This is a genomic window from Paenibacillus canaveralius (assembly GCF_047238265.1).
Classification (GTDB): domain Bacteria; phylum Bacillota; class Bacilli; order Paenibacillales; family NBRC-103111; genus Paenibacillus_F.
The window spans coordinates 55,060-106,633 of sequence record NZ_JBDFMM010000003.1 but is presented as its reverse complement, the minus strand read 5'-3'; the positions used below and the strand labels follow the sequence as shown (position 1 = coordinate 106,633).

At 44.3% G+C, this 51,574-nt stretch carries 42 protein-coding genes; 3 read left to right on the top strand and 39 right to left on the bottom strand.

The annotated features are described in order from the left end of the window. Positions 1–107 precede the first annotated feature (107 nt). The 15 genes from ABC395_RS27405 to ABC395_RS27335 form a co-directional block, all read right to left on the bottom strand. Positions 108–6,821 (bottom strand): fibronectin type III domain-containing protein, encoded by a 6,714-nt coding sequence (locus ABC395_RS27405; protein ID WP_413007016.1) that lies wholly within the window; start codon positions 6,819–6,821, stop codon positions 108–110. Between the two features lie 22 nt (positions 6,822–6,843). Next, complete coding sequence (locus ABC395_RS27400) at positions 6,844–10,242, bottom strand: DUF5704 domain-containing protein (protein WP_413007015.1); 3,399 nt, start codon at positions 10,240–10,242, stop codon at positions 6,844–6,846. Between the two features lie 48 nt (positions 10,243–10,290). Further along, positions 10,291–11,574, bottom strand: coding sequence for an S-layer homology domain-containing protein (locus ABC395_RS27395; protein ID WP_413007014.1), 1,284 nt, complete (start codon positions 11,572–11,574; stop codon positions 10,291–10,293). A 63-nt stretch (positions 11,575–11,637) separates the two neighbouring features. Beyond that, positions 11,638–11,868, bottom strand: coding sequence for a hypothetical protein (locus ABC395_RS27390; protein ID WP_413007013.1), 231 nt, complete (start codon positions 11,866–11,868; stop codon positions 11,638–11,640). Positions 11,869–12,215: 347 nt separating this feature from the next. Further along, positions 12,216–13,253, bottom strand: a complete 1,038-nt coding sequence (locus tag ABC395_RS27385) for a hypothetical protein (protein ID WP_413007012.1) — start codon at positions 13,251–13,253, stop codon at positions 12,216–12,218. Next, positions 13,240–13,794: a hypothetical protein gene (locus tag ABC395_RS27380; protein ID WP_413007011.1), complete on the bottom strand. Its 555-nt coding sequence runs from the start codon at positions 13,792–13,794 to the stop codon at positions 13,240–13,242. Before ABC395_RS27380 ends, ABC395_RS27385 begins: the two co-directional genes overlap by 14 nt. A 14-nt stretch (positions 13,795–13,808) precedes the next feature. Next, positions 13,809–14,192 (bottom strand): hypothetical protein, encoded by a 384-nt coding sequence (locus ABC395_RS27375; protein WP_413007010.1) that lies wholly within the window; start codon positions 14,190–14,192, stop codon positions 13,809–13,811. 64 nt (positions 14,193–14,256) lie between these two features. Beyond that, on the bottom strand, positions 14,257–14,751 hold the full coding sequence (locus ABC395_RS27370; RefSeq protein ID WP_413007009.1) for an ABC transporter permease: 495 nt from the start codon (positions 14,749–14,751) through the stop codon (positions 14,257–14,259). Positions 14,752–14,867: 116 nt separating this feature from the next. Beyond that, the gene (locus ABC395_RS27365; protein ID WP_413007008.1) at positions 14,868–16,937 is read right to left on the bottom strand and encodes a hypothetical protein; all 2,070 of its coding nucleotides are present in this window, start codon (positions 16,935–16,937) and stop codon (positions 14,868–14,870) included. Beyond that, the gene (locus ABC395_RS27360; RefSeq protein ID WP_413007007.1) at positions 16,934–17,248 is read right to left on the bottom strand and encodes a hypothetical protein; all 315 of its coding nucleotides are present in this window, start codon (positions 17,246–17,248) and stop codon (positions 16,934–16,936) included. Before ABC395_RS27360 ends, ABC395_RS27365 begins: the two co-directional genes overlap by 4 nt. Continuing rightward, the gene (locus ABC395_RS27355) at positions 17,238–18,791 is read right to left on the bottom strand and encodes a Flp pilus assembly protein CpaF (protein ID WP_413007006.1); all 1,554 of its coding nucleotides are present in this window, start codon (positions 18,789–18,791) and stop codon (positions 17,238–17,240) included. Before ABC395_RS27355 ends, ABC395_RS27360 begins: the two co-directional genes overlap by 11 nt. Then, on the bottom strand, positions 18,791–19,645 hold the full coding sequence (locus tag ABC395_RS27350; protein ID WP_413007005.1) for a P-loop NTPase family protein: 855 nt from the start codon (positions 19,643–19,645) through the stop codon (positions 18,791–18,793). Before ABC395_RS27350 ends, ABC395_RS27355 begins: the two co-directional genes overlap by 1 nt. A gap of 1 nt (position 19,646) precedes the next feature. Next, positions 19,647–20,351 (bottom strand): hypothetical protein, encoded by a 705-nt coding sequence (locus tag ABC395_RS27345; RefSeq protein ID WP_413007004.1) that lies wholly within the window; start codon positions 20,349–20,351, stop codon positions 19,647–19,649. Between the two features lie 15 nt (positions 20,352–20,366). Then, positions 20,367–21,497 (bottom strand): SAF domain-containing protein, encoded by a 1,131-nt coding sequence (locus ABC395_RS27340; protein ID WP_413007003.1) that lies wholly within the window; start codon positions 21,495–21,497, stop codon positions 20,367–20,369. A 16-nt stretch (positions 21,498–21,513) separates the two neighbouring features. Then, positions 21,514–22,806: a P-loop NTPase family protein gene (locus ABC395_RS27335; RefSeq protein ID WP_413007002.1), complete on the bottom strand. Its 1,293-nt coding sequence runs from the start codon at positions 22,804–22,806 to the stop codon at positions 21,514–21,516. A gap of 209 nt (positions 22,807–23,015) precedes the next feature. On the opposite strand from ABC395_RS27335, the gene ABC395_RS27330 reads away from it, so the two are divergent. Next, entirely contained in the window at positions 23,016–23,498 is a 483-nt protein-coding gene (locus ABC395_RS27330) for a helix-turn-helix domain-containing protein (RefSeq protein WP_413007001.1), read from the top strand. A gap of 24 nt (positions 23,499–23,522) precedes the next feature. Here ABC395_RS27330 and ABC395_RS27325 read toward each other — a convergent pair whose 3' ends face one another. The 12 genes from ABC395_RS27325 to ABC395_RS27270 all read right to left on the bottom strand — a co-directional run bounded on the left by ABC395_RS27325 (position 23,523) and on the right by ABC395_RS27270 (position 39,050). Further along, positions 23,523–24,479: a M23 family metallopeptidase gene (locus tag ABC395_RS27325; RefSeq protein ID WP_413007000.1), complete on the bottom strand. Its 957-nt coding sequence runs from the start codon at positions 24,477–24,479 to the stop codon at positions 23,523–23,525. Then, complete coding sequence (locus tag ABC395_RS27320) at positions 24,479–26,335, bottom strand: VirB4 family type IV secretion system protein (RefSeq protein WP_413006999.1); 1,857 nt, start codon at positions 26,333–26,335, stop codon at positions 24,479–24,481. Before ABC395_RS27320 ends, ABC395_RS27325 begins: the two co-directional genes overlap by 1 nt. Beyond that, the gene (locus ABC395_RS27315; RefSeq protein WP_413006998.1) at positions 26,328–27,017 is read right to left on the bottom strand and encodes a TraC-like domain-containing protein; all 690 of its coding nucleotides are present in this window, start codon (positions 27,015–27,017) and stop codon (positions 26,328–26,330) included. Before ABC395_RS27315 ends, ABC395_RS27320 begins: the two co-directional genes overlap by 8 nt. Then, positions 27,017–27,325 carry a PrgI family protein gene (locus ABC395_RS27310; protein WP_413006997.1) on the bottom strand — a complete coding sequence of 103 codons (309 nt, stop codon included), beginning with the start codon at positions 27,323–27,325 and terminating at the stop codon, positions 27,017–27,019. Before ABC395_RS27310 ends, ABC395_RS27315 begins: the two co-directional genes overlap by 1 nt. A 9-nt stretch (positions 27,326–27,334) precedes the next feature. Then, positions 27,335–28,219 (bottom strand): conjugal transfer protein TrbL family protein, encoded by an 885-nt coding sequence (locus ABC395_RS27305; protein WP_413006996.1) that lies wholly within the window; start codon positions 28,217–28,219, stop codon positions 27,335–27,337. A 3-nt stretch (positions 28,220–28,222) separates the two neighbouring features. Then, on the bottom strand, positions 28,223–28,567 hold the full coding sequence (locus tag ABC395_RS27300; RefSeq protein ID WP_413006995.1) for a hypothetical protein: 345 nt from the start codon (positions 28,565–28,567) through the stop codon (positions 28,223–28,225). Positions 28,568–28,586: 19 nt separating this feature from the next. Continuing rightward, complete coding sequence (locus tag ABC395_RS27295; RefSeq protein ID WP_413006994.1) at positions 28,587–30,491, bottom strand: VirD4-like conjugal transfer protein, CD1115 family; 1,905 nt, start codon at positions 30,489–30,491, stop codon at positions 28,587–28,589. A 77-nt stretch (positions 30,492–30,568) separates the two neighbouring features. Beyond that, positions 30,569–33,316 carry a MobP3 family relaxase gene (mobP3, locus tag ABC395_RS27290; RefSeq protein ID WP_413006993.1) on the bottom strand — a complete coding sequence of 916 codons (2,748 nt, stop codon included), beginning with the start codon at positions 33,314–33,316 and terminating at the stop codon, positions 30,569–30,571. Next, entirely contained in the window at positions 33,313–33,729 is a 417-nt protein-coding gene (locus tag ABC395_RS27285; RefSeq protein WP_413006992.1) for a hypothetical protein, read from the bottom strand. The genes mobP3 and ABC395_RS27285 overlap by 4 nt, the downstream gene beginning before the upstream one ends. A 1,206-nt stretch (positions 33,730–34,935) precedes the next feature. Further along, on the bottom strand, positions 34,936–35,205 hold the full coding sequence (locus tag ABC395_RS27280) for a hypothetical protein (RefSeq protein WP_413006991.1): 270 nt from the start codon (positions 35,203–35,205) through the stop codon (positions 34,936–34,938). Positions 35,206–37,263: 2,058 nt separating this feature from the next. Further along, a complete protein-coding gene (locus tag ABC395_RS27275; RefSeq protein WP_413006990.1) occupies positions 37,264–38,628 on the bottom strand; it encodes an FtsZ/tubulin family protein in 1,365 nt (454 codons plus the stop codon). A 17-nt stretch (positions 38,629–38,645) separates the two neighbouring features. Continuing rightward, entirely contained in the window at positions 38,646–39,050 is a 405-nt protein-coding gene (locus ABC395_RS27270) for a hypothetical protein (RefSeq protein WP_413006989.1), read from the bottom strand. A 241-nt stretch (positions 39,051–39,291) separates the two neighbouring features. On the opposite strand from ABC395_RS27270, the gene ABC395_RS27265 reads away from it, so the two are divergent. Beyond that, positions 39,292–40,137 (top strand): ATP-dependent DNA ligase, encoded by an 846-nt coding sequence (locus tag ABC395_RS27265; RefSeq protein ID WP_413006988.1) that lies wholly within the window; start codon positions 39,292–39,294, stop codon positions 40,135–40,137. A gap of 1,716 nt (positions 40,138–41,853) precedes the next feature. Further along, positions 41,854–42,501 carry a SprT-like domain-containing protein gene (locus ABC395_RS27260; RefSeq protein ID WP_413006987.1) on the top strand — a complete coding sequence of 216 codons (648 nt, stop codon included), beginning with the start codon at positions 41,854–41,856 and terminating at the stop codon, positions 42,499–42,501. Positions 42,502–42,999: 498 nt separating this feature from the next. Here the strand turns inward: ABC395_RS27260 and ABC395_RS27255 are convergent, their stop codons facing one another. The 12 genes from ABC395_RS27255 to ABC395_RS27200 form a co-directional block, all read right to left on the bottom strand. After that, entirely contained in the window at positions 43,000–43,272 is a 273-nt protein-coding gene (locus ABC395_RS27255; protein WP_413006986.1) for a hypothetical protein, read from the bottom strand. Positions 43,273–43,530: 258 nt separating this feature from the next. After that, positions 43,531–43,779: a hypothetical protein gene (locus ABC395_RS27250; protein ID WP_413006985.1), complete on the bottom strand. Its 249-nt coding sequence runs from the start codon at positions 43,777–43,779 to the stop codon at positions 43,531–43,533. A gap of 78 nt (positions 43,780–43,857) precedes the next feature. Beyond that, the gene (locus ABC395_RS27245) at positions 43,858–44,061 is read right to left on the bottom strand and encodes an aspartyl-phosphate phosphatase Spo0E family protein (protein ID WP_413006984.1); all 204 of its coding nucleotides are present in this window, start codon (positions 44,059–44,061) and stop codon (positions 43,858–43,860) included. Between the two features lie 5 nt (positions 44,062–44,066). Further along, positions 44,067–44,825: an LPD29 domain-containing protein gene (locus ABC395_RS27240; RefSeq protein WP_413006983.1), complete on the bottom strand. Its 759-nt coding sequence runs from the start codon at positions 44,823–44,825 to the stop codon at positions 44,067–44,069. A gap of 52 nt (positions 44,826–44,877) precedes the next feature. Next, positions 44,878–45,231, bottom strand: coding sequence for a hypothetical protein (locus ABC395_RS27235; protein ID WP_413006982.1), 354 nt, complete (start codon positions 45,229–45,231; stop codon positions 44,878–44,880). A gap of 13 nt (positions 45,232–45,244) precedes the next feature. Beyond that, entirely contained in the window at positions 45,245–45,379 is a 135-nt protein-coding gene (locus tag ABC395_RS27230; protein ID WP_413006981.1) for a hypothetical protein, read from the bottom strand. Positions 45,380–46,199: 820 nt separating this feature from the next. Beyond that, positions 46,200–47,288, bottom strand: a complete 1,089-nt coding sequence (locus tag ABC395_RS27225) for an ATPase (RefSeq protein WP_413006980.1) — start codon at positions 47,286–47,288, stop codon at positions 46,200–46,202. Continuing rightward, positions 47,248–47,439: a hypothetical protein gene (locus tag ABC395_RS27220; RefSeq protein WP_413006979.1), complete on the bottom strand. Its 192-nt coding sequence runs from the start codon at positions 47,437–47,439 to the stop codon at positions 47,248–47,250. The genes ABC395_RS27225 and ABC395_RS27220 overlap by 41 nt, the downstream gene beginning before the upstream one ends. A gap of 203 nt (positions 47,440–47,642) precedes the next feature. Beyond that, positions 47,643–48,728 carry an adenine nucleotide alpha hydrolase family protein gene (locus ABC395_RS27215; protein WP_413006978.1) on the bottom strand — a complete coding sequence of 362 codons (1,086 nt, stop codon included), beginning with the start codon at positions 48,726–48,728 and terminating at the stop codon, positions 47,643–47,645. Between the two features lie 330 nt (positions 48,729–49,058). Beyond that, entirely contained in the window at positions 49,059–49,403 is a 345-nt protein-coding gene (locus tag ABC395_RS27210) for a hypothetical protein (RefSeq protein ID WP_413006977.1), read from the bottom strand. Next, complete coding sequence (locus ABC395_RS27205) at positions 49,403–49,753, bottom strand: hypothetical protein (protein ID WP_413006976.1); 351 nt, start codon at positions 49,751–49,753, stop codon at positions 49,403–49,405. Before ABC395_RS27205 ends, ABC395_RS27210 begins: the two co-directional genes overlap by 1 nt. 70 nt (positions 49,754–49,823) lie before the next feature. Then, positions 49,824–51,446: a DNA cytosine methyltransferase gene (locus tag ABC395_RS27200; RefSeq protein WP_413007018.1), complete on the bottom strand. Its 1,623-nt coding sequence runs from the start codon at positions 51,444–51,446 to the stop codon at positions 49,824–49,826. Positions 51,447–51,574: the final 128 nt, after the last annotated feature.

The following is a 51,574-nucleotide window of genomic DNA, read 5'->3' as shown; positions in this document are numbered from 1 at the left end:
TTCAAATTCATCCTCCTTGGGGAGATAATTTACATTAAAACATTTCCCGTCTTGGGTTTTAAGGTATTCAAGCAACTCGTCCCATGTTTTAAACGTGGTATTCATACTCATTTTTGAGTTTCCTCCATTAATAACCTGAATAAAATGGCAGCTGCTTCCGCACGACTTAAATCTTGTTGAGGCTTAAATGTCCCATCCTCATAACCATGGACAATACCTCGATTACTGATCGCTTTTACATCCTCTAATGCCCAGGAAGATATTGTCGATTCGTCGCGATATACAACATGTGTTCCAGTGTTGCCGGTTTTCTTTTTAAGGATGTTGTGGATGATCTTTGCAGCCTGCTCGCGGTTAATGACATCTTGCGGTGCAAAGCGCTTAGGGCTGTGACCTTCCACGATTCCGTTCTCGAAAGCAGTTTCCAGTTCAGAAATGAACCAGTCTGTCGCATAAACGTCTGTAAATCCGTTCTTAACTTCACCGCCGACTACAACCGGAAGTTTCAGTCCCCTTACAATTAATGCGGTAAATTCAGCCCTGGTTATTTTCCGGTTTGGTTCAAAGGTTGTATCGGTCATGCCATTAATAACACCGTTTCGGACAAGCCAGTTTATCTGATCTTTATTGAACGTTTTCCCAATATCGGTAAAGGTAGATGGCCGTTCTCCCTTCGGATACACATTCGGTACTCCTGTCACGGTTGTCGTAACTGAAATGATCGTTCGTTCGCTTTCCACTCCATTTTTCACAAAAGCAAATTCAAAGTCATACTTTTTATTCGGTGATAAATTTCCTGCGGTAAAATAAGGCTGCTTACCCTGATAAGCGACGATCCCGCCTTGATAAACGATGTAAGAATCCGCGCCACCAAAATCCTCCCATTTGAAGTCGATGAATCGATCCCCGATGCGCTCAACCACATCATGTAAAACGATACTTGGAGCCGGATATGGAACTGGCACACTTTTTTCGTTTACGAGCTTATAGGACCCGCCAGGGAGCTCAACAAAGAGTTGATACTTAACAACTGTACCGTGCGCTATGGACTTGTCTGTGTAGTTGTTATTCGTGCCCGCATAAAGAGTTTCCCCAGACTTGACCAACTTGTAAGCTTGGTTAACATCCGTCCAGTTTAAATGTACTTGATTCGCACTCGCTTCGATATTTAAATCAACGCGGCCGGAGAACGTGTTTTCCGCACCCTCATGCGCTTGACCGGGTTCCTGGACTTCTTTCACCTCTTGGTGGAGACTGGCCGCCTGACTCTTCATTCCTACCTTATTTTCGGCATATAGCGTATACACATACTTTCCTGCAGGAACCCGAGCATCGGAAAACGCCGGCTGAGTACCATGGTAAATCTCAAGCCCATTTCGTAGTAAAACATAGATTGGATTCCCTACATGATTCCAGACAAGCTGCACGTCATGTCCTTTTTGTTCAGCTTTTAAACCTGTCGGTACATCCGGCAGTGTATCAACGATCGCCTCTGCTCTAAATTTATTATCGTTTTGATCATTGGCCACCAGGGAGTATTTATAGGTTTTTGATGGAACTACGTTGTCTACCAGTTCATCTTTACCATCAACCGAAATCGATGTATCCAAGAAACGGTTATTCAGTCCATTTGCAGCAAATACCATCTTAGCTTTGGTGAAACTGCCGCCTGCTATAGGTGTGATTTCTTCTTTCGTGATCAATCGGTTTCGATACTCTACCGGTACGTTCCATTTGAGTGTCACTCTGGTTGGTTCCATTTTACTTACGTACAGATCACCTGTGGCTGCGAAAGTTTTAAAAGTAAGTGTAGCTTGATTTCCCGGCCCTGCAGCATTCGTTCCACGAACACTGACACTGTACACGGTGTCTGGAGATAGGCCACCTACTTCAATGCGAGATAGACCATTTGGAACCGGCTGATATGCTTTACCATCTAAGGAATATTCATATCCTGCTGCACCTTGAATATCGTCAAATTCAATAATGGCTTCATTTGTGCCAATCGTATGCACGTAGATATTCTCGGGCATAGCTACTTTGGTAGTGAAGTTAATGGAGACCGGTTTACTTTTCCGTCCCTCCGAGTTTTCACCTACTACCTGCACCGTATAGGCTTGTCCACCTTGCAGGCCAGATAGATAAGCATTGTTCACCGGCCCTGAATAGATCTGTTCACCGTTTAATTTGACCACATATTTTTTAACAAGCAAATTCTCTTCCCATATAACGGATGCGGATTTTTCTTTGACGTCCTTCACCGTGACACCGATCGGCTTGAGTGGGTCATCGGTCAACGTTTTTCCAGCGATTGCTTTCGGCTGACTTTTCAGCCCCTCACTATTTTCCATCCATACATTGAAAGTATACTGTGTATCCGGAAGCAAATTATCTAGGGTAACGCTCTGCTCTTTACCGCGATAGACTTCTTTGCCCCCCATTTCAATTACTGTAACTTCGCCGTCGATACTATCCCAGGATATTTTGAGGGAATGATCTGTTTGATCCCCGATCGATAGGCCAAACTTACTTGTCGGCTTGGTGACAAAAGGAGGAATAGTAAACGACTTTCCTTCACCGCTGACATTAAATGATACGATCGTGAAATCCTCATATTTAGTCGCAGATTTCAATTGATCGATGACAATCGTTGCGGATTTCGTTTCGGCCACCAATTTATTTCCCTCATAAATGCGGTACCCGTTCGCCCCAGCAGCTTGATTCCATTTGATCACAGCTGAATGCTCTTCGATTGCTTGAACAGCTAATCCACTGAGGTCACCTGGCAATAATATAGCCTCAAGTTGTATGCCGGATAAACTTTTACCGCCTTCATTTTGACCAAAAATTCGATAGGTGTACTTACTTCCTGGAGAAAGTCCGGAATCCGTGTAACTCATCTCGGTAACCGGTATCGTCGTCAGAATGGAACCGTCCCTTTCTACGACATAATGTGTTCCAGCACCGGCAGAAGACACATTCTGAAAATTAATAATAACCTGGTTATTCGTAACCTTCTCAATAGCCACGCCAGCAGGTACTTTAGGTATAACAACGACCTTGACCGGCACCTCACTTGATTCAAGATCAGCTTTATTAACTGCCGTGAGCTCCAAGTTATACGTCTTTCCATTTTCAAGTCCTGAGATCGATGCACTGGTTGTCGAGCCTCGATAAATTTCTTTTCCGGAGTCGCGGAGGATATATCCTGCAGCTCCTGCAACAGCATCCCATTTAATCTGCACTGTTCCATCCGTCTGATTTAAGTAGCTCACATTCTGAGGCTTATCTGTCGGTGTGGTCCATTTGAACTGTCGTTCATTCCCCTCACCGCTTTGATTTACCGCCCGAACAAGAAAGGTATACTCAGTAGCAACTTGCAGATTGTCCACTTGAATCGAATTTGCTGTGACTCTCCCTATCAAGCCCTTACTTTTTTCCAGAACCACGTACTCTGTCGCATAGGGTACATCTTCCCATTTGAGAGTGGCCATAGTCGTGCTGTAATCCTGAATTTCGAGATTGTTTGGCGCATATGGCTTCGTTAAGAACGAGCTTTTAACCGGTTCGCTGAATCCGGATGTGTTCCCGGCTTCCACCGTAATCGGATAAATTTTGGAGCCATCCAACCCTACAAGATCCATGAAGGGTTGCCCTGTAAAGAAAGTTTTACCATCCAACGTAATTTTATATTGATTTGCGCCGGTTGCAGGTGACCACTCAATTCTTGCAGTGTTCTCCTCAATTTGGGAAGTGTTCAAGTTTGTGACGGCAGACGGAATCGTCATAAGCGTCAAATTTGACTCTTTCGATTGGCCGCTCTCATTGCCGGCAATCACGGTGAACGTGTATAGACTGCCGCTATTAAGCTGATCAAATTTAAACCCATACGTATCCGCTGTAACCGTTCCGGCATCTACACCATTTTTCATGAGAAGATACTGATTCGCGCCTTTAACTCCATCCCATGATACGCCGATTTCATGACTCCCCACACTCGTCACCCGTAGATTTCCTACAGCTTGTGGGAGCGTAACAGCACTCACCACTGGTGACTTTTCCCCTTCACCGTTACTATTTCGTGCTGAAACCTGATACTCGTATTTGGTGCCAGCCTCAAGCCCCATATCCATGTGCTGCAGCTGATCCCCCGAATAGGTTTCCAAAGTATCTCTGTAAAGATAATACGATTCGGAGGACAATACAGCTTGCCAAGATAGTCGTAGCGCATTCGTGAAGAACTCAATTGAACGAAGCTGACCTGGAATGTCCGGTAAGGTCAAATACCCTACGTTAGATTTTGCTCCTTCCCCGCTGGCATTAACCGCAGACACATAAACCGTATACAGGCTTCCTGCCGTTAGATTATGGATCGGCTGATAAACGTTACCAGTCACGGTTGTTGCATATATGGATTGTCCGCCCGTATTCTTGACTTCGATTTTGTACTGTAACGCGCTTGTTACCTTTTCAAACGATACCGTGGCGTTAGATGTACTGGTTCCTGCATTTTGTACTTTTATTGATCCAGGCGCTTCCGGATAAGTTAATACTTTTAACACTCCACTTGGAAGACTCTGGCCAACAGGATTGATCACTCTTACAGTAAAGCTGTATTCTGTTCCGCCCTTAAGACCAGTAATTTCTTTTGAATTCGAAGGATAATCAACGAACCAGCTGCGGCCGGTTGTTTCTTCTTCAATTTCATAGCGGTAACCAGTCGTGTTTGTTCCAGCTGCAGGCGGAGCCCAGGAAATGGTGATTGTTTTTTCCTGAATTATGTCGGCTTTGAGATTTGTCGGAATAGCCGGGATGTTTTGCACCACATATTTCTGAACAATTTCACTTTCATTGCCAGCAAGATCCTTCGCTTTTGCGTGTACGAACCATTCTCCGTCATCTGAAAGCTGCAGTTCTAATTTGGTTTGAGCCGCGTCATCCCAGGTTATGGGTGTATCCGGTGAACGAGTAACCTTATATTTCAAGGCATCCATTTGTAAACCGGATAACGCATCTTGATAAGTGATTTCTATCGTTTTATTACCTGCTCCCGGATTATCGGGGCTGAACGTGATAGCCGGCTTTGTGCGATCGATCCGGATTATTCGAGTAACTTCATCACTTTTGTTGCCAGCCTCATCGATTGCCCGCGCTGTTATCAGGGTCTCTCCCTCATCTGTGATCGATGCGGCATCGCCTTGTACATAGGCCCCATTATTAACTCTGTATTCGTAGGTTACCGTTGTTTCGTCATTACTTCCATTAATCGAAAAAGTGACTCCTCCGGTATCATTTGTCCAAGCATCATTGGATAAAGTGAGCAAAGGCACTGTAGGTTTGGTACGATCGATATTTACTAGAGCGCTTGTCTCATCACTGACATTCCCTGCTTTATCAATTGAACGAGCGTATACATTCGTTTTGCCTTCGCCAGATACTTCTATAGGTGAAGTATAGTCGATCCAGCTGCCAGCATCACCGATTTTAATTTGGCTTTTCTCAATCCCGCTTTCAGCATCGGAACCGCCGGTAAGAGTTACCCAAACATTGTTTTTTGTCACCTTGCTTTCGCTCAAACTAAGCGATGGAGCTGTTGGGTTAGTACGGTCAATCATAATTTTGGCTTCTACAGGCGGATCGCTTAAATTAGATGCTTTGTCTGAAGTAAATGCTTGAATTACTGTAACGCCGGGGGCAGTGACCCAAATTGGATCTCCCAAAAATTCTTTATGCCTACCACCAACACCGCCAAATTTATAACGAGGATTGCTTACCCCGTTTTGATCTGTGCCTGATTCGATCGTAAAACTCACATCTTGATTCGTCCAACCATAATGACTTAGCTTAATAGTCGGGTCGGTAGGCCGTGTTCGATCAATGCGTACCTCTTGTGAGGAAATTGGTCCTACATTACCCGCCCTATCTGTTGCTCTCGCTTCAATGAGGGTAATGCCTTCGGTGTCGATTACGAATTGACTGGAGTACAAGGTCCAGTCTTGTGTGGCCGCACCAGAGAGTTTGTACTCTTGTTTTCCAATGTCTGAGCCATTATCCGTTACCGGCGTATGCAATCTAACGTCCGCTGCTTGCGTCCAGTCCGGATATGCAGTGATAACCGGATATCCTGGGGCTGTCCGATCCAGACGAATTAAAGTTGAAGCAACATCACTATAATTGCCCGCCTTGTCTACCGTACGAGCATGTAAAAAGTATTGTCCCTCTTGAGCGAAACGAACCGGTGTGGTATAGGTTGACCACTGCATATAATCTGTTGAATATTCAACGTGGTCTGCGCCCGATCTGGAATCAGTCCCTATCTCTGCAGATACATCCACATAATCTGCATTCGACCATTCAGGATGCAAAGGAATCAAGTTAGGCGGGGTTGGCGGTGTATGATCCACCATAAGTTCGCCTGTATAAATGGTAGAGCTACTTTCCGTTCCTTCTGTGACTGTAAATACGAAACTAGAGTAAGTTCCCTCAGCTATTTCCTTAGAATCAAATAAAACGTTCCATGTGTTACCGTTAATATTTCCGGGATAGGACACGGATGTGAATGATTTACCGCCTATCTCGACTGTAACAGTGTAGGTGTTATTATTCGAAACAAACGCTTTTCCATAGAAGCTAACATAACGATCACGCATGGCGTTTGCATATCTTAATGGAACAGTATCTACCGTGATTGAGGGCACATGGTTACCCGTTGTTGAACTGTTCGCTTCGGTCTTTGTGATCAATCCATTTACATTCATCAGGCTAATCAGCATCATAAAAACGATACCGATTTTGAGTGCCTTAAAACCTATTTTTCTCATGCCAAACCACCTTGTTGTCAGATTAATGAGTCACGTTTGAACCAAGATCATCATTGCTCGATAAATCTCCGTGGTAGAAAACAACGTCACCATCTAGGAGCTGATAGTTGTTACCGTACTTGTCTGCTACTGCCTTTGGGTTGTTATAAAACCCTTCCATCAGCCATTGGTTAGCAAGAGGTACCGTATCTCCAGGGAGCCGGTAATAGCGAAGGAAAGGACGAGCTGTGTCCGCGTTTTTAATGCTCTCGATGTTGAAATTCACGATGATATATCCGTCCTTCATAAAGATCGGAGATTTATCATCTAGTCCTCCATTTTTTCGGCCGTACTCCTGGATGTTGGTCCCGGCTTTGACCACATAAGCAGCTGCAGGTATGCTGTACTCCCCGTACCAATGCTGTATGGCCGCGAGAGCGCGCTGGTCATTCACCGAGCTTGGAATTGTCTTCGGACCGACAAACGTCCGTGTTTGCCAGGGAAGGATCTCCCACGAGTATTTTCCCACGGTTGTTTTCTGATTGGCCCGTTTCAGAAAATCCGTAATGCCATAGTTGCTCGCTACCCAATTTGATGTATCGGTCAGCTCAGTACTTGGGACATTTCGCATTGGATCATTCAGAATGACATACCGACTAGCTACGTCATCTGCAGAACCAATTTTCACAAAATATTTCTTATTTGTGTAATCATGGTAGTACAAATCTACAGGGATCCGCCCCGTTCCGTCTTTCTTCACGAAATAAAAGGTTGGGGTAATTCGTATACCATCTTTCTGGCCGAACATATTTCCTTTGGATTTCAGATCGAACTTAAAATTGTAACCAGTTTTTACGGCCACGTTTTTGTATCCAGGATTCGGATGACTACCTGGACGGATCGGGAGTTTAAGTGGAATATCATTGTTCACTTGAGCCCCGCTCATATCTCGGTTACCCACGGTGTTTCCGTCTATATCTTTACTGCCGACCCAGTAGACATTTTTGGAATGAGCACTGGTATTCTTTCCGGCACGGAAGACCGATTGCCAGTCATAGTCGCCAATGTCCGTAATTCGGAAATCATAGAGCCGGCCAATGACTTCGACAGGTATCGTATTTGTGGCCACATGGTTGGGCCAGTTGAAATTGGCCCCCGTTTGCCAGCTGAATCCTGCAGGAGCGTTAATAGCGATGGATCGGAAGTATACGGTGTAATTTCCTTCGTCTACCCAGGTCGGCATAATAAAGGTGGTCTGCAGCTGGTTGACCGGAATATCGATCCAAGAGCCGGCTTCGATGTACTGTGACTTGCTCGCGTTCCAGACATCAAACTCAAATTGTACCTGCTTGTTGGCCGTGTATTTTGCATATTCCCCATAACCATTCGTCACTCCGTATCCACCAAAACCCGGAAAGGCGTTGTGCTGTCCAGTTGTGGGCATCGTAACAACGAAGGGCCTGTCCAAAATAAGTGCGGCGCGGTTAGGATTCGGTTCAACCTTTTGATTATGTTCCTGATCGTCGGAGACGGATGGATACATCACAACAGGTGTATGTACCGTGACTGGGTTAATGCCAGCAATATCGTAGAATTTGTCGGCTCCGCCCTTTATGTTACCTGGCGTAAGCTGATAAAAGATCCTACCAGTTGTAGGTTGATTCGCTCGATTGACTAATGCATTGCTCACGGTTAGAGCGTTTTTGTAAAGTACATTCGGATCGATTTCCGTCGGATCCGGAATCTTACCAGGCGCGGGCGCTTGATCCGGATGTTTCGCGGGATCCATAATCGTCTGGCCATTAAAAACAACCTTGTCATTATTGACCTGATTACGGCCAACCGCGCTTTCCGCTGCAGATTGAAACTCGGATGGAGTCCCACCTGGAGGCGGCCCGCCTGCAGTTCCCAAATCAACACCCTTGCAGCTTGCCGGCTGAACATGCTGGTTCACGTTATCTTTATTATCCGACTGCAGAGTTGGGGGCGTATAACCGTTAGGATCCAGCTGCACTGTCCCCCCATAACCACCGAGGGCATAGTTTGAGATCGTCGCCTTTTGCAGTTTGTAGACTTCCAGGTTATCGATCTGCCAGTAGCTGTATGGCCGTTTTATTGTCATAGTCTGCGTGACACGCTGCTGCATAGGGATAGGCGGCGCATCTTTTCCGGCTCCGGGAATCACCCAGACGTAATTCTTTGTTACCTCAACCTGATATGATACTTCTCCGGTCATATTGGCAAATTTGTGTTGAAACAAATAACTCAGGCCGAAAGCATTGGCAAAAAGATTTTCGGATGTCGGAATCCCTAACCCCACTTCAAAGAGCTCTCCTCCGCGCTTATCGGCTCTTAGCACAGCATGTGATTTAGGGTCCATAGCATCGGTAGTGTTAACTGTCCCCTTCGTCGGCGGCTGAATTGTCGGCACGCACTTTGGATCTCCCGGAGGCGTAACAGGAGGGCTTCCGCCGTCGTCAAAATACGCGACGAGTTCATATGGTGTGTATTTGTAGATTTTGGCTTTGTAGATTACTCGCCATTGATTGTAATATCTGATTACTCGCCCATTTGAATCTTCTATCGGCGGATTCTCGGGAGGAATCACAAACTGGGCTTTGTATGAAAAAGTAAATATACGTTGCTGCAAATCATAGTGCTTTCTATCATCTGGAGTTTCTAAGATGTCGCTCTTACGAAGGCTCCCGTCCTTGGCACTCTCTATGAAACTAACGTCAGCTCTTAGATCGTCAACTTTGTCAAGCTCAAAATCAAGGTTTTGGTTTTTAGTCAAATCTGAGAACTTCATGGTATTTATATCGATCGGGATGTTTCGTAAATCCCAAGCTATATGACCTTCATTTGAAGGACGTCCATTTTGAAGTTCACTCGTTGAAGGCGTTGTAGGCGGATTAGCTCCGTTGAATTGAAGCGAGCTTATCTTGGCATTCGATTGCGGAATATCATAAACCCCTTGGTTCCAGTGAAAGTATCTAGTTCCATCGTAATCGTACATCCAAAGTTGTTTCCTCTGCGGGGCTCGAAACCATTCGAAGTATCCAAGATAACTATCTTGTTTTGCTGTAACTTCATTTTCCTCTCCTTGAACTTTCAGTTCATAAGAACTGGTGGATGTTAATGGTAAATCTCTGAGTTCTTTTTTAGTGTATTTTTCTCTAAGCACGACTCGTGATAAAGTTTTCCCAGCAGGTACAGTAACATTTTGTGCTCCATAATCTAATTCTGAATTAGAGAAATAATAAGCCAGATCCTGAGATTGGTGACTCCCCTCGGTAGCGATAGCCTTCGATGCATCGTACCAAACGTCACCAATAACTTGAGAACTTGGTTGAGCTGCAGAAGATAAATAAGGCAAAAACATACTGCTCATAAGAGACAAGGTCATATATAAAACAATTATTTTTCGGCTTTTATTTCTCATGTTTCACCAGCGGTTTTCTCCCTTCTACGGATTTTCCCGGAATACAATCTATTGATTTATCTTCACATCTGTTGCCGATTGATAGACTGTGCTAGGTGCCTGTCCAAAATCTCCGAGTTTATAGAAGGTAATTGTGCTACCATTACCAACAAGATTACCTTTCGGGATGATATGACCATTAAGATAGTTGTACTCACCATTGCCTTTAATTGTTACTATTCCAGTTGTTGTCGTATATCCGAAAGAATCTTTAAGTACCAACGGGCTAGTTTTTGACAGCACTCCTGCTTGAGATGTAACATCTGGAGATTGGAGTGAATCATTATCAAGTGAAAGAGTACACGCACGAGCCTTCGTTATACCGTAAGGATTATTTTTAACAACTAATTTGTTAAATGATAAAATCACATAGGACTTCTGCGGAATGTTGTACGATTGATAATCTTTAAAATCGAACCATTTTGCATCCATGGGTAGGTACTTTCGATTGGGATCATTAGGATCTTCCATATCTATGACGACAAACTTTTCTGCCTCACAAACGAAATTTCCATCCCCACCCGTTGCCTTTAATTCGTCGGCTTTAATGTCCCCGAATTTTTGACCATAGCTGAAATACCGGGGTAACAACGTCAGCATATTGGTCTTATGCCAGGAAATTTCCCCATTGGAGATTGCGTATTTGTCTGTTGGTAGCGTGGTTCCGGATCTCACATTCAGGATCCGGCCAATAATGGTGACTGATTGTGCCCGTGTAGTAGAAAAGTTTTCTCCCAGGCTGCCGGCATCGTCCATTCCTGTTATAAGACCGGCCTTTGTCGCCAGGTACATCCATTTCTTATCGTCAGTGTTCTTATCTCCTGTAGCAGCGCGAACGGCTACACGAGCCATTTCTAGCCGTGTGATCGGGGTATTCCAATTTCCTGTTTTAAAGTCACTGTATTGATGAAATCCCGCTTTTACGGCCGCATTAACATACGGAACATACCAGTCATCGCCAGTTCCTCCGGTAACATCAACTTTCATGGCTGTATTCACCATTTTCAGAAATTCGGCGCGTGTCACGTTACCATCTGGCTTAAAAGATCCATCCGGATAGCCATCAACGAATCCTTTCTTGACAGCGTCTTCGATTGCCGTTTCAGCCCAGTGACCTTTTGTATCGGTAAATCCTCCGGCGATGCCAGTGCTGGCCGGCTTGATTATTGTATAAGCGTCCTGTGTGACTGCTGTATTCGCTGCTGCGTTTACATTGCTGATTGAATTAAAATTAGTGAATGTACCGCCTATAATTCCAGTGATAGTTAAAATCGCAAATAGACTCTTCTTCATCGTGATTCCTCCCTATGGTTTTTTAATAACTCTGTCTTGCAATCACTTCTTTTATTGATGACGTCAGGGAGACATTAACTCCTCTTCCTTATACTCTTCCTGGTCGTATTCAATGTATTTCTCCCCGATATATTTACCAATCTCCCTATCTTCTTCCCACACCAGTACAACAATATTTGCTAAAAAGTCCGGATCGTCTGCTTTCTTCAAGAATGCGAGCTCTTCTTGAGGTCCTGCATATAAAACAGTCGGGATAACACCATCTTGATAAAGCGTGACATACGTTCTGGTCATCCTAAAAACTCCTTCCATTTTCGGGTGATTTTTTTACCCTTATATCCGGCTTCGGCTGCTCGTCTAGCCCAGCGGCGATGAGCGCCTTCCTCGAAATTTCGAGTATACTCTTTGCAGCTTGTCTTCTTCTGCCTAGTTTTCAAAGAGTCTTACATCCGTTTGTCGGTGCCGTCGTGGCAACCAAATCATATCCGTTCTTGGAGTGCAATGGTTTGCCCGGTTTGCCGGGATGGCGTAGCCACCATTGCATGGATAGATCGGATATGATCCACTCCAATTCAGGTACCGAAATGACGGATGTATCTTTGAAAACTGCCCAGAAGAAGCTGCTTGTATAAAGCGAGAAATTAATGCGATTCATCGAAGCAAATACCAGTATGCTTTAAGGGCTTGAGCAGGCTCTTGGGAAATATCCTTTTGATGCAGACTGCCTTCTCACTGGTGAATTTTTCAACAACTTCATCCGGAAAATTGCAATCGGAGCGATAATAAATTTTGGTTCCGTTCCGGATAGCCCCGTAGATACTTGGCTTTTTCACCAACCGGCCGCCGCCGAGGGCGTAGTTATTGTAATAGTTGACTCCTAAAGGGAGCCCCTGGATAAATGCCATAATTCCGATATCATCAATTGTATTGTTCCATTCTTCCTGACTGATGGTTGGTAGCGTGAAGGTATATGTGCTACCAAATCGTTTTGCAAATTCGTTGTGATAGTTAATGTAGTATCCAAGATCATCTTGGATCGATCTGACGATTGTGCTTCTTCTGACTTCTTCGAAAGTCGCTGCGTTATTGAGAAGTTGGATCCTGCCGCCTACCATTGTGGCAACGTCTTCTCTTCTTCCCTCCCGCCAGGTTTGAGTGGCCTTATCAAAAGCAACCACATAGTCATCGAGTGTAAAGGACAAGTTGTTCCCAACATCATCGGAATATGTGTAAGGTTTCTTTGCTTTCCAAAGCTGCCTGTACTCTGTCTCCCCTTTGCTGTTTTTGAACTTTTCGTCGGTATAAATCCAAAACCCATCGTAATCAATTACGGCCAGCGCCGGCACATAGGTCTTAAGAACATTTTGAGCCATCGGATCATCACTGACCCCAAAGTTGATGAAAAGAGTTCGGTAGAAGGAATCAACGGCGTATTCTTTGTTGGCTCTAAAATTTTTGTTTGAATCGTATTTCGCTTCATGATCTTGGGCTTCATTAAGCTTTAATGAAAATGCTGCATCCTGGACGGCTGCATGTAGCCCCTGATCGTAACGCATGATGACCTCCTCGGAAATTTCTTGTTCTTTCACACGTAGGTTCGTGTGGAAGAAAAGCGGAAATACGATGATGACAAAAATCAACGAAAAAATGGAGAAAGTACCGATACTAATAATCTTCATTGAGCACCATCCCACCATATGGAACGTAGATGCGTGTAGGATCGCTCGTATTCCCATTATTAAGGAAGTCTCTAACTAAAGTGGCTTTCGTCATGTTTTTATTTTTTACCGTAACACTGAATGTGTCCCCGACCCGGAGAAGGTATCTTCTACTTGGATCATTAAGAGGCAGATTATTATCCGGAAATAGCTTTCCTAATATTTGCTCATTGAAAAATCCCTCGTAGTGGACGCCATATTCTCCTTTAAATGTATTGGGGTCTGCAGGGTCTGCGTAAACGGGCGTGTACTTTTTTTGGTCATGTTCAAGCTGAACATCAAACAAATTATCTGTCTTGCCTAATTCTTTTTGAAAATCGTTGTACATGGTTGGAGTTATATAACCTTTGGTTCTTACTGAATCGACAAAATTAGTCGTTGCTTTGTATGTAACATTGTAAGAAATCTGATCCATTTGCTCGTAACTATTGAGCATGGGATAAAAATATAGGAGTAAGAGAGATACGATTATAACAAACGTGAATGACAAATATTTTGCCATACAGATCCTCCCTTCTATTTGATTTGAAAGACAACTTTATGTAAACTGCCGTCTGCTCTTCGAAGGTGATCGACAGAATATTTACGATTTACTTGTATCATAGAAACATCCGTTTCATCGATATTCAAAGCTTTTGAGAAGAAAATACCATCAACCTCTATATCTGCATTTATATCTGTAATATGAAAGATAGATTGCAAAACGTCTTTTCCCGATACCTCGGGTTCACCTTCAACTTTTGGTTGCTGTGTAAGATCACGATCAATGCCATATATCATTAAATCTGCTCCGTCTGCAGCGAATTTACTAGTTTTTGAAAGTTCAATAGCTGCGTACAGTGCTGCTAAAAACAAGAGAAACACAGCTGAAAAAAAAAGTAATTTTGTAATATTGCTCATTTTTATGCCCCCCACACTAATACGGTTGCCTTCCCAGAGGGAAGGCAGATCCGTATGAAATCACCTATGGTAACTGAGTGAAAATAATGCCACGAATTGCGTTATTTTTATCTCGGATAATCTCGCCATGAAATTGTCCATTGGGATTAATATAATCTGTACTGGATTCCTTTGTGGCATTTTCAATTGAACCGGTCCCACCGGTCGTTATATTTCCATAGTTTGCACTTCCGGGTCCTCCAGCAGTAGAAACCGTATTTTTGTACCAGGAACCTGGTTGGCCACTGGCTGTATTTTTACCAGTTACGACTTGAATGCCAAAAGCTTCTTTGTTGTTAAACTTCCGGATGGAATTTAACACTTGGCTTCCCGTAATAGTGGTATTGTCGAAACCAAGGTATGATTGAGCAGAAAGTTCAGTTTGCATGGTTGAAAATTCAGTTTGTGCCGCGTTTACACTTTGTGCTCCTGTACCATACAACGTCACTGCCATCGTAATTATCCCAATCGTTAAAAATAAGCCTGCTGCCATTAATAAAGCTTTTGTACCGTTACTCATCTTTTAACCTTCTTCCTATTGGCTTTGTGTATTCTCTTCGGAAATAAAACTTTAATCTGGACATTCAAGAAATTATTGGCGGCTCTCTTTGAGAATACTTTCTTTTCATCGCAGCCTCACAAATTAGTGATTTGTCTCATAGAACCTGTCATTTGTACCATGCTCATATAAAGCATCGGGATTACCAGATAGACAAAAACTAAATATCCGAACGGTAAAAAAGCTGTTATTGTTCCCCAAGTTACTTTTTGATCAATGATCCGGTTAGTATGCTCCTTTTTGCGCTCTGCGTGGTACTGTATAGAATTTTCGAGATCATCAAAAGCTTGCTTTACAGGAATTTTTTCTGTGGCCAGCTTGAGTTTTTGCACAATTCTCACGAAAGATTCAAATGGAGCATCCACCATTAACTGATCGAGCGCAGCTGCTTGTCCTCCACTGTAGTTGTTAAGACAATTTTTTAGAGGCTCTTTAAAAATGATAGCCAGTCTTTCCATCCACTCTAATATGGTCTCCACGTCTATTCGTTCAAAGTTAGATAAAATTGAGATGATAGTGTGGAATTGGTCAACTTCATTTTGCATTTCCATATGTCTTAGTTTCTTTTGAAGCATGAGAAACCACACAGGGGCATTGTACGCGAGAAAACTAAAAGCGAGAGAAATTATTAATTCCCACCATTTGAAGTACTCATTTTGGATAATGGAGTATTTTCCATAAATTCGGTTCGCTGACATTATGACACCAGAGTCATTACCACTATTTCCTGTTATTTGGCTTATTCGCTGAATAATAAGCTCAGGAGTCACATTTTCTGTGCTTTTTAGATCCTCAATTACCATTCTGTCAAAGTCAGTTTTTTCTTGGGCTTTTACAATTTCATCCGGTGATAACCTTCCATATATTCCAGTTCCTCTAAGGGGATTATTCAAAATATCTTGTGTTGTCATAGAATGCATATAGACCCCCAGCGTGACAAGAAAGAGAAAACAAGCAACAGCTGAGGTTAATCTTTGAACAAATAGCCACTCAATCGTAAGTGGAGAATTTGCGTCTTTTAAAAGCATGGTCAACTTGAAGTTTGACCTTCTGTGGCGACCAGGTTTTAGCCTGTCCACTATAAAACGAACTGGTTTTATCCCATAGAGTTTCTTTTCCCACATGAATCTTTTTTGACGTCCAATGTAACGTGTGTGTTGATTCTCAAGCATTTTATTGAGAATTAAATAACATATGAGTACTAGACCAAGAAAAACAACTTCGGCGAGAAGTCCTATTTTGGAATCGTAGAAATCGCTCATTGTTGGGAAGTATTTTCTTGCCCAACCTTCCAATACATTTGTAAAAAGTACGGGAACGACAGCAATTGTAGTTAATCTTTTTAATAAGTAGGTGAGCCTATCACGCCAAAGGATATCATTGTTTATTTCTTTGACGAGTTCAGAGATCGCATTTAAATACATGGACCCGGTTTTCACCATCCGGTCACCGTATTCAGAGATAAGAAAAGCGATGCCTGCGAAAATTTTATAATAGCGGTTTGGCGCAACTTCGTAATATGACGTAAGCTGAATTTTTTGATCTTCGGATGAAAGAATTTCGTAGATACGTTTCCCATGAACTCCAACTTCACTGGGAGCAGTTTGAACAGATTCATAAAGGGCTTCTTCAACATTTTTAAGACGCTGAAAGTGGTGGCGGTTATCTTCGAACATGATAATAGATTTTTTAAGAATACGATCTTCAACACGGTGAACGAACGTATCTATCATCATTCCATTGAACACTACCGCACCCAAAAGAATCCAAAATGTCATAATGAAATCGCGGCTGATTAAAATCAAGCCAAGGACTAGAATTGAAATTAGAGCCAAGGTAATGAGCGTGATCTTCATTGTTTCACGGCGTATCGCGTATTCGTCATACGAGTGTAAAGCTTCTAATCGCTTACGAATTTTCTTTGTATAGCTACTTATAATGGGCAATCGCAAGAACTGCACGTATGATTTTTGTAAGAGAAGATTTACCCGGTGCTTATTGATTCTTTTCCCGAAATATTGACCATACAATTGAGAAGCCTTTTTATTTTTCCCTTTCTCGTTACGTAAAATCAATACAAAGGCGGCTCCGAAAAGAAGAAATGAGATAGAAAAAAGAACTCCAACTAGACCCCAGCTTATACTCACGATGTCACCGTCCAGTTTTCAGCCAACAATACCTTAAATGCTTCACGGTCCTCTGGAAGCATTTGTTTTAGCATTGCTTCTTTCATGTCCTCGGTAATTGGCTGTTTCGCAATATATTGGCCGTTCTCGCAAGCAATGATGACTCGCTCTTCAAAAATTTTAGGATTTGTAATTCTTCTAAAATATTCACGCGCTGCGTCTGAGAATTTTTCGGGATAAGGAGTTTCATCATCAACCGGGACACACTGGCTAATACGCTCTACATATCGAAAACCCTCATGGTCTTTTTCCAGATGAATATCAAAACCCAAGATTCGAACAACCTGCCTGACTGCAGACTGCATCATCGCTAAACATTCCGAACTTTCGAAGTGAGTTACTTAATGAATAAATAAGTTCTTTGAAATTTTTAGCGTGATGTGAAGCAAGGGTAAACATAAATGCTACTTGTGCATTCTGCACGAGCCAGGATGCCTGCTCATCGGTTGCCACCTCACCGACGACGTTAACCATACCATCGGTTTTTTTCAGCTGATCCATACCGCTCTGACCGCTGATATCGTTAGTCTGCCGAATCCCTAAGATATTTCGTTCTCTGTACAGCGACTTAAGATGAAGCTCGAATGACATTTCCTGTGTGCGTAACGTTAGCCATCCATAGATGTGTCCAGCCATAGCCATCATGAGCGTTGTTTTACCAGAACCTTGATCACCAGTCACGACCGTCACTTGGCCGCCTTTCATTAGATAAGGAATGAAAGATGTAGGCAGTCCTGAATTTTCAATTTTTCGATTTGACGTTTCAAACCAAGTTTCAAGGGTCGATAATTTTAGATTGAATTTACGGTTAAAAAATGCCCATGAATCAGCGTATGGTGGTCTCATAACCACAATCCGGGAACCATCCGCCATTTCGTTTACAATAAATCCGTTTGATTCAGTGAGTTGTCCGGGATTGTTGTATTTATAAATGTTTTGCACAACCCGTTTTAACTCTAGCGTGGATCCGAAGGAAAGAAACGAAAGGTGAATGGTCTTACCCTGAAACATAATCCATACGGAATTATTTTCATCGGTCCGAGACCGTTTCATACGATCCACAAAATTCACATGATCCTCAATGCTCTCCATCTTGACCGGCGGCGAAGATACCCCGCCCGACACTCCATCAATTTCCATATCTCGAATCTCATCAATAACGCCGAATCCTTTGTAATACTGATAAATCCGCTGCACGATGATTTGCAGCTTATCATCGAAGGACAACGAACCGCGGATTTCTTTTTTGTATATGGCATCGATTTCCTGAGCCGTTACTAGATAAGAATGGGTTTTTCCGCTTTCAATATTTTTTTTCATCCGATCCAGCTTGTATTTTTGAATCATTACGGAAAGCGCTTTGTAGCCATGCGCTTTTTTGTAAAGCTGCATCAAAATTTCAAACTTGTCCTGAGCCGACAATTGATCTGGATCTTCAAAAGGAATAGCCAGGTTAACAGTCGTTTCATCGATTCCGTAGTCTTTAATGAGGATATCGAAAAAGGTATCCTTCACATACGTTTTTTCATTAATATCGCCATTCGTGCATTCCTTCAAAGCCTGCTTGAGTGTATTGCGGTTGGCCACCTGCCGCTCAAAATCAGCTTCATCAAGAGCAAGGTCGTAAAGATCGCTGCTGGTGAGTTCGTTGAGTCTTTGTTTTAGAAAATCCGTCATCACCTGCAGCTGGTATTTTTCAATATCGATATTTTTTTGAGCTTCTTTCTTATTACCTTGTGGATCACGAAGACGATAAATTAGATAGCCGATCAGTAGCAGCAAGATAACGGCTACTACAAGAAAATTCCAAAGCATTAAGAAACGCCCCTCTCGATGTACTTCACTTGCGTATTTACACCGATTTCTTCTAGGATCGCCTTGGCCGCCTTTCGTACTTCTTGAAAAAAGAAATGATTAGGGTGCTTTTTACTCAGGTTCTTATTTTTGCGAAGCCATCCCATCAGATCTTTATCGTTCATGGCATCTTTGAAGTCTGAGCAATAAGGGATCGTGTAAATCGGTTGTTTGAAGTCCCAGGATCGCTTGTACAGCCTTTGAATATTGGAGGCCGTGTATTTGGAGTACGGGTCATATTGACCGATCAGAAGCACCACAGGTTTGTTATAAAGAGCTTCGGGCCAGTCTTCTTTTGAAAAGAATCGATCCAACAAAGTTCGGTTTTGACAAAGACTGACGACAACCAGATCTGATTCATTCAATAGAGCTGTCGTCAAAGGGTTCTTTGAACCACTATGCAAATCAACGATTACACTTTGGTAATAATTATTGGCGATATCAAAGATCGGCTTCACATGCTCACTTAAGCTCTCATACAAGCCCTCGTAAGGCTTCATCGTTCCCACAAGCAGATCAAGTCGGTTACGCTCTAGTGTGATCGATTTGTTTTTCACGCTTTCCGGCATTAATTTACTTGCTCGGGCCAATCTCGCGAGAGCATCTAAGCCAATATCACTAATGTCTCGCAGCCCGCCAAGCTGGAGCTCGTTGGATTTTGTAAATAAAGTTTCTAAGGTTGATCTTTCAAATTGCGTTTGTGTAACCAAGGTCCGAATGTCGTACTCCAGCCCGGTTAGAGCCGCGATAACGGCTGCATTTGACGTATTTCCCGGTTGTCCGTGAGCATTGCTCCAAAAAGCAATTTGCGCCATGTTATCTCCCCTTTTCTGCTACTTTAAGCGCGGCCTTTAAGATTTTTTGATCTAATCCGGATAGGACTTCGCAGGTGAGTAGCAGCTGTCGTTTATACTGTCCCGATAAACCACGCAGCTGCAGCCGGTTTTCATATTGGTTTTCTACACGGACAGCATAATCGACCTCATCAAATTGAAAGTCAATGGCCGGGTCATGCCATCGGATAGGCAGATGCTCTATAGTTGAATCGATGTAAGATTCATCAAACTTGCAATCTGCAAACGGGTAATAGATCCGTAAAAATGTCTTGTTTTCCTGCCGGCTTTGATCTTCTAAGAATTTTTCCATCAGCTTAACGTTTTGCAAAACGGAAAACCTCTCGAAAGAAGTAACCGCGACTTGCTGGTCAAGTTCGTCCCAGTGGTTAACGTTTTGTACGTCGTCTGAATCGATCAGAATAAAATCATATGAGGTAAGATTTTCATTTTTTTCATCAAAGTACATCTGCAGTTCATCTTGATTTGAAAAACCGAGAGCAACATCGAATCCATCAAACTCGGTAAGGCGATCCTCTTCATCGATTTGGGATATGGAATAGCCATATTTCTTTGATAAAGTTCCATCCACTAGCAAAACTTTTTGATCGGCGGTCGATAAAAGCTTGCTGATATATAGCAGCAAATCTGCTTTCTCACAGGCACCGATAAATAAAATTCGTTTCACTGCATTGCCTCCTCCTTACTGGTTGAGTGGTACACTTTTGTCAGGATCTGCCCCAAATACAGATCTTTGTTCTTCCTCCGTCTTAGCCGGAGGCGGTGTCGGCATCGGGGCCGTAATAACCGGCGGGGGCAGTTGTTTGCTTGATGTTTGCGGCCCGGTTAAAGGTCCACCACTAGATGTATCCTGTTTACCTGATTGTGTGGAATCCACGGGATAACCGCCCTTGACTGTTTCCTTTTGTGTAATGCTTCCGCTCGCTGCAGAATCAGATCCGCTTGTTGAAGGTGCAATGCTCGAACCTTGCATGCCCTGTTTAAATTTCCCTCTGGAGAGTTCGTCCATATCTTTCAGGTCACTCTCAAGTTTCTGTCGATTTCTTCGTTCCAGCTCTGCAGTTGCTTTAGAAACAATGTTAGGATCCGCTTTAATCAGATCCGTGACGCTTTGGTTGGTCGGATAAGTGACGGCTGCTTTGTCTTGCATGTAAGGATCGGAATACTTAATGGCTGTGATGGTGGCATCATTGATATAGGCGTCAACGATTCCACTGGATAAGGTAAGAATTTCTTTTTCATCGATTTCAAACCATATCGTTCCAGAAGCCGCGGCTAGATCCTTTATTTGTTTTTTTGCTAAAAGGACATAGTTGCCACCGGTTGGAAATGAAATACGGACGTCAACAAAATCATCTTTCTTGAGGTTACTTGGAAGTGTTACGACTCGTGTCTCTTGTTCCCTAAGATCGTTCGGTGTGACTCCATCTTCGAATAGCATTGGTTCAACTAAAGGTGTACCTTTCTTCAATGCTATTTTTGTTTTCTTACCAACGGCGATTTCTTTTCCCACCGTATTTTCAGGCACCGTTTCTTTGAGTACATCGATCGATTCAAGATTGCTGTCCAAAATTTCTTGACCCGCATTCAGATCTTCTTTCAGGACCCAGATTGTTTTTTTGGCTGCCTTTTGTTGATCGAGAAGTTTCTGTGCTTCCGCAAGTTTTTGCTCATAAGCGGCGTCTCTCTTTGCCTGTGCTTTCGCAATGTAAGAGAATCCCCAATATCCCCCGCCTAGTGCCAAGAGAAGCGTTACAAGCGCTCCTATAAGGCCCGCGTAAATCAGTTGTTTTTGTCGTAGCCTAATTCTCATTTACTGCTGTCTCCTCTCATTTTTGGGCCAATAGAATCATCAATAGAATGATCACGATTAATGCAGCAGCGATAACGCTATAAAGTAGCCACGTCGGTGTGTGAGACCTTCGTTGTCCGAGATAATCTTTCATGAGAGTATCGAATAAAACATCCGTCTCTTTTTTATTTTTGTATGGATCCGAGTGGGCCGGAACTGCAAATACTTTGCCTTCGGGCAACTCCTCCTTGATATCTTGAAGCACAATTTTATCTACAAAAGGTACACAGTAGATGTAATTGGTTTGATCAAGTCGGTCATTTGCTTTGGAGAATTCATACAAGCGTTTTTGCCGCCACTCACTGCCGTGGCCAACGACTATTTGAACATGAGCTCGTTTAAATTCTTCGAAGTATTCGGTTTCCTGGTAGTTCCCGAGATCAAGAAGGATGTAGTCGTACGCCTTAAATTCGGACAAATCGATTCTTAAGCCGGCCTTGTAATAATCGGCTCCCCTCATTTCAAACATTCTCTCACTGCTTGTAAAACCTTTCCGTCCCTCGTACGCATACTCAAGTGCGGCAAAATCTTTTTTATCTGATGCCTCAATGACGGCAACGCTGTACCCTTTACGGGTCAAATAATTTGCAAGCAGCAAAGTGGTGTGCGTTGTTCCAACGGCATGCTCCGCACCGATAAGCGCAACAAGAATGGAACCAATAATAGTTTCCATAAGGAGCAGTTTTTCTTTAGCCGGTTGGCTTTCCAGATGGAGTGTTTCAAAGTGCTCCAGAAGCTCGGGATCCGGCTCGCTTTGTATGTACTTAACAGAAGGCTCCTTCTTCTGTTTTTCCTTCTTTTCTTGACTTTTTTGTTTTCTTTCTGCGATTTCTCCTGTAACGACATCCCACCGCATTACATTTCCGTAGGCAGGTTTTATTCCGATTTGTTGCTTAATCAACGGAGCAATTGATGGACGAATGTAGTCCTCCTCTATTTCCGTATCCACTTCCGGAGCAATAACGTCGAGAACCTGCAGTCTGATCAGCGCGCTAATAGTTGAATCTCCAGGCATTCTACCTGGCGCAATCACGATAATTCGGGAGTCACGTAGGATTCGGAATTGCTGGATACCTTTGATAATGGATCCCTCATCCGTACATCCTAAATCAATGATCAGCGTCTGAACGTTTGCGTGTGCTGCAGCCTGGCACTGAGCTCTAAAACTATCCTGGGTGAATTCTCCCACTTCATGGAAGAATACGCTATTTCCATCTAATGCCTCCTTGATGTCTTCGCTGTATTCTCTGCTCGCAATATACCCGTACAAAGACAATCACCTCTTAAATTTGGGTTCCTAAATCATTGTTTTAGTGAAGAAAATAGCAATTCATCCTATATACATAATATCTGAATATAGATATTCTGTATATAATTTATTTTATATTCTTTATAAAGATAACCCTTACCACGTTTAAGTTTTTTCATGCTGTGTTATGATTGGCATAGGTAATATTACTTATAAGGATGGACGCTTTTATGGAAATTGGAATGAAAATTCAACTCCTTCGAGAAGACCGTGGTATGACCACTGTTGATCTAGCTGTACAAGCTGGTGTTGCACAATCGACGATCAGCGATTTGGAAAATGAAAAACGATCGCCATCACTTAATACCTTAGAGAAAATATGCGATGCTCTAAAAGTTTCAATCGTAGAGGTGTTACCGGTTGAACATCAGAATTTACCTAAGAATCTGATTACAAAGGATTTAAAACAGATATTAAGGCGACTTCATCTGATGAGTGAGAAGGACCGTGAATTTTGGATGGCCGCGAATGATATCCTTCAAAAAATGAATCACCAAGAGCAACAAGTTTTTATGAGAGCCTACGCTTCTGAAAAAAAAGTAGAGCGAGAACTTTTGGCCCTTTTGTTCACGAAATTGACCAACACCGAACGAAAGAATTTTCTGAGTTTATTTCAATCAATTCTGGAAAAACGACCTGATATGACTACATAATTTTTGGGGGTCAATGCCCCCTGCCTACTTATAAAATTGCATGGGATCTGTTTTCTTCCCACTCACATGAATTTCAAAGTGCAGATGCGCCCCTGTGGTTTTTCTCCCCGTATTACCGGACAACGCAATGACTTGCCCCTGCTTAACTTGGTCTCCAACTTGTGCAATGCGAGTATCAAGATGCAGATAACGAGTCGAGTATCCATTTTTGTGATCGATCTTAACAATATTTCCACCAGATTCGGAATAGAAGGACTGAGTGACTACGCCATCCATTGCTGCTCTTACCTGGGACCCTTTCGGAGCACGTATATCTATACCGCCATGGATTTCTCCAGGTATGCCGGTTACGGGATCAACACGGCCACCAAAGCCACTTGTAAGTTGATAATAGTCCGACGGCCAGATGAAGCTACCGATTGAAGGTTTAAAGTCTCCAGGTGGTACTTCATTTGGTGATTCTGCCCCGAGATTATCATCCTCATCAATATCGATTAGTAAGTAATTGCGTACCATTTCTTTCTGTTCCTCATTGAATCCGAGATTAATCATGACCTCATCCAACGATCGGCTATGATAAACCGTCTTGTAGCATGTGGACGTTGTTTCATTCCCATCTGCATCAGTTGTTGAACATGGATAGGAAACTTCCTCTTCCCAGATGAAGAGGCTTTTAAAATATTGGTGAGCCCTTTCTGCGCTGCTTTTAGTGAAATCTTGCTCAAGCAGCACAGCATCCAGGGCGACCATTTCTTTGTAGTTGATCAGCTGCCCCTCCGTTTCGGAGGCGATCTGCTCTGCCGCGGCTTTATAGTATTTGAATTGTTCAGGCTCGGCCGCAGGGATAAACAAAAAATAAAAGGGTAAGACGAGCATTACCGGCAGGACAAGAATAAGCATGAGACCTAGAAATGCCCACTTGATTGCTTTATCGGGATCTCTCAGTACTTGGATCCCGACTTTTATTGCCCAGGCTGGCATTAACGCCCACCTGCACTTCCGATAAAGATTTCATCTTCTTTATTGACCTTGATATTTACGGCCAGTCGCTTACTGCCTGCGATGAGAAGTCCTTGACCACGCTTGGCCTGGGATATGGTTTCGATCTCGACATCACTTAGTTGCAGCAGTTGGGTAAGTGCTTCGATGTCATTTTCACCCTGTCCCATAATGAATTTATAAGCAGGATTATCCAAAAGCGCTTGGCCAAAGCGCTTGATGCTTGAATCCATGAAGTCAATCATGTTATGAGTAATAACCCAGAGTCCTCCTTCTCTTTTCCGTATACGTTTTGACGCATTACGCATGAACATTAAGGCTTGAGGTGTTTCAGGATCGGCAAGAAGGTATGCTTCATCAACCGCAAGAATGATCTTCTCTTCCCAGTCTGCATCGATTTCACTCCACGCCCAGGATAGTATGTTAAAAAATTGGGCGCGTCTTACGGTGTCTTCTGCCTCAAGCAATTGCTGGATGTTCAAAACTACAATTTCATCGTCGGCTTTAAGCGTTGAAGGTCCATTCCATAAATCTTGATCCGCACCTTCTGCAGCAGCACGGAGCAACAATTCCAAGTCTTCCCAGTATGCTTTATATTTTTCTCCTTCTCCTCTACGCCTAACTGCTCCTAGTAAGTCAGACATGATTGGCCACTGGTCTACTTTTATTTGGGTAAGATCCGTATCCCATGTAATGCCTTTGTTTTCATAAGCATCTTCAAGAGCTATCTCCAGGCAGGCCATGTGCTTTTTACTAAAGCCACCATCATCCTTACCTTCCTTTAGATAGAGCTTAAAGAATGTACGGAGAAAATTAAAATGAAGCGCAAGGGGACCCCGCGTGATTTCTTCTTTTGTGTATAACCGATTCTTTTCTTCTTCATCATCATCATCAAGAGGAACCCTGAGCCTAACTTGTAAGGGATTAATCCTGCTCTTAGCGCCATTACCGGCATCGATAATAGTTCCGCCGCAGCCTTCTGCAAGTCCCGAATATTCATCTTCGGGATCAATTACAATAATCCGACATCCCCGTCCAAATTCTTCTTTAAGCCATTTTTTGATGGTAGTAGATTTCCCGACACCTGGCCGGCCGAGAATAGTTAAGTTAGAATTTGTTCGATCTCCTCCCCTCTTCCAAATATCGATAAGTACAATTCCTCCAGTAGTATCACGACCCAATAAGACGCCATCCATATCGTTTATGCCCGAGTAAACGAACGGGTACATAGCGGCTACGGACTCGGCCGGCATGTTTCGATAACCGAATTTAAAAATATTAGGGTCAAGCTTTCCCCAAGGACCGACAGAAATCAAACCCTCTTCTTGCCTGTGGATAGGAGCGCGACCTTTCATACCCATACCTGAAAGGCGTTGTTCTACATTTCGTACCCGAATATCGAGTACGTCGGGATCGCTTGCAGTAACCAAGATAACAACAACTGCGTTATATACCTTTTGTTGTTCCTCATCAATTTTTTTGATAAGTATTTCACAATCGTCGTACTGCTTTTTTGCACGTTTCCTTGTCACAGCGTTACCAGTTTCCATCTTTGATTCGGCTTCGCCCATAGCAATTTTAATTTCATTCAGCAAATGAAATGGGTCGGTAGGAACAGCATGTACTGTAACCGTAACGCCTGGCATTTTAGTAATTTTGGAAAGCCATCCTGCCTTGACTTCGGTGGGGTAAGCATTAATAACTAACACCCGTGAGTTAGCAGACCCGAGCATGATATTTTTAGGCTTAATATCAAGTCCGGATGGACTAATATAATCCAACAGACCGGACAACGCCGGACCCCCAGATATGTTTTTCTTTTTTACTGGTTCAGCCATGTGAAACCTCCGTTGCAAATACTGGTGGTAGATAAGGACCAGATCCTTGTGGAGCTCGTTCAAAAGCAGCTTGTAATGGGTTTAAAAATATGAACTCAAGCTCTCTTAGTTCCTGATCATCACATACATGTGAGATAAGTTCAGCTTCGGTAAGATTGTCTGCTATTTCATTAGCTTTATTATGAGCATTCAGCAGTTCAAGATTTTGTTTTTTAGTGTTGATGGGAGTAGCTAATAAAATATAAAACATCAGCTCGATGGCTTCACCGCTACTGGCTGTCCTTGCTGCTTCTCTTATTGAACTATCGAGGATCCGCCTGCGCATGTAATGGCTTTCCTGATTACGTTTATTCTCTTGGTTTGCAATGTACTCGTCCAAATCCACAGGTCGTTGTAATCCGGTCCAACTCCAGTCGCTTTCAAGACTATTTAGGACTTCGAATAGCATATGGACTTTTCTTCCCTGCTCTTTTTCTGAAAGTAGCGCCAGATTAATCGGCTCTATTTTCACAGCGGCAACAACCTGCATATCTCTTCTCCAGATAAAGCCATTGTTGATGTCGTAAAACGGAAGCCATTCTTGTACGGAAGGAACTTTCGTTTTTGACCCCGTTACTTGACTAACAGGAGTTTGTTGTTTGCTCGTGTCCTTTTTTTCCCTATCGAAAAATTTTTTCAGCATTATTTTTTCCTCCCCTCACCAAAAATGTAGAAATACCGACGGGGCTTCGACAAAAACTTCCTCTGGTCTTTAAAGGTTGAAATGACCGATTTACCAAGACGCGGATCTTCTTTGACAACAAAGAAAGCGACAGCTGTACATACCGCTGTCGGTATGATTTTGGCTGCTAGACTTGCAATGAAAAGACTTAAGAGAGAGGAAATACCAATACCCAAGAATGCACCAAACACGCAATATATGAGTTCCTTCATACCAAACCCCTCGAAAAATTCAAACCGACTGCCAACGTTTTTAGGAATTAAATACACGCAATTCGCCTACTTCCTCATCATCGTACGCATAACAAGCGATTGGCCAACACTTTGGGCAGCACCACCGCCAACACGAGCTATTCCAGTTGAATGAATCTTTTCTTTTAGAGTTGTGGGTGATTTGTAGGTCACCCATAAAGTAGCAATAAAAAGAAACAGATTAATGATGGATGGAGCAGTAACCCATTCGCCCTTTAGTTGAACCTTTATTGGTGTCAAGCAGTAGAAACTAAGACGTAATAGTGCTATTTGCAGAGTTCCAGCAAACATAATGACTAAAGTGTCCTTTACCCATGATTGCCAACCCTGGCTGTCCTTGCTCGTAAGTCCGAGGGCAGATATAGATCCCGTCCATGCAGCAGAGGCTATTTCACCAGCACGTATAAAATTTTGAATGACTACTATTGCCATCATGAAGACGGCATATAATATTGCAGCCGCGATAAAAATAAGCGCTGAGCCGGCTTGGGTCATTAAATTAGTAAATGCTACAAATGTGCTTTCATTTGCTTCATAACCGGTTCCCGGTAGATTGGCAATTTCTGATGCCATCGTTAAACTAAAACTGTACATGAACTTTAATAGCCAGGGCATAACAGCAATAACACTTGCTGATCTTACGGCTCCAATCACTAAATTCAAAGGATCAGAAGTGGGTTCTCCCATTTGACGCAAAATGTAGATCATATATGCCTCATACGCAATTTTCAAAGCAAGCCATGATAAAGCTACTATCTGTGTGTAGATAATACCGGTCTGAACGACCGGCATATCCAACACAACATTCCCTAGAGCTCCAATGTAAGCAAAGATAGTGAGTACAAATTTAATTGACTCTTCCGCCAGAAACTCCAGAAAACCTGAGACCAAATTTATAAATGTTTTTATCATGAGTTAGGTATAGTAGCTTGTAATCAGAGTGACTAGAGTCGATGCAGTTTCCCCAATGATGGCAGCTACAATGATCCGTTTCGTGGCTTTGTTTGCTTCCATAACCGCTTGGCCATCGCCATCAGCGACTTTCTTTTTCCATTGTTGGTAAGCAATCATGCAACCAGCTGTTACGGGAATAATTACAGCTGTCAACCAAGTGAACACATCTTTAACTAATTGTTGTGTCCCTGTAGCATATTTTGATGTACCAAACCCATCAGCAAACGCCATCTGGCAAATGAAGAATGTACTAAGTACGAGCAATAAAGGCACAATTCGTTTTGTTTTCTTAAAAAAAATAAGCATAAATGCTTCCCTCCAGAATTTAATCAATATCGTCCAAATCTGTTTCCCGGTAACCGGTGTATGTTTCCTCATCATCAAGATCAGCCGGACTTGGGAGCTCTTCATCCTCATCAGATCCGTTCATATCTGGTATAAAGATGGGAACTTTCTTGATGGTCCGGTCATCGTTATCCTCCCGCCAATTAAAGAGTTCATCACAGGGCCACTTCGTTACGTCCGGACAGGTTAGTTTTGCAGGGTATTCCCTAAGCCGAATAAGAAGAGACATTTCTTTGGGCCAACGCATAATTTCATCTGGTGTCCGAAGTGCCCTTCCCATAAGGGTAGTGGATCGTCCCGTTGTACTTTGGCTCTTACCACTGCTTGAAGAAGAAATATTGTCAGTTTCAACTGTATATTGGCCGGTCAAAAAGCTGAGTTTTTTTGCCGTTCCTTCATCCCCCGTCAGAATATAGATCGTGGTGTGACAGTTACCCAAAATTGTGTCCAAACTATCTGCACCATAAGTCTTTTTAATCTGACCAATTCCCTGTACAACGAGATTCCAAAGGATTCCCCTACCACCCGAAACTGTAAGCTTCGTGATAAAATCTTTAAATTGCGGCATATTCCCGAATTCATCGAGGAGCATATGAACACGGATCGGCAATCTATTTCTGTTTTTTCGCGAGAGCTTAACTAGAGCTTGATATGTTTGGTCTACATACAGAGCAGCCAACGGATGCCTTGTCGTATTCTCGTCGGGAATGATGAGAAATACGGCTGTTTTCTTCTGCCCGACATCCTCAAGCCGATGATCTTGAGAGCTGGTTAAATAAGCGACTCCCGGATCAGCGAACAATCTGAGCATGACAGAAACGGTGCCGAAAAAACTTCCACGCATTTTTTCAGGGGATAGTCTGGCTGTCGCATATGCGTCCCGTGCAGGGTGGTCTTTCGGTAGATGTTTAAAGTACTCATTCAATGGAACGAATTCCATTAAAGATCCTGCAACTTTAACTTTCTGCACTTCACCGAGCTCAGCGAGAGTTTTATACACAGAGGTCATGTGTTTTTGGTCATCCCACTGTGCTTCAGTAGCGATAGCAAAAATTAGAGCTGCAATCACAGATTCAGAGCCATCAACCCAAATAGAATCGCCCTTGGAGTCTTTTTGATGGGCAAGTAAGTGAGCAGTGTTCCAAGCGGCTTCTGCTGCAGCAGATTGATTGCCTTCTCGCAAAGCTTCCAGAACATTCTCCAGTACATTCCATCGATTACCACGGCCGGGCTCATAGAAGTCGAGGACTACAACTTCATAACCTTTTCGCTTTAGCTGATCCGATGTTCGATCATAGAGCTCACCTTTCGGATCAGTAAGGATCATGCTCTCCCCGGCTTCTGAGAGGGCATATATGGTTGGATAAACGACGGTTCGCGTCTTACCTGAACGTGTTGTTCCGATAATGAGTTTGTGGGTATCTTCGGTATCCAACCAAGCTTTTTTTTGTTCAGGATCCATACCCAAAACGGTTCCACCCTTTGTTAGCTGCTTACCAAGTTTCCATACTGTGGAACATCGGTCAGTCTCCTCTTCCGTTTGCCATCGACTTGTACCATGCTGTCCACTACCTGCAGCTTCCGGTCCCTCAACGCCGTCCATTACACGGTTTTTCCGAGTAATCCTGTTGTCCCAAAAAACAAGGAGACATAGAACAAGCACCAGTCCTTGAAGAGTAATAAAGAATTGGAGCGACTTGATATCAACAAAGAGGTTGGTAAAGGCATTCCATGGATTCAAATCTTGGATCCACATGGAAGGTCCCTGCATTTTATTTTCCATGATGAAAAAAGGCAGTTTAATTAATGAGGGTAAGATCAGGATATCTAAAATTAAAATGATGGCAATCGTTATCCATCTGAATAGCTTCCCTCTATTTTTCATAAAGCACCTCCAATTGTAGAATGCAAGTTAGTTAGGACTACCTCGTTGAACTATTCTCATCCCATCACCTCCTACATTCATCTTTCATGCTCTTCACTTTGTTGCTGGCGATAGACTTGTTCTCGAATAAGCTGTTGTTTCAACATTTCGCCTTTTGCTTCGGTCTGCGCTCGTTCTTGTTCAATTCCTTTCCAGACAGATTTCCATAAGCCTTGAGCCATGTTCATCGAAGAGTCCCGTTGAAACTTTCGATATGCTCGATCGTTTTTCCACATCCATGGTGCCTGAATTTTTAAAGTCCTGCACAGTTTCTGAAAGTCCTTTTTGTTCACATAAGGTACCCGTCCCCACTCCTTCATGTCTTCGCAAAATTTTTCTGTTGAATTAAGAATTTTCTCAAGTTTTGTTTCGGATATTTTGACATTGGCCCGTTCAATCCAATCCTGGATCATGTCCCTGATTTCATCCGATTTAAGACCGGCGGCGTGTAAGACTTTGGCGAAATTCGAAACCGTTTCATGAACCATATCCTTTAATCCAAATTTATTTCGGAGAATGTCCAGATCATCGTTCCGTTTTCTTTCAAGCTTATCTATTGGCAAATCTTTATCGTCCAATTTATTAGCTCGTTGGTTCCAATCTTTTAGTTTTTCAATGACAATACGAGAATCGTCAAAAAGCTTTTGTAATATCTGGGCATACTTTTCTGCCGTCCAAACTGCTTCTTTTTTCGATAAGTCATCTGCAGGTTTTGAAAGAGAAAATGCGTCGAAAGCTTCCTGTAATTTATCTTTATTGAGGATCGCTGTTTCTTTGATAACCCAAGGATAATCCGCCTTAATTTGCAGACTACCGGCAATCTTTTCCCACGTAGGTTTTCTGAGAAAGTTAGTTTCTGCATTCTCGACATCATTTAGAATGCTTCCCAAATTAGGTACAAGGTTTCGAGCCGCAAATTCTTCCATCAGTTGCTGCCTCTGTTCCGATGATATGCCCAGTTGCTTTAATGCCACAGTCATGCAATAAGCTGTCCAGCTGCGTTCTTTATCAGACATTTCTGGCTTAAAAACAGCTGTTCCAATCCCTCTTATGAAAGAGTGCATATTTTCTTCGATAACCTCAGAAGTTTCTTTCATTTCCCAAGGAAATTCTGTTTTTACACCCATGTTTTTTGATAAGGTGTCCCATTCTTTTTGGCCTAGAAAAATTTCGGCTGCTTCTTCAAGGTCTTTCTTCGCTCCTGTTAATAGCGGAGAATACTCGGCTTCTGAGAATCCTTTTTTTGTAAGAAGTTCTTTCAATTCTTCATCGGATACACCGCAAAATCGAAGAGCTGTTGTAAGAGCGGAATAATTAATCTCATCCGGTGTTTTCTCTTGGGTATATTCCTGATCAAGCAGGCCGCGAATATCTTCACGCTCCATTTGCAGATCAGATTTCTCCATCCACTTCTCAAATAAAGCTAATTGCTGGTCTTTCGAAAACCCAAAAAGTCGAAAGTGATGCGCGGTGTTGTGTAATACAACTTGTGTCATATCCTCCGGTGCTCCAGTGGCTTGTGCAAACTGCTCAATCACAGCTTGTGCTCTTTCAGGAATGATATTTTGAAAGACATTTTTTTGTGATTCACTAGCCGCTTTAAGTACTACTTGGGATACACGTTTCTGAATATCTAGATATGCTTTGTCCTGAGCTGCTTTAATTTGCTCTGGTTGAAAGGTATAATGCCGTGTCATCATTTCGACTGTCTTTAGATAATGTTCAAGTGGCTCTCTTTGAGCCGGCTGCTGTAAAAGCCATTTTGAAACTTCATCCGCCTTGAGCTTCACGTTCTCAGGCATAAATTTGTAAGAGAGCCGTCCTTTTTTCGGCATGATTTCAGCAAGTTCCGAGATTTGTTGCGCAAGCTCCATATTATCCTCTTTGTAGAGTTTAGGTGGTACACCAACAGATCTTACGGCCCCAGCTGCTTTCATTTCTAGTTCAACTTGCTTCTGTTCGGATCGTACGTCACGAATCAATTCAACGGACTTCACAAGATCCATTTTGGCTAGTTGGCTGAGTAAATCACGTTCAGCAGTTTTTTCCTGAGTTAACCGCAATCGTTCTTCTCCATAAATTTCATTCACAAAAATTTTCTTTACTTCCCTTGTTTCGGGCGGCGTCAATACTCCTCTTTTTCGTTTCGGCTCTTTCTCCCACATGACCAAATGAACATGCGGATGACCCTGTTCCTGGTGAAAGGCTGCAACCCATTTTAAATTCCGCTCAGGTATGCCCATTTCGTTTGCCATGAGAGGAACGGTTGTACGCATCATATCTTCCCAAGCATCTCGCTCGTCATATCCGAGCCGCACAGCATCGGATTCCTTCAAACTTAAAATACCTCTCCAAACAATTCCTTTATGCACTTTAAGTTCGTCCTGAATTCCTTTTAGATCCTCTATTTCATTTGCGGAAAACAAGCCATGGCTCCTTGGTCTTTCATGAGCGTACTTCACATGATGGGCAGCTGAATTGGGTTCAAGCTCTTCATTATGTTGTTTTCTCTGTTTCCCTAATTCTTCTTCCTCCAGGTACTTTACAAAGTCTGAGAATGAAGGAAGTCCTTCCTTCCCGCCGATGGGTTCTCTCTTGAAATCCCATGAATCGTCGGTATCCTGGTCATGTTCGACATCATCCAGCTTCTTTTCTGTCTCCATAACGACGCCAGGCCGCTTACCTATGTATGAAATATGACTGATGTTTTTTTCTGTGTTTTCGGGTGAAGGCTGATAAAAATATAGATTCATAAAAAAGGGAGAATCCAAATTTTTATAACTCATGAAGCATCCGCTTTGTCTTCTTTCTCCTCCAGATTAATTTCATCCAATGGAGTTTTTATAAAGGCTAGTCCCTTTTTCCTTGCAGTTTCATAAATTGCAGCCATATTTTTTGTACCTAAACTAGCAAGAACTTGATAACACATATACATGGTCGTTGCTGCAGCATTTGCAGCTTTTGAAGTAATCTTTGCAATTCTATTTTCCGAGACCTTGAATTCCTCTTTTATGATTTTTCTTAGCATGGGCGTTAAAGCATCTACCCCATCTTCTAAAGCTTCGCGCCGACAAGCATCCTGCAGTAATCTTCTACAAGTATCAGCCATGTATTTCTCACCGCGCCGTGCCCTAGACGCATCAATTAGTCGTTCTAGTTCCTCATCAATGTCAAATCTCATCTGCGGTCTTTTAGGCAATTGCGTTCACCCCTTTCAAAATATTAACGAACCGTTTTTATATCCCATGTAGGTATTATTACCCATGGGTATATACTCCTATATTACCTCGATGTGGAATCAAAATAGTCCGCGATACCTATTATACACCCTAATTTGTGGAATTTATATAAGTATTTACTCCTATAGGAGTGGAACTGGATGTGGAATCAAAAACCTCATAATCTAACAGGCTTTGCCTGTTACGTGTGGAATGGGCGTTCCACGCCCCTTATCCTGCATTACGATTTATTATCGTAATGACATCTTCGAAACTCCCCCAGCGAGTTGTTCCCATATACGAATTTTTCATTGCAGCGGCAGGTCGTTTTTGATGCTCGGACTCCATAGTCATTGGGCTAATGTGTCTCATACACTAGCATAGGATTTTCAAAACAATGGATACAAAGGAGTTTTAATAATGTGGGTTTATATACCTGATTTTTATCAACGTGCGTTAGGTCCCTACGGTATTCCAGGACCATATGCACCACCTAATACGCAACCATCACCAGGGCACCAATGTCGGATTCCTTCCCAGCACAAAATACTACACAAGGCGCCCCTACAGCGCCTCCTCCAACTACAATTCCAGCCAAACCATCGTTGCCTCAAGGGTACTTTTATTACATTGATCCTGGTGCAATTTCTCAGTGTTTATTCAGCGTAACCTATGTTTGGGAAGCCAAAGGTTCCTCTTACTGGTTTTATCCTAATTTCGTAGGCCCCAATTCAATAGCCGGCTACCGTTGGAATGGATGGTCATAGATAAATTATGGAACTGATCTTAAAAATGTAAAACAATATGTGTGTGTTTAAAAAAAGGGAAACGACCAAGCTAATATAGCCGTAGTCGTTTTTTATGTTTGGGTAACTGCCCCGGGTATATACAAAATCCAAATTAGAGATTAAATAGAATGGTTACTGATATCAATCCTCTAGAGTCTTAAAGACTCTTCAAGACTCTTTAAGACTCTTTAAGACTCTTTAAGAGTTTTAAAGAGTCTTAAGTATAATAAATAAAAGACTCTTTAAGAGTCTTTAGTATCAAGGTATCTGATGCCTTTGCTTGTATAGCATCATTAACAACATGTAACTCTCGAAAGAAAGATCACATTCAGTCTGACTCTTTAAGAGTCATTAAGCGATGCAGTGGTCACGAGGGTACCACACACCTGATTAAATGCCTCACATTCTCCACTGCCGGATCCCGATGCCCGGAATCTTCTGGGCTGTCCACTCCTTAAAACTACTCGTACCGATTAGCCGCGGCCGACCGACATGCACTCCGTCCGCGGGGGCACGGCCGTGATTCTGCTCCTCGTCGGTCAGATCCGGATGCCCGCCCGGGATCTCCCAGACCGCACCTCTTCCTGCAGACTGCTCGGGCCCGATTAACCAGACCGGTCGGCATGCGCTCCGCCCGCCGGGCACCGCCGCCGGTTTGCTCTTCGGCAAGGAAACGGATGCCACCTCCCCGGCCACCACTTCCTTGCAGACTGCTCGGGCCGGTTGGCCTCGGCTGGCCAGGATGCGATCTGCCCGCGGGGTCACCGTCGTCGTTCTGCTTTTCTCCGGTCAGATCCGGATGCCCGCCCGGGATCTCCCAGGCCGCACCCTCCCTGCAACTGCTCCGGCCCGATGAACCCGTCCGGTCGGTATGCGCTCTGCCCGCCGGGGCACCGCCGCCGGTTTGCTCTTCGGCAAGCAAACGGATGCCCACCTCCCCGGCCGCCACTTCCTTGCAGCTGCTCGGGTCGGTTGGCCTCGGCCGGCCAGCATGGGATCGCCCGCGGGGTTACCGTCGTCGTTCTGCTTTTCTCCAGTCAGATCCAGTGCCCGGGATCTCCCAGACCGCACCTCTTCCTGCAACTGCTCCGGCCGGTTGGCCTCGGCTGGCCAGCATAGGATCTGCCCGCGGGGTCACTGTCGTCGTTCTGCTTTTCTCCGGTCAGATCCGGATGCCCGCCCGGGATCTCCCAGGCCGCATTCTCTCTGCAGCTGCCCGGGCCGGTTGGCCTTTGTCGGCCAGCATGGGCTCCGCCCGCGGGGAAACCCTCGTCGTTCTGTTCCTCCCCGGGCGGATCCGGATGCCCGGGATCTCCCAGGCCGCACCTCTCTGCAGCTGCCCGGGCCGGTTGGTCTCAGCCGGCTAGCATGGGCTCCGCTCGCGGGGAAACCCTCGTCGTTCCGTTCCTCCCCGGGCGAATCCGGATGCCCAGGATCTCCCGGGCCGCATTCTCTCTGCAACTGCTCGGGCCGGTTGGCTTTGGTCGGCCAGCATGGGCTCCGCCCGCGGGGGCATCCTCGTCGTTCTGCTCCTCTGCTGGCAGACCGGATGCCCCGGGATCTCCAGGGCCGACACTCTTCCTGCAGTTGCTCGGGCCGGTTGCCCTTGGCCAGCCAGCATGGGCTCCGCCCGCGGGGAAACCCTCGTCGTTCTGTTCCTCCCCGGGCGGATCCGGATGCCCGGGATCTCCCAGGCCGCACCTCTCTGCAGCTGCCCGGGCCGGTTGGTCTCAGCCGGCCAGCATGGGCTCCGCCCGCGGGGGCATCCTCGTCGTTCTGCTCCTCTGCTGGCAGACCGGATGCCCCGGGATCTCCAGGGCCGACACTCTTCCTGCAGTTGCTCGGGCCGGTTGCCCTTGGCCAGCCAGCATGGGCTCCGCCCGCGGGGGCATCCTCGTCGTTCTGCTCCTCTGCTGGCAGACCGGATGCCCCGGGATCTCCAGGGCCGACACTCTTCCTGCAGTTGCTCGGGCCGGTTGCCCTTGGCCAGCCAGCATGGGCTCCGCCCGCGGGGAAACCCTCGTCGTTCTGTTCCTCCCCGGGCGGATCCGGATGCCCGGGATCTCCCAGGCCGCACCTCTCTGCAGCTGCCCGGGCCGGTTGGTCTCAGCCGGCCAGCATGGGCTCCGCTCGCGGGGAAACCCTCGTCGTTCTGTTCCTCCCCGGGCGAATCCGGATGCCCGGGATCTCCCAGGCCGCACCTCTCTGCAGCTGCCCGGGCCGGTTGGTCTCAGCCGGCCAGCATGGGCTCCCCTCGCGGGGAAACCCTCGTCGTTCCGTTCCTCCCCGGGCGGATCCGGATGCCCGGGATCTCCCGGGCCGCATTCTCTCTGCAGCTGCTCGGGCCGGTTGGCCTTGATCGGCCAGCATGGGCTCCGCCCGCGGGGGCACCCTCGTCGTTCTGCTCCTTTGCAGTCAGACCGGATGTACCGGGCCGACACTCTCCCTACAGTTGCTCGGGCCGGTTGGTCTCAGCCGGCCAGCATGGGATCTCCCCGGCCGCCCCTCTCCCTGCAACTGCTCCGATCCGGTGAACCCGGCCGATCGGTATACGCTCCGCCCGCCGGGGCACCGCCGCCGGTTTGCTCTTAGATAAGCCCTTCCCCCCTCTTCCGCTGATTTTTATTTGCTTAATAATTAAACGATTTAGTAAGATAAACTGAAATTTTCATAAAAATTTCTCAAGACAAAAAAAAGAGACAACCCAATGGTCGTCTCACTTGTTTATTATCTGGCAAAAGGATTGAATTTTTTCTTTGTTTCGTTTGCAGCTGCTGTTTGCTTTTGTGCATCATTACCAAAAGGATTAGAGCTTGTACTCACTTTTCGAATCGGTGTGTTTCCTGGGTTCCTACTGATTTTTTCACCCATGTTAAACCCTGATGCGTTCCGTTCTTTCTCTTCCCGTATTCTTTGAAGTTCTTCTGCTTCTTTTCGCAGATTTTTTGCACGTTCGGGTAACCCTCCCATGCTTGCAATAGTGTACACAATCGCAGTATTGCTGTCATTATGGCTTACAAACCCAGGATAAATGCCTACATTCGGAAGTTCGTCCCTAAATTTGAGTCGCAATAGTTCTAAGGTATCTTGATTCAGCATGTCTGCTCTATTTTTTGGCATAACGACAACTAGTCCCAAGGCTTTCATATCTTTTTTGTAATCAAAACCGTTAGCAAGCACATTTTTTCCTTTATAGGTTTCAACGATTTGAGTCAAAAGATCCTCAGTTGAGACAGTCTCATCCAGATTGATCTTCTTTTTAGCATATGTAAGCACACCGCCGGTTAACAAGATATTGTTCATTAAGTCAGCTGCATCCAGTGAAATGTGGCTTTCCATCCCCGTTAAAACGTTCCATTCGTGAATGATACTAGCAACTTTGTAGTTGCTATAGAAATCCCATGTTAATTTAAGCTCTGGAAACTCTGGGTTATCACGGTGGTCTTCAAAAATTTTGAGGTTATCCAAAATGGAAATATTCTCAACACCCCGATAAAGACGATCATTTTCATCTTGTCTATGATCACTTAATTTTGGAATTAGCTCTGCAGTGGCATTATAAGCATTTAAGCTCTCAACTTCATGCGGAGCAGGCAGACTGACGATAGATGCAACTGGTATGCCAATATAGTCAGCAATTGCATCGATTAAGACATTGATAGCGCCAGTTCCAGTACCGCCTCCCATCGAACCAACTACAAAAATCATTTGACAGTCGGACATCCGTTCGGCAATTTGAGTAAAAATTTCTTCTCCGTTCTCCAGAAAAGCTTTTTTTCCGATCTCTGGATTTTTACCAACGCCTTGCTCATACCCTTTAAGCCCGAATTGAAGGTGTTTAGGAATGTTACGAAGTGGTTTCATGTCACCTAAATTTGAGTTCACAATCATGCAAGTATAAACGGGCTCACCATCTTTAGGCGAACGAATTCCAGCGAACGCGTCTACTATTTTAGAACCACCCTGACCAAGACCAATGAAACCGTATTTTATTATACTTGCTTCATCAATTCCCTGACTAACAAATCCTTCAAGTGGCCAAACTCCATCAATTAATCCTGCACGTTGTCTATTGTCGAGATTCTTCGCCATATTTTAATAGCCTCCTCTTATATATCGCTTGATACGTGTAGAGTTTCTTCTTCACTTTCATATTCCTCATAAATTTTAGATACAACTCGACTCCCAAGTAGCATAGAAGGTTCTTCATCAATTAAGCGCTTCATTATATCGATAGCTTGCTCACCGTATTCACTTATAAAATACTTATCAGATGGGCCCATTTGCCAATAGTCAATAAGCATGGCGCCTTGTAATTTCGCTACGCCTATATCAACAATTCCCCGAAACTTTGTTACCTTGGCATCTGGATCAGGATCATACTTCGCAAAAGCCTGCATGATCTCCAATTTTGTCATTTCCTTTTCTTGTTTTAAAAGGAAGAAAACGTCCAAAACCGTTTTTCGCAAAATTTTTCTGCATATATCCTCAATATCGATGCTCCTATTATCCATGGCTCCTCCTTTTTCATTTTGTCCTATGTATGATGAATATCAATAAAATCGAATGACTCTATAAGAGTCATAAAGAGTCTTTAAGAGTCTTTAAGAGTCATTTAAAATATACCATATGAGGTTGTTTCAAACAAGACAAAAGTTGAGTAATTATACAATTTTTTAAGCAAATTCTTCCCTTGAACTACCACTAAAAATTTAACATGTAAACTGCTACACTACTTATTAGAGGTGATCATCTATGTTCATTCCACCGATGCTTCTTCAATACAGTAAGAATAATCAACCTTTCGATAGCTTCAAACACATAACGGAGCTAAAACTAGACGGTATTCGCCTGATTGTATCGAACCTGGATGGCTCAATAAAACTCTACACACGCCACGACAACGATGTAACGTCAAAATTTCCCGAGCTTACTTTGGATGCTCCGATCCCTCATGGGACCGTTCTCGACGGAGAAATCATTGTCACTGATTCCGAAGGTAAACCGGATTTTGAAAACATGATGTCGCGTTTCCAATCCCCTCGAAAAAAAACTCCAGTTACGTTTGTTGCTTTTGATATTCTACGTCACCGCGGCATCGATGTTACGAGTTTGCCGTTGATGAGACGAAAAGAAATACTTGAAACAGCATTGACAGAAACGGAGCATTATAAAGTAATTCAAGTTGCCAAGGGCTCAAGCACAGAATATTTTCGTATTGTCAAGCAGCTTGGACTCGAAGGAGTAGTTATAAAGGAAAAAAATTCATCTTACGAAGTAAACCGAAGATCCTGGAGTTGGCAAAAAGTTATTAATTGGATTGAAACCGACGTCTATATTACCGGGTTCAGAAAAAAAGATTTCGGCTGGCTCACAGCTCATAAAACCGCCGACGGACACTTGCAACCCACTGGAATTATTGAACTCGGAGTTTCACCTATCCATAAGAAAGCATTTAATGGCGTGCGGAAGCAACTCATATATAAGGAAGACAAACATTTTTTCTACATGCAGCCTTCAATCCAGGCTAAAGTCAAAACCCGAAATTATACCAAAAAAGGGTTGTTACGGTCTCCAGTATTTATCGATTTTGTACTATAATCCTGAGTCTCCACTTATATGAGGAATAAGCCTCTTTAGCTCTTTCCCCTGCCCCCTGGGAAGTAAATGTTCTCTTCGTTGCGGGGACTCCCACACCTTCAATAAATTTGCCATTCTATCACTCGTTGAGGTTTAATATTCAACTCTTCGGTCCATCATAATAAAGACAATCATTTAAAAGCCATGTGGATAAATGGATTCATTTAAAGAGAATATCCACAGCGCAAGAGATAAGGTAGGACCGCTACGCGCTCCAATTTATGAAATCATCCTCCCCACACCCACCCCTACATTATCGGTGAATTCTTAAGGACTTGCAGAACCGCATGTTCTTTCGTGAGCAGAATTCACCTTATCCCGGCCTTGCATCCAGCAAGGACTTAAGCGGCATCGGTGGCCACTATAGGGATAAGGTGCGGTTTAAAAAACCCACGCGTTCTCATGAACGCCAGCTGCTTATGGAGATTTACTCCGGATCGGTTACGGTTCCTATATACCTATCCGCCACCACGGCTTTCACAACTGCTCTCATCTACGGTTTCCTCTCCCTTAAACGGTTTCCAGTAAGGTTCTATCGAGTCTTAACCGCATCAACGATACTAAGGTATCGCAACATTTTAGGAACGGTCACAAACCACTATGGAGTCACATAGTATCGGTTTGTATTTCGTGTTTCCCCGGTTGTCCGCCCCCGGTAAGGTAGGCAGACGTCGAGAGTGAAGCTTCACTGCGCACCTGGTTAGGGGCAAGTGGCCACGGCCGAAACGTGGCAACCCTCGACGACACCTTACCGGCAGCTCCGGGGTTGCCACGCGGTAAGGGCAGGGGATTTACGTGGTATCCTGATCCACGGATCGGTGCGGTATCAACCGGCTTGAAAATTAAAGTTCAAAAAAAGACAATAGGAAAGCAAGCCCCATGAGCTTTGATTTTTTAAAAAATCTGCTCGGAGCACCATTGGTCATACTATTTAGTTAAAGGAGCAGGACTGCGTACGGCCTGTCCGGCAAATAATCGCGTTATCTGAAAAAGGGCGCAAGAAAATAAGCCTCCAAAGCTAATTCTTTTTTTAAAAACATTCGGAAGCGTAGGCACCTTTATTCAGTTTGTGGCCAAGTATGTATCTCCTTTTCATATGCCGGCAGGCCGCCCAGCTCGCGATCACCTTTTGGACCAACAAAAAAAGCCCTGATCCGATTACCATAGAAGGTAGGAACAGGGCTTTTGTATGTTAGAAGACACACAAATCACAATGAAAGTACTCTCAAAACACACCTATCCTATTGAAATATAGACGGATAGTATGTTAAAATAAGGCCATAACTTGTTTAAATAAACAACAAGCATTACCTCATTAAAAGAGTCATTGTTTAGCGCCTGTTTCACCGATCTGTGAATCGGATGTAAGCAGCTTAGGAGTTGGTAGCTCCTAGCGCTCGAAACGATGGCTTTTTTGCTATTGTCAAAAGGTCTATGAAATCTTTAATTAGATTTTAGCTAGAATTAATGAACACCCTTAATATACCACACAAATAGGGGCTTAGGAAGTCGAAATTTCGGAAACACCTGTATTACATAGGAGATAGGTGTCAAAAAAGGGGCTTTCGGCCTATTTACTGACGAAAAAAAGTCTATCTTTTTTGACAATTAAAATTGAGTGTTAACACTCAAAAATGGTATACTAGATAGAGATTGAGACGAGGTGATTATCTTTTTATGAATATTCAAATGGCTACAGACGAATTGCATGTAGCATTTCGGCGCCTCAACAAAGCTTTTTTTGATAGTGAATTGCCCGAGCCGGCTATTACAATTCAATCCGGGGGAAAGAGATCCACGATGGGTTGGTGTACTCTTAAACCGATCTGGCGAGACAAAGAAAAGACCATTCAGATGTATGAGATCAATATCGCCGCGGAATATTTAAACATCGATTTCTACGAAACAATGGATACGCTGCTGCATGAAATGATCCATCTGTATTGCAGAATACATAATATTAAGGAGACCTCTCGAAAGGGACAATATCATAACAAACGCTTTAAGGAGGAGTCACTGAAACGTGGATTCTACTACCCCGAGAATAAGCCGGATAAAAGGATTGGATGGTCATATTCTAAAATTACCGAAGAAACAAAAAAACTTATTGATACATTCAATATCAATACAGAGGTTTTCCAAATCGCAAGAGGCACGTTTGTGAGTAATCAAACAGAAGGGCCGGAGGGCGAAAGAGAAGAGCAGCAAAAATCCCACAATCGGAAATACATATGCCCAGTCTGCAGTCAATCCGTCCGGGCGACGAAGGAAGTAAATATCATTTGCGGGGACTGCATGGAAACTATGGAGGTTGAAATCCAATAATACCAATCAAACAAGAAGAAGCACGTTCAGAATATCTGAGCGTGCTTCTTCTTTCTGGAGGAACCTTCACCAGTATACCACTTCCCGATTAGATTCATACGACCATCAACGAGTAAGGAATGCTCAAAAAGTCCTTGCCTTTTTCTTTACATCGGAACGCAAAGGAGGAAAAGAAGGCCAATGGAATCTACCGGCTCTTAGACGCAGAGCGTCTTAGAGCCGGTGAGTCGCTTGGCCTTCCCGACTGGGCGAACTGGGGGATCCAAAATTTTTTTGAATAGTCAGGTTTAAAAGATTCAGAGACTGGTCATACTGATAATAGATTTGATGATTTGAGGAGGAACCTGATATGAGCAGGGCAGTAAAAAAGACATGCCGTGAATGCAGAAGCAGCGTTATGCTTTCAGATAAAATTTTTGATAAACAGTGGGGGCTGTGCAGCTCTTGCTTCATATGGTACAAAAAAATCGGAAAAGGCTTGTCCGCAATAAAAGCCAATTAGCAATATTCTACCCTTCCATCTTTTGTAACGGGTATGATGCGGAACTCGTCTGCGCCATATTTTTGCTGAAAGAAGTTAACAATTTCCGGATGATTTAAGGCCAGCTGTATAATCTCTTCAGCCAGCGGAGTTTTAAACAGGTCACAGGCGAGTGCAAGGCGCTTTAGTTTTTTATGTGTATCGGCATCCAATTTAACCAGCACTGCCGTCTTCTTATCGCTCCTTGTTTTGCGGGCCTTGGCCGGCGCGGGTATCCCCTGCTGAATCATGCGTACAACCTTCTTTCTTTCGAGAATAGGTTACTAAATCATTAAATAAATTAGTCATTTAATGATTTAATATGCAAGAAGAGAGAGGGTTATGACAAGTCATTATCCGCTTGCGGATAATGGCCGGAACGAACGGAGCGAAGCGTAGTTCGGGCCCCAGCCGATTGACCGACAGGGAAATCGGCTGGCGCGCGCAAAAAGGCAGCCGGCCTCTGCGTAGTGTGAGCAGAAACCGGCTGCCTTCAAATGTTTTCCTATTCACAGTATAGCGCGATTTGAGGACACAGCTGCGGGCAACTTTTGGTCTTCCTTCGTAAAGATCTCGACCTCATGACCCTCTGTTGCAAACGCCTTTACCATACCGAACAAACCGCCGAGAAAGAGTACAGCACCAAGACACTTCCACAGTCCACTATCCAAAACACCAGGAACCATACCTAAAAAAAGAATCACAACCGGAGTTAACCAAATCCAATTACTGTTTGCCACCTTGGATAAAACTCTCATGTTTACCACACTCCCATAATTTGATAAAATGAGAGGCGTGATACTTACCACAGTTAACACGCCTCGAAAGCCGTTTGCTTATGCAAGCGGTTTTTGCTTTTTACTGGCCATCATAGCAAGCTGATGGGCGACAATCTTTTCATCGAGAGCTTGAGATAGATTCAGTACATCCGGTGAAACCAAGTTGCCGATCCCCGCCGCTTTGTTCATCTTCTCCCGAAGCTCCTCGATTTCTCTTTCAAGAGGCCCCAAACTTTGAATCTGTGCGTGTTCTTTTAACATGCTTCTCAAAATAACCCCCTCAATAAAGACATTTCAGCCATTTTCGTAAAGGCTTCATCAACGGTCAGTTCCGAATGAAGAAAGACATCTGCGTCGTAGCCATATAAGATTTCCAGAACATGAAACTTGAGCTGTTGTTCTGCAGTAAGTGAATCCAGGAACGTTCTTACCGCAGTCTTTTCAGCCTGGTTCGGAAATGGGATGACCTGAGCCATTGCGGTTTTGCCTTCCGGCGGCTCATCCGTCATTACTTTTTCAATTTCTTTGGTTTTCGCCGGCCGCGCCGGCTCCCTCCGGTCAACTTCTGGAAAAGAGTCGCGCATCAAATCCGGACAGTTCCGCGGAAAAACACCATTCAAGATTCCTTTCCGAATCAGTTCACGTTCATATTCTTCTCGTTCAAATACAGTTGCATCTGCGTAGCTCGATCCGCATTGTTCCGCATAGGCAACAATAGCGGCTTTTCGATCATCAGATAACACCCGAGTTACAGATAGATAACGGGGACCTAGATATGTATGGCCTTTCCATTCGTATCCGGTCGGCTCTTCATAATCGGTTTTCCACTTTACCCGGGTATAACTTTCAAAACGGTACAAAACCTTTTGAACATCGGGCTTTTGTGGTCCATCGGTCCAGGAGACCGTTACACTGTTGTATTCAGAGGTAAATGAAAATTTCACTCCGGGAAACACTTCTTTTAGTGCATCCTTGATGTGCTTTTTCGTTTCTTTTCCTGCTAAATGGATCATGTCCGTTGTCATAATATCCAGCTCCTTTTTTTTAATGAAGGCGGGGGAGAATCCCCGCCAGTTATCAGCTCGTCAACCCCAGCGCCTCGGCGGAATGAATCATGGTTTCGTACATTTCCGATGCGCCTACAAGACGAAGACCCCGGACAACCTCACCCGAATCAATATTCTCGCTCCGGGCGAAATGTACCATTCTAGCCGCAGATTCCGCGGCATTATCCTTCCACTTGTCCAAATCAAAGGCATGAAGCATTTTATGGCACGCATGGAAGGCACCGAGTAGATGCTCAAATTCCAACGCTTCTTCCGGATCGTGTCGGCTTTTCAGCCTTTCATGCAGTTCACGCGCCTTGAGACGGTGAGTCTCAAGGTATTCCAACAATTTACAGCGAAGTTGATTTTCTAACGCATTCATCATTATGAAGTCCTCCTTAAACGTTGTAAGTGAATTGGACAATTTCCCAGCTCGTACCCGCAATGTAGGTTTGAGCCTGCTCGATGGACGAAAAACCTTGGCGATACTCGTTTCCACCTTGTTTACATTTGAAAATCACCTTAACTGCCATCTTGACCGACTCCTTTATTTTCGAATTTTTTTGTTTACCTTATATCCGGATTTCTGTTTTCCGTTCTAGCCCGAGCGGCGATGAGCGGAAATCTTTAGGGTTTTGAGAACAGAATTTGCCTGGCGAACCAGCTGCTTGCGTATGTAGTTTTCAAAGAGCGTACATCCGTTTTTTTCGTATCCGTCATAGCCCGCTTAACCATGCCGGTTCTTGGAGGGCAAAGGTCTGCCCGGAGGGCTGAAAAAACTTTTCGGGTGGGGTTCCCGAAAAGTTTTTTCACCTTTTCCCGGAAAGGTTCGGTATGGTTGGCTATGATGACGGATACGAAAAAAGCCACGGATGTAGCGATTGAAAACGGAGTAGCAAGCAGCCACGCAGCGGTCAAACTGTTCGCAAAACCCGTGGTTTTTGCTTTTGACCTGGCTCTTAAGGAACTTGACCTTTGTTTTTCAAGAAGGTTTATGATTTTTTTCTTTCGAGAGATGAGGTAGGACGGGCCACCTAGAAGCCCAAGAGGGCACTGTAATCGTCGTTTGAAGGTGATCTGGGTAAGTACGACTTCACGAAAGAAAATCGAATCTAGGGCCACGTAGGCCCTCTGATAGAGTAATAAAAGCCTTGCTGGTTCTAGGTTTGTGAGCTTTTAGAGGTTTACTTCGGAACGCAAAGGAGGAGAAGCAGTCCAATGGAATCTACCGGCTCTTAGGTGCGGAGCATCTTAGAGCCGGTGAGTCGCTTGGGCTGCCCGACTGAACGAACTGAGGGAACCGAAAAGAGGCATTAAAAAAAGACCATCAAAATTGATGGCCATGAAGGTAAGTTATCTCTCTAAACTTTGATCTTGTTGAGGGATGTATTCCCGTACAGACCCATACTGCTTGTGTAAGGTATTATGATAACGCGTTTGCTGGCAAGAGAAGAGCTCGCGACCGACCTGCTGGATGGCTTGTTGCAGAGCTGATAATACGGCCGCTAATCCGGACATCGATTGCTGGATGGAATGAAGTTCTTGCGGAGGCGGAAGCTTTTTTTGAACGAGAGCGATTCTGGATTCAAGCAGCTCAACTTCTTTTTGAATACCTTGAGATTTCTCTGTAGCAGATCCCTTTAATTTTTCAATCAACGATGCCGGCTGTAGATCTTCCAGCTTACTAAGTAATTGATCGCGCTTAGTTTTAAGTGATTCCAGCTCATACAGCGGCTTCAATTTCTCTTTCTCATCAATATGCTTATCCCAAGCCTCGTTGTATTCTTTTTCGTAATGAACCTTTTTGTCTTCAAGTTCCTTAATTTGCAGACGAAGTTCTTTGTCCCATCCTTTAATAATGCGATCAACCCATTCGGGGGATTGCTTAGTATGGATCTGCAGCTTACCCTGATCGAATTCTGCCATTTTTTTAAACCCGGTGCTATTGTCAAAAACGAATGCCCGGTCACTCAGACGCAGCGCCTTTGGCACACGATCAAGCGATCGATCATACCGACGACGGATATCTTCTTCCGGAATAGAGTGTCCACCTTGTTCAACGCGCCGGGCAACACGTTCAATGTGGTAATCCACGTTCTTAAGACCCACATAGTACATGGTAATTTCAAAGCCGGCTGCCTTGGCACGCTGCATTTGGCGTACAACATTACCGCCTGCAAGTGTCGTTTCAATCGAAAAGTCTCGACGCTGATCGATACAGGACTGCACTCGCTTTAACGCTTCCCGGCCTGCAGCTACCGAAACGCTTTCTGGATGAAGGGGAGATAGCTGCTTGGCAATCGCATCAGCATCGATGACTTCACCAACCCGATTTCCAATCACTTCGGTAATCGTGCTTTTCCCGGCTCCATTCGTTCCGGCGAACACCGTCATATGGGGCTTATTTGTCATATTCAATTTCAGTTCTTTTTCCTTGTTCATCGAAGATTACCTGCATCTTTCTTCCATCGGCATATTCGCGGATCATTTTTCCGTCTTTTTCGTAAGTCAACGATGTGCCAGCAGCTTTTGCTTTTTTACGAGCAAGCTCCGTCGCATCGCGTAAGACCTGTTCAAGTTCTTCTTCTCGCATACGATCCTCCTGGTTATAGTCGATTACTCTGATCATAATGAAGATGTAGCTGCAAGGGCAATAGGGTAAAACACCCGCGGTAGATAATTCAAGCAAAGATGGAGTCTTTGCTACCGCAGGATGGCCTGCTAGGGATGAGAGGCACAAGCAGCGCTTGTGGCTTCCTTCCAGGGGCGAAAGCCCCTGGCCGGCGCGAGTGGACCCTACTGCGGGCCACCGTCACAACCGCGAGAAGCACCCACCGGCAACTGCCAGTCCTCCGCCAAGAGATCCCCGATCGTAAACGAACGAGAAAGAGCCAGGTTTATCCAATAGGCGAGATTGGGATCCTCCAGAGGAAGAACCTTCTCCAATGCTCCTTTGGCCACTTTTTCCATGACCGTAAGCTTGACATCAATAGTGTGGCCAATCTGTTTTTCCATATCAGCAAATTGTTGAACACGGTTAGCGGCGATATACTGCAGCGCGGCCCATTGGTGAGCGGTGGAAAATACGCAGCCCATACATGAGACTCGACCAAAGCCCAGATAATATACCGGATGAGGCATGATGCCAAATTCCCGGTGCAGGTCAAACATGGCCGCTTTCGTTTCATCAATGACCGGTCGCCAGTGATGAACGATTCTTTTCTTGCTTGACGATCGATGTCTCTCAGCTTTCAGATAATTGCAGCGATTACCGCCTTCACTTCTACGCTCTCCGGTGACATACAAAATTTTCTTCGGACGAAGTGCGGATCCGCTATATCGCGGATTGTTAACTAAAACACGTCGGGCTGGATCACTCTTAGCAGATGCACTACACCATCGCTTTAGAAGGTCGGGGCTTTGCGCGGGAAACTTCTTTCGTGTAGATGCTTTGCCCATTTTTGTTTGTAGCCGAATGACTTTCGCGGAATCGGTATATAGGACATCGGCGGTAAGACGGTTCTCACGAAGTAGCTCCCCTTTAAGCCCACCTTCTCTCCACTGAAAATAAATCGGCACATTAAAATAGGAGGCAACGGCTTGGCAATAGGATTCGGTTACGGGCCAATCCCAAAACTCCACGTGATCATCCCCCCAGCCATCAACGGCCTGGTGCCAAATCTCAAGTTTATTAAAATCCAGACCGGCTTTCTTTAGCCAAAACAAACATCCCATCGAATCAGCTCCACCTGATAAGTGCAAGATGACCGTATCATATTCATTAAGGGGAAAGAGCTCGATCGGTTCGGGCCCGGCTTTGAGTGGTTCTTCCTTCAAATCGTAAAATTCTATATTAAGCTGCTGGACTAATGAACTGTTCATGGGATTTGGCACTCCTATCCTAATCATATAACCTCAGTAAAGACTCTTCAAGAGTCTTAAAGAGTCTTAAAGAGTCTTAAAGAGTCTTGAAGAGTCTTAAAGAGTCATTAACAAAAAACCTTGTTAGGACAAGGTTTTCACCTTATCGGATAAGCAAACCGCCAAGCATAGTTGATTTTCACATCAATAGACAATGTGATTTTATTAAGCCGCCAGAATAAACCGGCTTTCTTAAAATAGACATGCCGGCCGCGGTCACGGAACCAGACATAACCCTCAGCCTCCAATTCACTGACTATATTCCGGATCACATATAAATCGTTCAGAGCCTTAATCAACGATATCTCTCTCCTCATAGAATTTATTTAATGCAGCTGCGCAAAATAGAATGTTCTTACGACTACTAGATTCATAACCGGGATGAAATTGACTCAGGAGTTTGTCAAAAACGCCCCAGCCTGCCTCGGTTTCAACCAGCTTACGGGAGACAAACCGTTTACCTTTGAATGACTTTTTTGGGGGCTGGCGGAACTCAACATTGTTCGATGTAGGAGGAGCAAAAAATTCTTTCCATGTTTCAAGTCCCTCGATATTTATAGCTTGCGCGGAAACGGAATTAAGCCGAGCTGACTTCATTAAAGCCGCCGACATGGAATAAGGCTGAACTGGCTTCATTAAAACACCTCTTCACTTTGATTTTGAGTCGATCGTTCAGGCATTGAGCACCTTTGCATCAGTTGCTTAATTTTTATTTGAAATGCTTCCCCGTGTTTTTTTTGCATGAACCGGCGTACCTTTTCAGGATCAGCATTCATCCAGCTGTCCACCCATTTCGGATCAACTGGGAGAGCAAGGGTATTTAGATCGATGGTTACCTTGATTGAATCTCCCTTGTTTAATTTGCCTAAATAATCTCGGTAAACTTTAACTTTCGCACGCTTGGCACCATTATTTGCATAGCTGCCGATAACAAGGATTTCAGTTCGGCTTGTTTGTCGGTAAATGACCCATTTTTTTGTGGCCAAAATGAGCCCTCCTTTACTTAAGTTGTGAAGGGCATGCAAGCATCTGTCCAGGTGCTTGCATGCGTTCCATTTATAAAGCAAGTTCATATTGCCCGGTCTTTTTCCAGCCTGCCGTCGCAGAATCCGGATGGGCCTCCACACATAATTCCGGGAGATTGGCCCGAACAAGCGCGTTCGGAATAACGGGCGAAACCGAATTACCGCACCGAGCTACTTGCGCCGATTTTGGATAAGGCTTTCCTCCGTCCACACGATCAATAATGTAGTCGGATGGAAATCCCTGAGCAGCAAACAGTTCATACGGTTCGAGCATCCGGAAGCCGATGTCCACGATCTGATAGAGTTGACCATCAATCGTGACATACCCAAGTTGATTTTCATCCATATCAGAATCGGATTCAGGATAGTACTCTTCAAGAAACGTCCGGACTTCGCCGAAATGATTAACGGCTGTAATAGTTTGAAGGGGATCCGTAACAGCTTGCCCGACATTGGTTCCTTTGAATTTAATGATATGGCTTGCGGCCATAGTTGCGTTGCTTCTGTCCGATCGGTAATCACTAGCCGGAGCCAGGATAGCCTCCGCTAACCCGAATTTGTTACCGCCCGCGGTGATGGTCCCAAGAGGCTTCTGTAGGTTTAACACGCGGGGCTGCTGCCCTTTTGCCTCACCGTATCCCACCTGTATAAGTGTCGGAGAAACCAGGCAATGTTCTGCCTTGGTCGTTATGGTTGTAAGCGGTTTTTCGACTTCATATTGCAGTCGGTCAGCCCCAAACCCAGTTTGACCAATACGAGCTATAAATGGCGTAACCACTCCATACCCATTTTTAGAGGTGATCGTTTGCAGTGGCTTATCGATCTCTTGTCCTCGAAAGTTATCACCTGAGTGATTGACCTTGATTATGAAAGGTTTTGCATTATTAATGACAAAGCGCATCATCCCCCTCGCAATCCGTTTTTTCGTATTAGGGGAGAGCTCTTTTTTTCGCCCAAAAATACTCGGACAATGGCGACTAAAATCAATGACTTCGGCAGCTGTACGATAAGGTTTCAATTTCTTCGTCTGAACATCAAGCGTGTTTGGTGCGCCATGTGTCGGTTTTGGCCACGCGATGGGTTGATCGTCACACCGAGCAATCAAAAAGAATCGCTTACGTGTGGTTGGCGCGCCGTAGTCGCAAGCTTTGATGCCCTCTCTCCACTCTACGCTGTATCCATTATTTTGAAGGGCCTTCACGAAAGAACGAAATGTATGTCCCTTCTTTTTGGGATCTGGATTACCGTTTGGTAGCAGAGGACCCCAATCTTTAAATTCCTCGACGTTTTCCAGGATAATGACTCGTGGTTTGACGGTAGCAGCCCAGCGGACAGCTACCCACGCGAGTCCCCGAATGTGTTTCTCTTTCGGCTTTCCTCCTTTAGCTTTTGAGAAGTGCTTACAATCCGGCGAGAACCAGCAAAGTGCCACACGCCGTCCCCTTGTAACCTCTACAGGATTTACATCCCACACCGATTCGCAGTAGTGGACCGTTTCCGGATGGTTGATCTTGTGCATCGCGATCGCATCAAGGTCATGGTTGATCGCAATATCAACCGCCCGGCCGATGGCCATTTCAATTCCCGTAGACGCGCCACCGCCACCTGCAAAATTGTCTACAACGATTTCTCCGCTGTATATAACGCGCTTCATGATACGTTTTTCCACGCGGTGCTCTACACGTTCGGCAACTGCCTGCATGTTGTCAACCCTCTCTATACGTTCTTTGTTGACTTGCTTATCCAAATCGAGAATCCGGATTCGCTTGTGTGTCTAGCCCG

Bases quoted from the DNA above. Each gene is read 5' to 3' on its own strand.
- ABC395_RS27210 (WP_413006977.1), bottom strand. From the start codon at position 49,403: ATGAAGCCAGTTCAGCCTTATTCCATGTCGGCGGCTTTAATGAAGTCA.
- ABC395_RS27265 (WP_413006988.1), top strand. From the start codon at position 39,292: ATGTTCATTCCACCGATGCTTCTTCAATACAGTAAGAATAATCAACCT.
- ABC395_RS27235 (WP_413006982.1), bottom strand. From the start codon at position 45,231: ATGATGAATGCGTTAGAAAATCAACTTCGCTGTAAATTGTTGGAATAC.
- ABC395_RS27295 (WP_413006994.1), bottom strand. From the start codon at position 30,491: ATGAAAAATAGAGGGAAGCTATTCAGATGGATAACGATTGCCATCATT.
- ABC395_RS27400 (WP_413007015.1), bottom strand. From the start codon at position 10,242: ATGAGAAATAAAAGCCGAAAAATAATTGTTTTATATATGACCTTGTCT.
- ABC395_RS27330 (WP_413007001.1), top strand. From the start codon at position 23,016: ATGGAAATTGGAATGAAAATTCAACTCCTTCGAGAAGACCGTGGTATG.
- ABC395_RS27340 (WP_413007003.1), bottom strand. From the start codon at position 21,497: ATGAGAATTAGGCTACGACAAAAACAACTGATTTACGCGGGCCTTATA.
- ABC395_RS27240 (WP_413006983.1), bottom strand. From the start codon at position 44,825: ATGACAACGGACATGATCCATTTAGCAGGAAAAGAAACGAAAAAGCAC.
- ABC395_RS27395 (WP_413007014.1), bottom strand. From the start codon at position 11,574: ATGAAGAAGAGTCTATTTGCGATTTTAACTATCACTGGAATTATAGGC.
- ABC395_RS27270 (WP_413006989.1), bottom strand. From the start codon at position 39,050: ATGGATAATAGGAGCATCGATATTGAGGATATATGCAGAAAAATTTTG.
- mobP3 (WP_413006993.1), bottom strand. From the start codon at position 33,316: ATGAGTTATAAAAATTTGGATTCTCCCTTTTTTATGAATCTATATTTT.
- ABC395_RS27255 (WP_413006986.1), bottom strand. From the start codon at position 43,272: ATGATTCAGCAGGGGATACCCGCGCCGGCCAAGGCCCGCAAAACAAGG.
- ABC395_RS27315 (WP_413006998.1), bottom strand. From the start codon at position 27,017: ATGCTGAAAAAATTTTTCGATAGGGAAAAAAAGGACACGAGCAAACAA.
- ABC395_RS27350 (WP_413007005.1), bottom strand. From the start codon at position 19,645: ATGGCGCAAATTGCTTTTTGGAGCAATGCTCACGGACAACCGGGAAAT.
- ABC395_RS27275 (WP_413006990.1), bottom strand. From the start codon at position 38,628: ATGGCGAAGAATCTCGACAATAGACAACGTGCAGGATTAATTGATGGA.
- ABC395_RS27245 (WP_413006984.1), bottom strand. From the start codon at position 44,061: ATGTTAAAAGAACACGCACAGATTCAAAGTTTGGGGCCTCTTGAAAGA.
- ABC395_RS27390 (WP_413007013.1), bottom strand. From the start codon at position 11,868: ATGACCAGAACGTATGTCACGCTTTATCAAGATGGTGTTATCCCGACT.
- ABC395_RS27220 (WP_413006979.1), bottom strand. From the start codon at position 47,439: ATGCGAGAAGAAGAACTTGAACAGGTCTTACGCGATGCGACGGAGCTT.
- ABC395_RS27305 (WP_413006996.1), bottom strand. From the start codon at position 28,219: ATGATAAAAACATTTATAAATTTGGTCTCAGGTTTTCTGGAGTTTCTG.
- ABC395_RS27300 (WP_413006995.1), bottom strand. From the start codon at position 28,567: ATGCTTATTTTTTTTAAGAAAACAAAACGAATTGTGCCTTTATTGCTC.
- ABC395_RS27355 (WP_413007006.1), bottom strand. From the start codon at position 18,791: ATGCTTTGGAATTTTCTTGTAGTAGCCGTTATCTTGCTGCTACTGATC.
- ABC395_RS27320 (WP_413006999.1), bottom strand. From the start codon at position 26,335: ATGGCTGAACCAGTAAAAAAGAAAAACATATCTGGGGGTCCGGCGTTG.
- ABC395_RS27225 (WP_413006980.1), bottom strand. From the start codon at position 47,288: ATGAACAAGGAAAAAGAACTGAAATTGAATATGACAAATAAGCCCCAT.
- ABC395_RS27250 (WP_413006985.1), bottom strand. From the start codon at position 43,779: ATGAGAGTTTTATCCAAGGTGGCAAACAGTAATTGGATTTGGTTAACT.
- ABC395_RS27385 (WP_413007012.1), bottom strand. From the start codon at position 13,253: ATGAAGATTATTAGTATCGGTACTTTCTCCATTTTTTCGTTGATTTTT.
- ABC395_RS27380 (WP_413007011.1), bottom strand. From the start codon at position 13,794: ATGGCAAAATATTTGTCATTCACGTTTGTTATAATCGTATCTCTCTTA.
- ABC395_RS27200 (WP_413007018.1), bottom strand. From the start codon at position 51,446: ATGAAGCGCGTTATATACAGCGGAGAAATCGTTGTAGACAATTTTGCA.
- ABC395_RS27375 (WP_413007010.1), bottom strand. From the start codon at position 14,192: ATGAGCAATATTACAAAATTACTTTTTTTTTCAGCTGTGTTTCTCTTG.
- ABC395_RS27325 (WP_413007000.1), bottom strand. From the start codon at position 24,479: ATGCCAGCCTGGGCAATAAAAGTCGGGATCCAAGTACTGAGAGATCCC.
- ABC395_RS27370 (WP_413007009.1), bottom strand. From the start codon at position 14,751: ATGAGTAACGGTACAAAAGCTTTATTAATGGCAGCAGGCTTATTTTTA.
- ABC395_RS27215 (WP_413006978.1), bottom strand. From the start codon at position 48,728: ATGAACAGTTCATTAGTCCAGCAGCTTAATATAGAATTTTACGATTTG.
- ABC395_RS27260 (WP_413006987.1), top strand. From the start codon at position 41,854: ATGAATATTCAAATGGCTACAGACGAATTGCATGTAGCATTTCGGCGC.
- ABC395_RS27230 (WP_413006981.1), bottom strand. From the start codon at position 45,379: ATGGCAGTTAAGGTGATTTTCAAATGTAAACAAGGTGGAAACGAGTAT.
- ABC395_RS27405 (WP_413007016.1), bottom strand. From the start codon at position 6,821: ATGAGAAAAATAGGTTTTAAGGCACTCAAAATCGGTATCGTTTTTATG.